The 56,341-nt window shown below is 70.8% G+C and carries 51 protein-coding genes and 1 riboswitch (1 of these 52 running past the window's edge); of the genes, 29 read left to right on the top strand and 22 right to left on the bottom strand.

Annotation, left to right across the window (positions count from 1 at the left end; translation table 11 throughout):
* The 5 genes from ACV7NL_RS07615 to nudC form a co-directional block, all read left to right on the top strand.
* On the top strand, positions 1–179 hold the end of the coding sequence (locus tag ACV7NL_RS07615) for a hypothetical protein (protein WP_247635018.1). The gene continues 421 nt to the left of window position 1, outside the view; 179 of the gene's 600 nt are visible here — the last part of the coding sequence; its start codon lies beyond the left edge, outside the window; it ends in the stop codon at positions 177–179.
* 105 nt (positions 180–284) lie between these two features.
* On the top strand, positions 285–890 hold the full coding sequence (locus tag ACV7NL_RS07610) for a cytochrome b/b6 domain-containing protein (protein ID WP_247635078.1): 606 nt from the start codon (positions 285–287) through the stop codon (positions 888–890).
* Positions 890–1,669, top strand: coding sequence for a molybdopterin-dependent oxidoreductase (locus ACV7NL_RS07605; RefSeq protein ID WP_463355323.1), 780 nt, complete (start codon positions 890–892; stop codon positions 1,667–1,669). The genes ACV7NL_RS07610 and ACV7NL_RS07605 overlap by 1 nt, the downstream gene beginning before the upstream one ends.
* Positions 1,670–1,715: 46 nt before the next feature.
* The gene (locus tag ACV7NL_RS07600) at positions 1,716–2,132 is read left to right on the top strand and encodes an HIT domain-containing protein (protein WP_247635020.1); all 417 of its coding nucleotides are present in this window, start codon (positions 1,716–1,718) and stop codon (positions 2,130–2,132) included.
* A 4-nt stretch (positions 2,133–2,136) separates the two neighbouring features.
* Positions 2,137–3,042 (top strand): NAD(+) diphosphatase, encoded by a 906-nt coding sequence (gene nudC / locus ACV7NL_RS07595; protein WP_463355322.1) that lies wholly within the window; start codon positions 2,137–2,139, stop codon positions 3,040–3,042.
* Between the two features lie 12 nt (positions 3,043–3,054).
* Here nudC and ACV7NL_RS07590 read toward each other — a convergent pair whose 3' ends face one another.
* Positions 3,055–4,011 (bottom strand): D-2-hydroxyacid dehydrogenase family protein, encoded by a 957-nt coding sequence (locus tag ACV7NL_RS07590; protein WP_463355321.1) that lies wholly within the window; start codon positions 4,009–4,011, stop codon positions 3,055–3,057.
* Positions 4,012–4,179: 168 nt separating this feature from the next.
* Here ACV7NL_RS07590 and ACV7NL_RS07585 point away from each other — a divergent pair, with 168 nt between their 5' ends.
* From ACV7NL_RS07585 to ACV7NL_RS07575, 3 genes are all read left to right on the top strand, one after another.
* Entirely contained in the window at positions 4,180–7,533 is a 3,354-nt protein-coding gene (locus ACV7NL_RS07585; protein ID WP_463355320.1) for an error-prone DNA polymerase, read from the top strand.
* A gap of 167 nt (positions 7,534–7,700) precedes the next feature.
* Positions 7,701–8,669 (top strand): sensor histidine kinase, encoded by a 969-nt coding sequence (locus ACV7NL_RS07580; protein WP_463357078.1) that lies wholly within the window; start codon positions 7,701–7,703, stop codon positions 8,667–8,669.
* Positions 8,670–8,707: 38 nt separating this feature from the next.
* Positions 8,708–9,172, top strand: coding sequence for a hypothetical protein (locus tag ACV7NL_RS07575; RefSeq protein ID WP_463355319.1), 465 nt, complete (start codon positions 8,708–8,710; stop codon positions 9,170–9,172).
* A 60-nt stretch (positions 9,173–9,232) separates the two neighbouring features.
* Here ACV7NL_RS07575 and ACV7NL_RS07570 read toward each other — a convergent pair whose 3' ends face one another.
* Positions 9,233–9,772 carry a formaldehyde-activating enzyme gene (locus ACV7NL_RS07570; RefSeq protein WP_463355318.1) on the bottom strand — a complete coding sequence of 180 codons (540 nt, stop codon included), beginning with the start codon at positions 9,770–9,772 and terminating at the stop codon, positions 9,233–9,235.
* 214 nt (positions 9,773–9,986) lie between these two features.
* Here ACV7NL_RS07570 and ACV7NL_RS07565 point away from each other — a divergent pair, with 214 nt between their 5' ends.
* Positions 9,987–10,202 carry a hypothetical protein gene (locus tag ACV7NL_RS07565; protein WP_156376117.1) on the top strand — a complete coding sequence of 72 codons (216 nt, stop codon included), beginning with the start codon at positions 9,987–9,989 and terminating at the stop codon, positions 10,200–10,202.
* Here the strand turns inward: ACV7NL_RS07565 and ACV7NL_RS07560 are convergent.
* From ACV7NL_RS07560 to ACV7NL_RS07520, 9 genes are all read right to left on the bottom strand, one after another.
* Positions 10,199–10,645 carry a hypothetical protein gene (locus ACV7NL_RS07560; RefSeq protein ID WP_463355317.1) on the bottom strand — a complete coding sequence of 149 codons (447 nt, stop codon included), beginning with the start codon at positions 10,643–10,645 and terminating at the stop codon, positions 10,199–10,201. The two genes, ACV7NL_RS07565 and ACV7NL_RS07560, sit on opposite strands and share 4 nt — an antisense overlap.
* A gap of 143 nt (positions 10,646–10,788) precedes the next feature.
* A complete protein-coding gene (gene metH / locus ACV7NL_RS07555; RefSeq protein WP_247635027.1) occupies positions 10,789–14,541 on the bottom strand; it encodes a methionine synthase in 3,753 nt (1,250 codons plus the stop codon).
* 136 nt (positions 14,542–14,677) lie between these two features.
* Entirely contained in the window at positions 14,678–15,595 is a 918-nt protein-coding gene (gene metF / locus ACV7NL_RS07550; RefSeq protein ID WP_463355316.1) for a methylenetetrahydrofolate reductase [NAD(P)H], read from the bottom strand.
* Between the two features lie 76 nt (positions 15,596–15,671).
* A complete protein-coding gene (locus ACV7NL_RS07545; RefSeq protein WP_056179113.1) occupies positions 15,672–16,712 on the bottom strand; it encodes an ArsR/SmtB family transcription factor in 1,041 nt (346 codons plus the stop codon).
* Positions 16,713–16,783: 71 nt separating this feature from the next.
* On the bottom strand, positions 16,784–17,704 hold the full coding sequence (locus ACV7NL_RS07540) for an ROK family protein (protein WP_463357077.1): 921 nt from the start codon (positions 17,702–17,704) through the stop codon (positions 16,784–16,786).
* A gap of 53 nt (positions 17,705–17,757) precedes the next feature.
* Positions 17,758–19,149, bottom strand: coding sequence for a dicarboxylate/amino acid:cation symporter (locus tag ACV7NL_RS07535; protein ID WP_056179110.1), 1,392 nt, complete (start codon positions 19,147–19,149; stop codon positions 17,758–17,760).
* A gap of 289 nt (positions 19,150–19,438) precedes the next feature.
* Positions 19,439–20,359, bottom strand: coding sequence for a hypothetical protein (locus ACV7NL_RS07530; protein ID WP_463355315.1), 921 nt, complete (start codon positions 20,357–20,359; stop codon positions 19,439–19,441).
* 325 nt (positions 20,360–20,684) lie between these two features.
* Complete coding sequence (gene msrB / locus ACV7NL_RS07525; RefSeq protein WP_463355314.1) at positions 20,685–21,095, bottom strand: peptide-methionine (R)-S-oxide reductase MsrB; 411 nt, start codon at positions 21,093–21,095, stop codon at positions 20,685–20,687.
* A 122-nt stretch (positions 21,096–21,217) separates the two neighbouring features.
* A complete protein-coding gene (locus tag ACV7NL_RS07520) occupies positions 21,218–22,417 on the bottom strand; it encodes a YihY/virulence factor BrkB family protein (protein ID WP_463355313.1) in 1,200 nt (399 codons plus the stop codon).
* Positions 22,418–22,917: 500 nt separating this feature from the next.
* Between ACV7NL_RS07520 and ACV7NL_RS07515 the strand changes: the two genes are divergently transcribed.
* On the top strand, positions 22,918–24,615 hold the full coding sequence (locus ACV7NL_RS07515; protein WP_463355312.1) for a methyl-accepting chemotaxis protein: 1,698 nt from the start codon (positions 22,918–22,920) through the stop codon (positions 24,613–24,615).
* A 111-nt stretch (positions 24,616–24,726) separates the two neighbouring features.
* Here the strand turns inward: ACV7NL_RS07515 and ACV7NL_RS07510 are convergent, their stop codons facing one another.
* From ACV7NL_RS07510 to ACV7NL_RS07500, 3 genes are all read right to left on the bottom strand, one after another.
* On the bottom strand, positions 24,727–26,256 hold the full coding sequence (locus ACV7NL_RS07510; RefSeq protein ID WP_463357076.1) for a malonate--CoA ligase: 1,530 nt from the start codon (positions 26,254–26,256) through the stop codon (positions 24,727–24,729).
* Positions 26,257–26,362: 106 nt separating this feature from the next.
* The gene (locus ACV7NL_RS07505) at positions 26,363–27,769 is read right to left on the bottom strand and encodes a malonyl-CoA decarboxylase (RefSeq protein WP_056179094.1); all 1,407 of its coding nucleotides are present in this window, start codon (positions 27,767–27,769) and stop codon (positions 26,363–26,365) included.
* Positions 27,770–27,938: 169 nt separating this feature from the next.
* Positions 27,939–28,142 carry a hypothetical protein gene (locus ACV7NL_RS07500; protein ID WP_056179092.1) on the bottom strand — a complete coding sequence of 68 codons (204 nt, stop codon included), beginning with the start codon at positions 28,140–28,142 and terminating at the stop codon, positions 27,939–27,941.
* A gap of 576 nt (positions 28,143–28,718) precedes the next feature.
* Between ACV7NL_RS07500 and ACV7NL_RS07495 the strand changes: the two genes are divergently transcribed.
* Positions 28,719–29,906, top strand: coding sequence for an MFS transporter (locus ACV7NL_RS07495; protein WP_463355311.1), 1,188 nt, complete (start codon positions 28,719–28,721; stop codon positions 29,904–29,906).
* 25 nt (positions 29,907–29,931) lie between these two features.
* Here the strand turns inward: ACV7NL_RS07495 and cobD are convergent, their stop codons facing one another.
* Complete coding sequence (gene cobD, locus ACV7NL_RS07490; RefSeq protein WP_463355310.1) at positions 29,932–30,918, bottom strand: threonine-phosphate decarboxylase CobD; 987 nt, start codon at positions 30,916–30,918, stop codon at positions 29,932–29,934.
* A gap of 42 nt (positions 30,919–30,960) precedes the next feature.
* Here cobD and cbiB point away from each other — a divergent pair, with 42 nt between their 5' ends.
* Together cbiB and ACV7NL_RS07480 are read left to right on the top strand one after the other, a co-directional pair.
* Entirely contained in the window at positions 30,961–31,962 is a 1,002-nt protein-coding gene (cbiB, locus tag ACV7NL_RS07485) for an adenosylcobinamide-phosphate synthase CbiB (protein ID WP_463355309.1), read from the top strand.
* Positions 31,963–31,994: 32 nt separating this feature from the next.
* On the top strand, positions 31,995–33,062 hold the full coding sequence (locus ACV7NL_RS07480) for a DUF3616 domain-containing protein (RefSeq protein WP_463355308.1): 1,068 nt from the start codon (positions 31,995–31,997) through the stop codon (positions 33,060–33,062).
* Between the two features lie 156 nt (positions 33,063–33,218).
* Here the strand turns inward: ACV7NL_RS07480 and ACV7NL_RS07475 are convergent, their stop codons facing one another.
* Genes ACV7NL_RS07475 through cobU form a run of 4 tightly spaced genes read right to left on the bottom strand, consistent with a single transcriptional unit; the run spans position 33,219 to position 36,527 of the window.
* The gene (locus ACV7NL_RS07475; protein ID WP_463355307.1) at positions 33,219–34,673 is read right to left on the bottom strand and encodes a cobyric acid synthase; all 1,455 of its coding nucleotides are present in this window, start codon (positions 34,671–34,673) and stop codon (positions 33,219–33,221) included.
* Positions 34,670–35,386 (bottom strand): hypothetical protein, encoded by a 717-nt coding sequence (locus tag ACV7NL_RS07470; protein WP_463355306.1) that lies wholly within the window; start codon positions 35,384–35,386, stop codon positions 34,670–34,672. The genes ACV7NL_RS07475 and ACV7NL_RS07470 overlap by 4 nt, the downstream gene beginning before the upstream one ends.
* On the bottom strand, positions 35,386–35,997 hold the full coding sequence (gene cobO, locus ACV7NL_RS07465; protein WP_056179078.1) for a cob(I)yrinic acid a,c-diamide adenosyltransferase: 612 nt from the start codon (positions 35,995–35,997) through the stop codon (positions 35,386–35,388). The genes ACV7NL_RS07470 and cobO overlap by 1 nt, the downstream gene beginning before the upstream one ends.
* The gene (gene cobU / locus ACV7NL_RS07460) at positions 35,994–36,527 is read right to left on the bottom strand and encodes a bifunctional adenosylcobinamide kinase/adenosylcobinamide-phosphate guanylyltransferase (protein WP_463355305.1); all 534 of its coding nucleotides are present in this window, start codon (positions 36,525–36,527) and stop codon (positions 35,994–35,996) included. The genes cobO and cobU overlap by 4 nt, the downstream gene beginning before the upstream one ends.
* Before the next feature lie 84 nt (positions 36,528–36,611).
* Positions 36,612–36,804: riboswitch (cobalamin riboswitch) on the top strand.
* 73 nt (positions 36,805–36,877) lie between these two features.
* Between cobU and ACV7NL_RS07455 the strand changes: the two genes are divergently transcribed.
* The 10 genes from ACV7NL_RS07455 to cobJ are packed head-to-tail and all read left to right on the top strand — an operon-like array spanning position 36,878 to position 47,148.
* Positions 36,878–37,054: a CbtB domain-containing protein gene (locus ACV7NL_RS07455; protein ID WP_055947494.1), complete on the top strand. Its 177-nt coding sequence runs from the start codon at positions 36,878–36,880 to the stop codon at positions 37,052–37,054.
* Between the two features lie 27 nt (positions 37,055–37,081).
* Positions 37,082–37,837, top strand: a complete 756-nt coding sequence (locus tag ACV7NL_RS07450; RefSeq protein WP_056483847.1) for a CbtA family protein — start codon at positions 37,082–37,084, stop codon at positions 37,835–37,837.
* A complete protein-coding gene (locus ACV7NL_RS07445) occupies positions 37,830–38,306 on the top strand; it encodes a DUF1636 family protein (protein WP_247635040.1) in 477 nt (158 codons plus the stop codon). The genes ACV7NL_RS07450 and ACV7NL_RS07445 overlap by 8 nt, the downstream gene beginning before the upstream one ends.
* Entirely contained in the window at positions 38,303–39,337 is a 1,035-nt protein-coding gene (gene cobW / locus ACV7NL_RS07440) for a cobalamin biosynthesis protein CobW (protein ID WP_056179069.1), read from the top strand. The genes ACV7NL_RS07445 and cobW overlap by 4 nt, the downstream gene beginning before the upstream one ends.
* On the top strand, positions 39,334–40,242 hold the full coding sequence (locus ACV7NL_RS07435) for a DUF4349 domain-containing protein (protein WP_463355304.1): 909 nt from the start codon (positions 39,334–39,336) through the stop codon (positions 40,240–40,242). Before cobW ends, ACV7NL_RS07435 begins: the two co-directional genes overlap by 4 nt.
* A 16-nt stretch (positions 40,243–40,258) precedes the next feature.
* Positions 40,259–43,591, top strand: a complete 3,333-nt coding sequence (gene cobN, locus ACV7NL_RS07430) for a cobaltochelatase subunit CobN (RefSeq protein ID WP_463355303.1) — start codon at positions 40,259–40,261, stop codon at positions 43,589–43,591.
* Positions 43,588–44,961 carry a precorrin-3B synthase gene (cobG, locus tag ACV7NL_RS07425; RefSeq protein ID WP_463355302.1) on the top strand — a complete coding sequence of 458 codons (1,374 nt, stop codon included), beginning with the start codon at positions 43,588–43,590 and terminating at the stop codon, positions 44,959–44,961. The genes cobN and cobG overlap by 4 nt, the downstream gene beginning before the upstream one ends.
* Positions 44,958–45,590, top strand: coding sequence for a precorrin-8X methylmutase (locus tag ACV7NL_RS07420; RefSeq protein ID WP_056483832.1), 633 nt, complete (start codon positions 44,958–44,960; stop codon positions 45,588–45,590). The genes cobG and ACV7NL_RS07420 overlap by 4 nt, the downstream gene beginning before the upstream one ends.
* Before the next feature lie 11 nt (positions 45,591–45,601).
* Positions 45,602–46,393: a precorrin-2 C(20)-methyltransferase gene (locus ACV7NL_RS07415; RefSeq protein WP_056179053.1), complete on the top strand. Its 792-nt coding sequence runs from the start codon at positions 45,602–45,604 to the stop codon at positions 46,391–46,393.
* Positions 46,390–47,148 (top strand): precorrin-3B C(17)-methyltransferase, encoded by a 759-nt coding sequence (cobJ, locus tag ACV7NL_RS07410; RefSeq protein WP_056179050.1) that lies wholly within the window; start codon positions 46,390–46,392, stop codon positions 47,146–47,148. The genes ACV7NL_RS07415 and cobJ overlap by 4 nt, the downstream gene beginning before the upstream one ends.
* Positions 47,149–47,168: 20 nt before the next feature.
* Here cobJ and ACV7NL_RS07405 read toward each other — a convergent pair whose 3' ends face one another.
* On the bottom strand, positions 47,169–47,915 hold the full coding sequence (locus ACV7NL_RS07405; RefSeq protein WP_463355301.1) for a cobalt-precorrin-6A reductase: 747 nt from the start codon (positions 47,913–47,915) through the stop codon (positions 47,169–47,171).
* Positions 47,916–47,928: 13 nt separating this feature from the next.
* On the opposite strand from ACV7NL_RS07405, the gene cbiE reads away from it, so the two are divergent.
* From cbiE to ACV7NL_RS07385, 4 genes are read left to right on the top strand one after another with little or no spacing between them, the layout of a single operon-like run.
* Positions 47,929–49,167, top strand: coding sequence for a precorrin-6y C5,15-methyltransferase (decarboxylating) subunit CbiE (gene cbiE, locus ACV7NL_RS07400; RefSeq protein WP_463357075.1), 1,239 nt, complete (start codon positions 47,929–47,931; stop codon positions 49,165–49,167).
* A complete protein-coding gene (locus ACV7NL_RS07395; protein ID WP_463355300.1) occupies positions 49,167–49,679 on the top strand; it encodes a cobalamin biosynthesis protein in 513 nt (170 codons plus the stop codon). The genes cbiE and ACV7NL_RS07395 overlap by 1 nt, the downstream gene beginning before the upstream one ends.
* Complete coding sequence (gene cobM / locus ACV7NL_RS07390; protein ID WP_463355299.1) at positions 49,676–50,488, top strand: precorrin-4 C(11)-methyltransferase; 813 nt, start codon at positions 49,676–49,678, stop codon at positions 50,486–50,488. Before ACV7NL_RS07395 ends, cobM begins: the two co-directional genes overlap by 4 nt.
* On the top strand, positions 50,485–51,795 hold the full coding sequence (locus ACV7NL_RS07385; protein WP_463355298.1) for a cobyrinate a,c-diamide synthase: 1,311 nt from the start codon (positions 50,485–50,487) through the stop codon (positions 51,793–51,795). Before cobM ends, ACV7NL_RS07385 begins: the two co-directional genes overlap by 4 nt.
* Positions 51,796–51,812: 17 nt before the next feature.
* Here ACV7NL_RS07385 and ACV7NL_RS07380 read toward each other — a convergent pair whose 3' ends face one another.
* Positions 51,813–52,217: a helix-turn-helix domain-containing protein gene (locus tag ACV7NL_RS07380; protein ID WP_056179038.1), complete on the bottom strand. Its 405-nt coding sequence runs from the start codon at positions 52,215–52,217 to the stop codon at positions 51,813–51,815.
* Positions 52,218–52,703: 486 nt separating this feature from the next.
* On the opposite strand from ACV7NL_RS07380, the gene ACV7NL_RS07375 reads away from it, so the two are divergent.
* Positions 52,704–53,039 carry an antibiotic biosynthesis monooxygenase family protein gene (locus tag ACV7NL_RS07375; RefSeq protein WP_056179034.1) on the top strand — a complete coding sequence of 112 codons (336 nt, stop codon included), beginning with the start codon at positions 52,704–52,706 and terminating at the stop codon, positions 53,037–53,039.
* An 87-nt stretch (positions 53,040–53,126) separates the two neighbouring features.
* Here ACV7NL_RS07375 and ACV7NL_RS07370 read toward each other — a convergent pair whose 3' ends face one another.
* Positions 53,127–54,329 (bottom strand): MFS transporter, encoded by a 1,203-nt coding sequence (locus tag ACV7NL_RS07370; protein WP_463357074.1) that lies wholly within the window; start codon positions 54,327–54,329, stop codon positions 53,127–53,129.
* A gap of 500 nt (positions 54,330–54,829) precedes the next feature.
* Here ACV7NL_RS07370 and ACV7NL_RS07365 point away from each other — a divergent pair, with 500 nt between their 5' ends.
* Positions 54,830–56,332: an undecaprenyl-phosphate glucose phosphotransferase gene (locus ACV7NL_RS07365; RefSeq protein ID WP_463357073.1), complete on the top strand. Its 1,503-nt coding sequence runs from the start codon at positions 54,830–54,832 to the stop codon at positions 56,330–56,332.
* Positions 56,333–56,341: the final 9 nt, after the last annotated feature.

The raw sequence follows: 56,341 nt of genomic DNA, 5'->3' as shown, positions 1-56,341 counted from the left end.
GTGGCGAGAAGAAGGTGATGGTGCCGGAAGACGTGCCCGTGACCCTGGTCGATCCGGGCGAGAAGAGCATCGTGGTGCCGGGCGCCAAGGTCGTGGCCTTCACCAAGGCGGGCGCCGACGGCAAGCTCAATGCTGCCGTCCTGATCGTTGGCCGCAACGGCACCGTCCCGTCGATGTGATTGCTACCTCGCCCCGCCGGCATCCCCCGGCGGGGTCGGCCCGAGATATTGGCCTAAGCTGCTGAGGTCCTGTTGACGATCGCTCCCGAAACACCCTCGCGCCTCATGGTGATCCATCCCCTCGTGGTGCGGATCACCCATTGGATCAACGCGGTCGCGGTGTTCTGCATGCTGTTCAGCGGCTGGGCGATCTACAACGCGTCGCCGCTCTTCCCCTTCGTGTTCCCGAAATGGGCGACCCTTGGCGGCTGGCTCGGCGGCGCCCTCGCCTGGCACTTCGCCGCGATGTGGCTCTTCGCCCTGAACGGTCTGGCCTACATCGCCTACGGCGTCCTCGCCCGGCACTTCGCCACCGCCTTCCTGCCCCTCAGCCCCGGCGCGGTCTGGCGCGACGCCCGGGCGGCCCTGCGGCTCCGGCTGAGCCACCGGATCGGGCGCTACAACGCCGTCCAGCGACTCGCCTACCTGATCGCGATCGTGCTGGGCCTGCTCCTCGTCGCCTCCGGCTGCGCCCTGTGGAAGCCCGTACAGTGGCAGACCCTGGCGAACCTGTTCGGCGGGTACGAGTGGGCCCGGCGAGTCCATTTCGGCGCCATGGCGGGTCTTGGCGCCTTCATCCTCCTGCATCTTGCCCTCGTGGTGGTCGTGCCGAGCACGCTGCTGGCGATGATCACCGGTCGTGCTCGCATCTCCGAGGAAACCGTCCGCTGATGACCCGCGATCCCGATACCGCCGCCCGGCTGAAGGCCCTGCGCAGGGACATCGCCCCGGAACTCGCCAGTCTGGAGCGCCGCATGCTCCTGCGCGGCGGCCTCTCGGTTGGCGCCCTGACGCTCCTATCCGGCTGCGACCTCTCCACGGGAAGCAACGGCACCCTGGCCGACCGGGTGCTCTGGGCCATGTCGCGGGCCAACGACCGGGTCCAGCAATGGCTGTTCGACCCGGCGACCCTGGCCCCCACCTACCCGGCCTCGATGATCGATACGCCGTTCCGCTTCAACGCCTATTACCCCCCGGACAACATTCCGGAGATCGACGAGGCGACCTGGACGCTCGAGGTTACCGGCCTCGTCGCCGACAAGGCGCCCTGGACGCTGGCGAAGCTGCGGTCCCTGCCGCAGGAGAGCCAGATCACCCGCCACATCTGCATCGAGGGCTGGAGCCAGATCGGCCAGTGGAGCGGCGTGCCGCTGCGGAGCTTCCTGGAGCGAAGCGGCGCCGACCTCACGGCGAAGTATGTCGGCTTCAAGTGCGCCGACCGCTATTACGGCAGCCTCGACATGCCGAGCGCCCTGCATCCGCAGACGATCCTGGCCCTCGACTTCGCCGGCCAGCCCCTGGCTCCCGAATACGGCTATCCACTCCGCGTCCGGGTGCCGACGAAGCTCGGCTTCAAGAGTCCCAAGCACATCGCGGCGATCTTCGTCACCAACGACTATCCGGGCGGCTATTGGGAGGACCAGGGCTACAATTGGTTCAGCGGGATCTGACGGCGGCCCTCGCATCGGCTACGGTTCCGCTCTACACCGCAACGGCATGGATACCGACTTCGCCCTCGACCCGCAGCTTGCTGCCGACACCGTGCATGTGGGCGACCTCGCCCTCTGCAGCGTCCTCCTCATGGATGATGCCCGCTTTCCCTGGTTGATCCTGGTGCCGCGCCGGGCCGGCGCCAGCGAGATCACGGATCTCGCGCCCGAGGAGGCCCGCAGCCTGATGGACGAGATGCGGATCGCCACCGGGGTGATGCTGGCCCTGGCCAAGCCCGACAAGGTGAATGTCGCCGCCCTCGGCAACGTGGTGGCACAGCTCCATGTCCACGTGATCGGGCGCTTCCACTCCGATCCGGCCTGGCCGAAACCCATCTGGGGCATCGGTACCGCGACCCCCTACCCCCATCATGCCCGCGCCCAGATGATCGACCGCATCGGCGCCCTGTTCGCGGCGGCCTGAAGCGATGAGCGACCCGCTGGCCCAGCTCGGCTACGTCCACAGCCGCCTCGTGCGCCACTCGGCCGAGAGCGCGGCGGCGATTCCCGACCTCGACGCTCCCGGTGCGCGCATCGTCGTGCTGGCCGGGGACCGCGTCGTGCTCGCGGGCGAGACGGCGCTTTTGGCGCCGGACACGGCGACCCGTCTGGGCACGCGCAGCCTGACGCTGTTCCTCGGCCGCCTCGATGGACACCCGGTCTTCGCCGCCGCCGTGCCGGCGGAGGTGGCCGAGGGCCTCGAGGCCGATCCGGAGTTCCGCACCAGCGACTTGCGCAGCCTCGCGGGCGAAGGCCGGATCGCCCCCCATGAACTCGGGCTCCTCGCTACGGCGAAGTCCCTGCTCGGCTGGCATGCGCGCCACGGCTTCTGCGCGAATTGCGGAACCCCGACGACCCTCGCGGCCGGCGGCTACCGCCGCGAATGCGCGGCCTGCGGCACGCACCACTTCCCCCGCACCGATCCCGTGGTGATCATGCTGATCACCCGGGGCGATGCCTGCCTGCTCGGACGCTCGCCGCGCTTCAACGAGGGCATGTATTCCTGCCTTGCCGGTTTCCTGGAGCCCGGCGAGACTGTGGAGGATGCCGTACGGCGAGAGACGTTCGAGGAGGTCGGCCTGACCATCGGGGCCGTACGCTACCACGCCTCGCAGCCCTGGCCCTTCCCGTCCTCGCTGATGATCGGCTGCGTTGCCGAAAGCCTCGACGACATCATCACAATCGACCCGGAGGAACTCGCCGACGCGCGCTGGTTCTCGCGGGCCGACGTCACCGCCATGCTGGACGGCCGCCATCCCGAGGGACTGACTGCGCCGCCCCCGCTGGCGATCGCCCACCTGCTGGTGCGGGCCTTCGTCGAGGAGCGGGCCTGAACCCGAGACCGTTCACGCGAGGACGCGGATCGGCGCGCCGTCGAGATAAGCCGAAATATCCTCAACGATTTCAGGGAAGTAGGTGCGATAGTTGCGCTCTGTGACGTAGCCGAGATGCGGCGTCGCCAGGACGTTGGGCAGGCGACGCCAGAGAGAATCCGGCGGCAGCGGCTCGGTCTCGAAGACGTCGAGGCCGGCGCCGGCGATGCGGTTCTCGCGCAACGCGGCGATCAGCGCGGCCTCGTCCACGATCGCGGCCCGGGACGTGTTGATGAGGTAGGCGTCAGGCCGCATCCGGCTCAAGGCCGCGGCGTCGACGAGGCCGCGGGTGCGGTCGCCGAGGACGAGGTGGATCGAGACCACGTCGCTGTCCTCCAGCAGCGCCTCCAGGGAGGGCGCCAGGGCGACGCCCTCGGTTGCGGCCCGGGCGGCCGTGAGGTTCTGGCTCCAGGCGCTGACCCGCATGCCGAAGGCCTGGCCGATCCGGGCGACGCGGGCGCCGGTCTTGCCGAGTCCCAGGAGGCCGAGGCGGCGACCCGCGAGATCACGGCCGACGCTGCTCTGCCACGGTCCGCCGCTCCGCAGCGCCTGCACCTCGGGCACGAGGTGGCGGGCGAGGCCGAGGATCAGCGCCCAGGTCAGTTCCACCGGCGGTTCGGGGTGACTGGCGGTGCCGCAGACCGTGACGCCGTGGGCGCGGGCGGCGGCGAGATCGATCGCGGCGTTGCGCATACCGCTGGTGACGAGGAGCTTCAGGCGCGGCAGCCGGGCGAACAGGTCGGCCGGAAAAGGCGTGCGCTCGCGCATCAGCACCACGATCTCGCAGTCCTGGATCGCATCGACCAACGCGTCCCGTATTTCGAAGGTCGCGTCGAGGTCGCGGAGTTTGACGCGGTCCAGCAGCCCCGACCAATCCGCCATCGTCGGGCCGACGCCCTGGTAGTCGTCGAGGATCGCGCAGGTCAGCATGGGACATCCTGTCTGGGGAGGATGGGGCTACGCCACGGCGGAACGCTTGGCCAGGGGGCAGCGAGGCTTTGACTCCGGCGCCCGAAACCGGCACCCCCGGGATCGAATATGATCACGATTCGTTCTCAAGCTTGAGACGGGTTCGGCGACGCGGGGGGAGCGAGCGAGATGGGGCCGACATCCGGGCCGCCGGCCTACGCCGAACTCGCGGTGACCACGAACTTCTCGTTCCTGCGCGGAGCTTCGTCCCCCGGCGAGATGGTGGGGCAGGCCGCCGAACTCGGGCTGCACGCCATCGGCATCGCCGACCGCAACACCCTGGCGGGGATCGTGCGGGGCCATGCCGAGGCGAAGCGGCGCCGGGCCGCCGGCGAACCCGGCATCCGCTTCCTGCCGGGCGTGCGGCTAGTGACCGAGGACGGCTTCGAGGTCGTCGCCTACCCAATGGACCGGGCCGCCTATGGCCGCCTGTGCCGGCTCCTGACCTTGGGCAACCGCCGCTCGGAGAAGGGCCAGTGCCGGTTCGGCTTTCCGGAGCTTCTGGAGGCCAGCGCGGGGCAGATGCTGATCGCGATTCCCCCGGAGGATCTTGCAGGGAGGAACCTCGTGGGCAAGGACCTCGACGACACGCATCCGTTCCTGGAGCGGCTGGCGGTGCTGGCGGACCAGGCGCCCGGCCGGGTCACCCTGGCGGGCAGCCACCGCCGGCGCGGCGACGAGCGCCGCCGCCTCGGGCAGCTCGCCGTCTGGGGGGACCGCCTCGGCGCGCCCCTGGTGGCGGTCTCGGACGCGCTCTACCACCACCCGGACCGGCGCCCCCTGCAGGATGTCGTGTCCTGCATTCGCGAGGGCTGCACCCTGAACGCGGCGGGCTACCGCCTGGAGGCCAATGCCGAGAGGCACCTGAGGCCCGCCGATGCGATGGCCCGCCTGTTCGCCGACCATCCCGAGGCCCTGGCCCGCACGATCGAGATCGCCGAGACCTGCGACTTCTCCCTGGACGAACTGACCTATGAATATCCCGACGAGCCGGTGCCGCCGGGCTTCACCGCTCAGGCCTACCTCAGAGATCAGGTGATGAAGCGCGCCCAATGGCGCTATCCCGATGGCATTCCAGAACAAATCACGAACACGATCGAAGACGAGCTGCGCCTGATCCACAAGATGAACTACGCGCGCTACTTCCTCACCCTGTTCGACATCGTCGAATTCGCGCGCAAGCGCGGCATCCTGTGCCAGGGGCGCGGCTCGGCGGCCAATTCCGTGGTCTGCTACTGCCTGGGCATCACGGCGGTCGACCCCACCGAGATCCGGCTGCTGTTCGCCCGCTTCATCTCGGAGAACCGGGCCGAGCCCCCCGACATCGACGTGGATTTCGAGCACGAGCGCCGCGAGGAGGTGATCCAGTACCTCTACGACCGCTACGGCCGCGACCGGGCCGCGATCTGCGCCACGGTGATCCATTACCGCCCGCGCAGCGCCATCCGGGAGGTCGGCAAGGTCCTCGGCCTGCCCCCCGACATCACCGGCGTGATGGCCGACACGGTCTGGGGCTCCTGGGGCAAGGATCTGCCGGACGCGCATATCCGGCAGGCCGGGCTCGACCCGGACAATCCGCGGATCCGGCAGGCGCTGGAACTCGCCCATGCGCTGATCGGCTTCCCGCGCCACCTGTCGCAGCACGTGGGCGGCTTCGTGCTGACGCGCGGGCGCCTGGACGAGACCGTGCCGGTGGGCAACGGCGCCATGGCGGACCGCACCTTCATCGAGTGGGACAAGGACGACATTGACGTCCTCGGCCTGATGAAGGTCGATGTGCTGGCCCTGGGCATGCTGAGCTGCCTGCGCCGGGGCGTGGATTTCCTGGCGCGCGCGTACGGCCACGACTACCCGACGCTGGCCGACCTGCCGCGCGAGGACCCCGCCACCTACGCGATGCTGGCCCGGGCCGATTCGGTCGGCGTGTTCCAGGTCGAGAGCCGGGCGCAGATGTCGATGCTGCCGCGCCTGAAGCCGCGGGAATTCTACGATCTGGTGGTCCAGGTGGCGATCGTGCGGCCGGGTCCGATCCAGGGCGACATGGTCCATCCCTACCTGCGCCGGCGCCAGGGGATCGAGCCGGTGGAGTACCCCTCGCCCCATCCCGACCATGGGCCGGCCAACGAACTCGAAAGCGTACTCCGGCGGACCTACGGGGTGCCCCTGTTCCAGGAGCACGCCATGCAGATCGCCATCACGGCCGCCGGCTTCGAGCCGCACGAGGCCGACGGCCTGCGCCGGGCCATGGCGACCTTCCGGCACAACGGCCAGATCGTGAACTTCCGCACGAAGTTCGTCGAGGGCATGGTGGCCCGCGGCTATCCGCGCGACTTCACCGAGCGCTGCTTCAAGCAGATCGAGGGGTTTTCCACCTACGGCTTCCCGGAGAGCCACGCGGCGAGCTTCGCCCTGCTGGTCTACGCCTCGGCCTGGATGAAGTGCCGGCACCCGGACGTCTTCCTGGCGGCGATCCTGAACTCCCAGCCGATGGGCTTCTACCAGCCGGCGCAGCTGGTGCGCGACGCCCGCGCCCACGGGGTCGAGGTGCGCGGCATCGACGTCAATGCCAGCGACTGGGACTGCACCCTGGAGCCCGCCTCGGAGCCGCCGCCCCCCGGTGTCGAGCGGCGCTTCGCCGTGCGCCTCGGCCTGCGCCAGGTGAGCGGGGTGCCGCAGGCCGCCATGCACCGCCTCGTCGCCCTGCGGGGCAATGGCTACGCCAGCATCGAGGGCCTGCAGGCGGCCCTGGCGCTGCCCCGCAACGCCCTGGAGCGGCTGGCGGAGGCGGATGCGTTCCGCTCTCTCGACCTCGACCGGCGGGCCGCCCTCTGGGCGGTGCGGACCCTGGAGGGCACCTCGGCCCGCAAGGCCGCCCTGCGGGCGGGCGGGGACCGGCGGGCGCACCTCCTCGACACGCCGATGCCGCTCTTCGCCTTCCACGCCGATGACGGGCTGTTCCGGGCCGAGCCCGCCGTGGCCCTGCCCGCCCTGGAGGCCTCCGAGCACGTGGCCGAGGATTACGCCGCCACCGGCCTGTCGCTGAAGGGCCACCCGGTGGCGTTCTTCCGGGAGCGCCTGGCCCGCATCGGCGCGATCCCGGCCCGCGACCACCACGACGGCACCCGCGTGGCCCACAACGCCCGGGTCACGGTGGCGGGGCTCGTGCTCACCCGGCAGCGGCCGGGCACGGCGCGCGGCACGGTGTTCCTGACCCTGGAGGACGAGACCGGCATCGCCAACGTCATCGTCTGGCGCGACGTGTTCGAGGCCAACCGCGCCGTCGCCATGGGGGGGCGCTTCCTCGCGGTGCGGGGCCGGGTGCAGCGCCAGGGCCTCGTGGTCCACCTGCTGGCCGAGCGCTTCCGCGATCTCTCGCCGGCGTTGCGCGACCTGCGGGCGGGCGGCCTGCGCCTGCCGCCCGAGACCACGGATTTCGGGGCGCCCGAAGATCGACGAATTTACCGCAGCCGCGATTTCCATTGAGGCTAAATCACGACTGTCGCCCCGGCCCGCTGGTCAGCCGACGCCGGCCCCAGTAAATCTGGTGCGATTCCAAAGAGACGACGACGCTGCCCCAATTTTCGACCCGCACCTCAAAGAGTCCGGTCTCATGGTGGAAAGGCTGGCAGGCCGTCCACGCGACCGAGCGCCTGCGCGCGCGCGTTTGGCTCGGCGAGGGCGCCGCACTGGCTGCCTCGGCCCTGGCCCTGGCCCTGCGCTTCGCCCTCGACGACGTGCTGCCGCCGGGCTTTCCCTACCTGACCTTCTTCCCGGCCGTCATCCTGACGACCTTCTTCTTCGGCCTGCGGCCCGGCATCACCTGCGCGATCCTGAGCGGTCTGGCCGCCTGGTACTTCTTCATTCCGCCTGACACCGGCTTCATCCTCGACGGGCCGAGCGCCCTGGCCCTGACCTTCTATGCCTTCATCGTCACGGTCGACATCGCGCTGATCCACATCATGCACCGGGCGGGCGAGCGGCTGCGCACCGAGCAGGCAGTGACGGCGGGGCTCTACGAGCAGCAGCGCACCATGTTCCAGGAGCTGCAGCACCGGGTCGCCAACAACATGCAGTTCGTGGCGGCCCTTCTGACGCTGCAGAAGCGCAAGGTCGGCGACGACCCGAAGGCGGCGCTGACCGCCCTCGACGAGGCTCGGGTGCGGCTCGAAACGATATCGCGCATCCACCGCCGCCTCTACGATCCGAGCAGCATCGAGGGCCCGGTCGGCCAGTATCTCAAGGAACTCTGCGCCGACCTCCTCGATGCCACGGGGGCACAGAACATCGTCTGCCTGGTGGACATGCCCCCGGTGCGGCTCGACCTGTCCCAGCTCACCACCCTGTCGTTGCTCGTGGTCGAGTTGGTGACCAACGCCCTGAAGCACGCCTTCCCGGACGGGCGGCGCGGCACCATCACGATCCAGATCGAACGGCTCGATCCCGAGCGCCTGCAGCTGACCATCGCGGATGACGGGCGCGGCATGCCGGCGAACTTCGACCCGGAGACCAGCCGCAGCCTCGGCTTCCGCATCGCGCAGGGCCTCGCCGGGCAGCTCGGCGGGCAGCTCGATTACAGCAATGCGGGCGGCACCGTGGTCCGCCTCGCTTTCGCGGCTTGAACGCCCCTCACGCCGTCCCGGACAGCCGGAGCCCAGCCATGCGACCGCCCAGCGTCCCCCTGCTCCTCAGCGCGTTCTGGCTCGTCGTGAGCCTTGGCAGTTCCGGCCCCGCGCGGGCCGACGATTGCGACGGCCTCGCCGGCCGCATCGCCGGCGCCATGAGCGGCAAGGTCGGCCGGCGGACCGGCCCCAGCATCGACATCCGCGTTCCCGGCGGACTCAAGCTCGACCTGACCTGCCGGGCCGAGCCCATCGTGCAGGCGGCTTCGGCCGAACCGACGCCCTCGGCGGCCTATTTCGCCGACCTCGCCCTGGCGGCCGAGATCGTGATCGGCGAAAGCGCCGGCGCGGTCCAGGCGGCCATTGGCACGGCGCATGCCACCGCCCTCAAGGAGCGGCGCAAATCCTTCATCCAGCAGAACGGATGGTCGGCGAGCTGCTACACCGACACCAGCGGCTCGATCCGGACCCTGTGCTCGGTGGGACGGATTCCGCCGGGGTGACCCCCCTCGGGAGGCGCGGATCAGCCGAGACCCGCACCCCGTCGTCAATCCCAGCGCAGATCAGTACTCGATCACGTCTTCCAGGGCGTAGTGCTTCACCGTCTTCCGGTTGGCGATGAGCTCGTCGATGGTGGGCTCACCCCGCATGGCGCGGCCGATGGCGAGCTTCGTCGCCTCGTAATTGGTGCGGTAGAGGTCCTTCTGGTCGAGGTTGGCGTCGTCGGCGCAGCGCGGGTCGAGCCAGATCATGATGATCATGCACAGGTCGTCGAGGCCGTCCTTCGGCAGCACGCCCTTGATCACGCAGTCGATGATCGCGTCGCCGGTGGCGGCCTGGACCACGCCGCCGAGAAGCTCGACATAGGCGGCCGTGTGGATCGTCGCCTTGGTGGTCATCATGGTGGCCGGGCGCACGAGCTGGTTGAGGTCGCGCACCACGAACATCCGGGTGTGGCCCTGGACCTGGCCCATCATGCCGGCGAAGGCCTGGCCGGCCGGACCGCGGGTGGAGCCGATCAGGACCTCGGGCATCGCATCGGTGTATTGCCCGTCCGCCGCGAGCACGGTGGCCTCCCCGGTACGGAACCAGATCTCGGACATGGGGTCTTCCTCCAACGAATGATGCTCGGGCCCGGTCTTCGGGCCGCGTCGGGGCGCACAAACACCAGGGGGCGGCACGGCGTCAATCGAGGCCGCCCGATCTCTCCCGCCCGGATGCTCTTAACCGCGCCCCTGGCCTCGCGCCGCGGGATCGGTCATGCAGGAGCGCCGCCGACCGGGAGAGTCGACGGCGGGGAAGAGGCGCGTGAACCCGATGAGTACGGAACGGGACTGGAGCGTGGCGGTGGCGGCCGCGCCGGACGGGGTGCGGATCGAGATCGGCCTGCCCGACCTCGACGGACGGCCCGTCACGGCGATCCTGGCCCTAGACCGGGAGGAGGCCCGCACCCTGGCCCGCGCGCTGCTCGCAGCCTCCGGCGACGCGATGGAGCGGACGTTTCCGCGCGCTCCCGGATCGGCCGAAGGTTAGAGACCGACGCGGTTGCTGCGGCCCGGCAGCCGCGGCACCTTGGCGTCGCGGGCCTCGATCGGCGCCGCGCAGGTGTAGCTGAACTCGGTCTGCAGGTCGGTGAACACGGTCTCACCGCTGATCCGGCAATCTTCGCGCGCCGTCTCGTTGAGGTAGGTCCGGGCCGCCTCGCGGAAGCGCTTGACCCGGGTCAGGCCCGGATCGCCGCCGACGAACGCATCGTCGATGCCGCAGCCGGTGGTCTCGCGCAGGGTGTTGGACACGATCAGCATCTTGCGGACCCGGCGCTGGTCGTAGACCTCGTAGGGGTCCTTGCAGCCGATGGTCACGACCTGGGGCGTCAGGCTGACATAGGTCTTCGAGATATAGGCGAAGCCGGTGCAGCCCGAGGCGATGAGCCCGAGCGCGACGATGGCGACGAGGGAGCCGGTGAGCCGGTACACGATTCAGGCGCCCTTCGCTGGTCTCGGGTCATGGTTGAGCCGGACCGGCATTGAAGCGCAGGCGGGCCCACGGTCAAGCCTCGCCCGGCCACATCCCGGTGTGATTCGATCCCGCCCCGGATTCCGGGACGGGATCGGGCGCCCTACTCCGCGGCGGCGGCGAGGTAGCGGGCCGGATCGTAGTTGAGGATCGGGCCGAGCCAGCGCTCGACCTCGCGCACATCCATGCCCTTGCGCACGGCATAATCCTCGACCTGGTCGCGCTCGACCTTGGCGACGCCGAAGTAATGCGAGTCCGGGTGGGCGATGTAGAGGCCCGACACCGAGGAGCCCGGCCACATGGCGTAGGACTCGGTGAGCTTCACGCCGATGCGCGACTCGGCCTTGAGCAGGTCGAACAGCGTGACCTTCTCGGTGTGATCGGGCTGCGAGGGATAACCGGGGGCGGGACGGATACCGGCATATTCCTCGCGCACGAGGTCTTCCGGCGCATACGTCTCGTCGGCGGCATAGCCCCAGAATTCGCGACGCACGCGCTCGTGCATGCGCTCGGCCAGGGCCTCGGCGATGCGGTCGGCCAGGGCCTTGACCAGGATCGAGCGGTAATCGTCGTTGGCCCGCTCGAAGCGCTCGGCGATACGCACCTCCTCCAGGCCGGCCGTGACCACGAAGCCGCCGACGTAATCGGCGATGCCGGTCTCGGCAGGCGCGACGAAGTCGGACAGGCAGGTGTTCGCACGCCCGTCACGCTTGCTCAGCTGCTGGCGCAGGCCGAAGAAGGTCGCGAGTTTCTCCGACCGGCTCTCGCCGGTGAACAGGGTGATGTCGTCGCCGACCGCGTTCGCCGGCCAGAAGCCGATGACCGCCTTCGGGTTGAACCAGCGCTCGGACACGATCTGGGCCAGCATCTCCTGCGCGTCGTCGAACAGCGCCTTGGCGGCCGGACCCTGATTGGGGTCCTCGAAGATCGCCGGGTAGCGGCCCTTGAACTCGTAGGTCTGCAGGAACGGCGTCCAGTCGATGTAGGGCACGAGATCGGCGACCTCGTAGGAGGAGTAGACCCGCGTGCCGGTGAAGCTGGGCTTCCGGGGCTGGTAGCCCGACCAGTCGATCCGGAACGGGTTGGCGCGGGCCTTGGCCAGCGGCAGGCGCTGCTTGTCGAGTTCGGAGCGCGCATGCGCGTCCGAGACCTTGCGGTACTCGGCCCGGATGTTGGCGATGGTGGTGTCCCGCGTCTCCTTGGAGAGCAGGCTGGAGACCACGCCGACGGCGCGGCTCGCATCGGTGACGTAGACGGTCTGGCCCCGGTTGTACGAGGGGTGGATCTTCACCGCCGTGTGGACGCGGCTGGTGGTGGCGCCGCCGATGAGGAGCGGCACGTCGAAGCCTTCGCGCTCCATCTCGGCCGCGACGTGGACCATCTCGTCCAGCGACGGGGTGATGAGGCCGGACAGGCCGACGATGTCGACGTTCTCCTTGCGCGCGACGTCGAGGATCTTGGCCGCCGGCACCATCACGCCGAGGTCGATGATCTCGTAGTTGTTGCAGGCCAGCACGACGCCGACGATGTTCTTGCCGATGTCGTGGACGTCGCCCTTCACGGTCGCCATCAGGATCTTGCCGGCGGCCTGGCGCTTGCCGTCACCGCCATTGGCGAGCTTCTCCGCCTCCATGAACGGCTCGAGATAAGCCACGGCCTGCTTCATCACGCGGGCGGACTTCACCACCTGCGGCAGGAACATCTTGCCTGAGCCGAACAGGTCGCCGACCACGTTCATGCCGGCCATCAGCGGCCCTTCGATGACGTGGAGCGGACGTTCGACGCCGAGGCGGGCTTCCTCCGTATCGGCGACGACGAACTCGGTGATGCCGTTGACCAGGGCGTGCTCCAGGCGCTTCTGCACCGGCGCCTCGCGCCAGGACAGGTCGGCGGTCTTGGCCTGGACGCCGCCGCCGGACTTGAAGCGCTCGGCCGCCTCCAGCAGGCGGTCGGTGGAATCGTCGCGGCGGTTGAGGACGACGTCCTCGCAGAGCTCGCGCAGTTCGGCCGGAAGCTCGGCGTAGATCGCGAGCTGGCCGGCATTCACGATGCCCATGTCCATGCCGACCTGGATCGCGTGATACAGGAACACCGCGTGCATGGCCTCGCGCACCGGCTCGTTGCCCCGGAAGGCGAAGCTGAGATTCGAGATGCCGCCCGAGATGTGGGCGTGGGGCAGGGTCTCGCGGATGGTCTTGGTCGCCTCGATGAAGGCGACGCCGTAGCCGTTATGCTCCTCGATGCCGGTGGCGACGGCGAACACGTTCGGATCGAAGATGATGTCTTCCGGCGGAAAGCCGATCTGCTCGGTGAGGACCTTGTAGGCCTTGGTGCAGATCTCGACCTTGCGCTCGTAGCTGTCGGCCTGACCCTGCTCGTCGAACGCCATCACCACCACGGCGGCGCCGTAGGAGCGGCACACCTTGGCGTCGCTGATGAACTTCTCGACGCCCTCCTTCATGGAGATCGAGTTCACGATCGCCTTGCCCTGGACGCACTTGAGCCCGGCCTCGATGACGTGGAACTTCGAGGAATCGATCATCACCGGCACGCGGGCGATGTCGGGCTCGGCGGCGACGAGGTTGAGGAACTCGACCATCGCCTTCTCGGAATCGAGCAGGCCCTCGTCCATGTTGATGTCGATGATGCTGGCGCCCGCCGCCACCTGATCGCGGGCGACGTCGAGGGCCGCCGCGTAATCGCCGGCGGTGATCAGCTTCCTGAACTTGGCCGAGCCGGTGACGTTGGTGCGCTCCCCGACGTTCACGAAGGGGATCTCCTTCGTCAGGGTGAACGGCTCCAGGCCCGACAGGCGCATCAGGCGGGGCACCTCGGGGATGGCACGGGGCTTCACGCCCTCCACGGCCTGCGCGATGGCGCGGATGTGATCCGGGGTGGTGCCGCAGCAGCCGCCGACCATGTTGACGAGGCCGGCGGTGGCGAACTCGCCCACCAGCTTGCCCATGGCCTCGGGGCTCTCGTCGTAGAGGCCGAACTCATTGGGCAGGCCCGCATTCGGATAGGCGCAGACCAGGGTGTCGGCGATGCGCGACAGTTCCGAGATGTGGCCGCGCATCTCCTTGGCGCCGAGCGCGCAGTTCAGCCCGATGGTGAGCGGGCTGGCATGGCGCAGGGCATTCCAGAACGCCTCCGGCGTCTGGCCCGAGAGCGTCCGGCCGGACAGGTCGGTGATGGTGCCCGAGATCATGATCGGCAGGACCATGTCCCGCTCCTCGAACACCGCCCAGGCCGCCGCCACGGCCGCCTTGGCGTTGAGGGTGTCGAAGATGGTCTCGATCAGGATCAGCTCGGCGCCGCCATCCATCAGGCCGCGGACCTGCTCGATATAGGCCTGCTTGACTTGATCGAAGGTCACGGCCCGGTAGCCCGGATTGTTGACGTCCGGCGAGATCGACAGGGTGCGGTTGGTCGGGCCGATGGCGCCGGCCACGAAGCGGCGGCGGCCGTCCTGCTCTTCGGCGAGCTTGGCGGCCTCGCGGGCGAGGCGCGCGCCCTCGGCGTTCAGTTCGTGGATGATCGATTCCATGCCGTAATCGGCCTGGGCAATGGTGGTGCCCGAGAAGGTGTTGGTCTCGCAGACGTCGGCGCCGGCCAGGAAGTAGTCGAGGTGGATCTGCCGGATCGCGTCGGGCTGGGTCAGGATCAGAAGGTCGTTGTTGCCCTTCTGGTCGTGGCCGTGATCGGGAAAGCGCGTGCCGCGAAAATCCGCTTCGCCGTAGCCGAGGCGCTGGATCACCGTGCCCATCGCCCCGTCGAGGACGAGGATTTTTTCCGCCGCCCGCTGACGCAGGGCCGCTTCGATCTCTTTTCCGTCAACGGGGCGCAGGTCGGTCATGGGCTTCTCACGCGTCAATCCGGGTTCGTGGAACCCGGAATCCGGAACCGCGACGGGTCCGGACAGTGAACTTCGATGGAGTCGGCGACTCTTGAGTCCCGGGCGTGCCGATCGGCGCGCCCGGGACAAGGGATGGTCAGGCGGCCTTCGCCACCGACTTCGGGGCCTGGGACCGCAGGCCGAGCACGTGGCAGATGGCGTAGACGAGGTCGGAGCGGTTCATCGAGTAGAAGTGGAAGTCGTTGACGCCGTGGTCGACGAGATCGAGCACCTGCTCGGCCGCCACCGCCGCCGCCACGAGGCGCCGGGTCTCGACGTCGTTGTCCAGGCCCTCGAACCGGGCTGCGAGCCAGTACGGCACCGAGGCGCCGGTGCGGCGGGCGAAGTTCGCCGCCTGCTTGAAGTTCTGCACCGGCAGGATGCCGGGGATGATCGGGATATCGATGCCGGCGGCCCGCACCTTGTCGACGTAGCGCAGATAGATGTCGTTCTCGAAGAAGAACTGCGTGATCGCCTGATCGGCGCCGGCATCAACCTTGGCCTTCAGGGCATCGATGTCGGCATCGAGCGAGGAAGCCTCCGGGTGCTTCTCGGGGTAGGCCGAGACCGAGACCTTGAAGTCGCCGATGCGCTTGATGCCGGCCACGAGGTCGGCGGTCTGGGCATAGCCGCCCGGATGCGGCCGGTAGGCGGTGCCGACGCCGTCCTGCGGATCGCCGCGCAGGGCCACGATGTGGCGCACGCCGGCATCCCAGTAGGATTGCACGACCGCGTCGATCTCCTCGCGGGTGGCGTCGACGCAGGTCAGGTGGGCGGCCGGCTGAAGAGAGGTCTCCTTGACCATCCGGGCGACGGTGTTGTGCGTGCGCTCGCGGGTCGAGCCGCCGGCGCCGTAGGTCACCGAGACGAATTTCGGCTGGAGCGGCGCGAGGCGCTCGATCGAGGACCACAGGATCTTCTCCATCTCCTCGGTCTTCGGCGGGAAGAACTCGATGGAGACGCGGATCGGACGGTAGCCGTCGCGGCTGGCGCGATGGTGGGAGGCGGAAGGCATCGGGTTCGTCCTCTATGTCGGTCGGTTCAGACGGTCTGCGAAACGAGAGCAGGATCGGGATCTGCGGGGGACGCCCTCAGGCGACGGCCCGTTCCTGAAGGATTTTTTCCGGAGCGGGACGGGGTGGCGCCGCGGCCATCTCGGCGGCGTTGGTGGCGAGCCACAGCGTCACGGTCAACTGGTCCTCGACCTCGCCGGTGGGGGCGAGATCGCGGGTGGTCACGGTGGGCAGGCCGGCATCGTTGAGCCAGCCCGTCACCTGCTCGGGCGCGAAGCCGAGGCGCCGATGGGCCTGGGCCTCGCGCAGGAATTCGAGATCGTGGGGGGCGAAATCCACCACCAGGAGGCGGCCGCCCGGGGCGACGAGGCGCGCGGCCTCGCGCAGGGCGCGGGCCGGATCGTCGAGATAGTGCAGCACCTGATGCACCAGCACGAGATCGAAGCCGCCGCGCCCGAAGGGCGGCGCGTGGATGTCGCCCTGGCGCAGATCGACCCGCGACAGGCCCATGCGCTCCAGGTTGGCCCGCGCCACCGACAGCATGGCGTGGTTGGAATCGAGGCCGACGGCCCGGGCGGCGCGGCCGGCCAGCAGGCCGAGCATCCGGCCGGTGCCGGTGCCGAGATCGATGAGGTGGCCGATCGGACGATCGCCCAGCGCGTCGAGGACGGCGGCCTCGACGGTGGCTTCCGGCACGTGCAGCGAGCGCAGGCGATCCCATTTCGGCGCCAGCCGGGCGAAGAACGCCTGGGCCGTCTCGGCCCGCTGCGCCCGCACCGCCTCGAGACGGGCGAAATCCTCGGACAGGGGCGGATGCGCCGCATCGAGGCCCGCGATCAGCGGCTCGACGAGGCCGGCGCGCTCTTCCACCAGGCGAAAGAAGGCCCAGGCCCCCTCGCGGTGCCGATCGACCAGCCCGGCCTCGACCAGCAGTTTCAGGTGGCGCGAGATCCGCGGCTGCGACTGGCCCAGAATGTCGGTGAGGTCCGAGACCGACAATTCGCCGGCGGCCAGCAGGGCCAGGATGCGCAGGCGCGTCTCCTCGGCGGCGGCACGCAGGATGGCCAGCGCATCGCCGAAGGGCAGGACAGGTCCGTCTTGAGATCCCGAGTTAGACATAAAGATATCTTTATGTGAAACCGGGCGCCGTGACAAGCGCCTCGGGGCCATCGTGATATCGGGATCGCCGCTCAGGCCCCCGGCAGGCCGGCGGGTCCGTCGTTCCACAGCCACGCGGCGCCCCGGACCCCGGAGGCATCGCCGTGCCGGCTGGCGACGATGGGGGTGTCGAAGGCATCGGAGAAGACATGCGGCGCGACCCGTTCGGGCAAGCCGGCAAGGATTTCGGGCACCCGTGAGAGACCGCCGCCGATGACGACGATGTCGGGGTCGATCAGGTTGATGCCCTGGGCGATGCCGCGCCCGAGCCGGTCGAGGTAGCGGGCGATCGTCGCGTCCGCCGCCGCATCGCCGGCGCGCAGGGCGGCGATCACCGCCTCGCCGCCGATCGGCGTTCCTGTGCGGCGGGCATGGTCGGCGGCCAGGCCCGGGCCGGACACCCAGGTTTCGAGACAGCCGTGGCGGCCGCAATAGCAGGTGGGGCCGGGGCGCTCGTCGTCGCGCGGCGCCGGCAGCGGGTTGTGGCCCCACTCCCCGGCGATGCGGCCGCGCCCGGACAGAGCACGGCCCGCGATCGCGATTCCGGAGCCGACGCCGGTGCCGAGGATCAGGGCCCACACGGTGCCGAGCCCGGCCCCCGCCCCATCGACGGCCTCGGACACCGCGAGGCAATTGGCGTCGTTCTCGACGCGGACGGGCCGGCGCAGGACGCGCTCGAGATCTCCGGCGAACGGCTGACCGTTCAGCCAGACCGAATTGGCGTTCTTGACGAGGCCGGTGCGGGGCAAGACCGCCCCCGGCATGCCGATGCCCACCGTGCCCGCGCATCCCGCCGCGCGCTCCAGCGACGCCACGAGGTCGGCGATGGCACCGAGCGTCCCCGCGTAATCGTCCCGGGGCGTCGCGACCCGCTGCTCGGCCCGGGTTGCGCCCCGTTCATCGAGGGCGATCCCGGCGATCTTGGTGCCGCCGAGATCGATGCCGATGCGCAGGCGCGCCGGCCGTGATGGGTCGGACGAAGCGCGGCCGGACAGAACCGGCCCCGTCAGCGGGCCGGAGCCGGGATCGGCGCCGCACCGTCGACATCCATGTTCGGCGCATGGTCCGAAATGTCGGTGCCGATCGAGACCGGGTGCTCCATGACCTGGCGCAGCTTGACCTGATCCAGCTCGCCCTCCCAGCGGCTGACCACCACGGTGGCGACGCCGTTCCCGATCAGGTTGGTGATGGCTCGGCACTCCGACATGAACTTATCGACGCCGAGGATCAGGGTCATGGCCGCCACCGGGACCGGGTTGTTGGGAATGGCGCTCAGGGTCGCCGCCAGGGTGATGAAGCCCGCCCCGGTGACGCCGGACGCCCCCTTCGAGGTCAGCATCGCGACCAGGATGATGGTGGCGTACTGGGCGAAGGACAGGTCCGCGCCCACGGCCTGGGCCAGGAACAGCGTCGCCAGCGTCATGTAGATGTTGGTGCCGTCGAGGTTGAACGAGTAGCCCGTCGGGATCACGAGGCCGACCACCGAGTCGGAGGCACCGAGGCGGCGCATCTTCGTCATCATGTGGGGCAGCACCGTCTCGGAGGACGAGGTGCCGAGCACGATGAGCAGCTCGTCCTTGATGTAGGCGAGGAACTTGAAGATCGAGAAGCCGGCGACGCGGGCGATGCCGCCGAGCACCACCACCACGAACAGGAAGGCGGTGACGTAGAAGGTGCCGACGAGCCAGGCGAGATCGATCACCTTGCCGATGCCGTACTGGCCGATGGTGAAGGCCATGGCGCCGAAGGCGCCGATGGGCGCCAGCTTCACCACGAGGCCGATGATGCGGAAGAAAATCTGCCCGGCCGTGTCGATGGCGTGGGTGATGGCCTCGCCGCGCTGGCCCATGCCGGTGACGACGACGCCGGTGAGGATCGAGATCAGCAGAACCTGGAGCAGGTCGCCAGTGGCGAAGGCGTCGAAGAAGCTCTTCGGGATCAGCGCCATGATGTGGCTGGTCACCGAATCGTTGGCCGCCAGCTTGGCGTATTTCTCGACCGCCCCGGCATCGAGCTTGGTCACGTCGGCATTGAAGCCCGCGCCGGGCTTGACCACCTCGCCGACCAGGATGCCGATGAGGAGCGCGACGGTGGAGACCACCTCGAAGTAGACCAGCGCCTTCAGGCCGACGCGGCCGACCTTCTTCAGGTCACCGATCGAGGCGATGCCGTGCACGATGGTACAGAAGATGATCGGCGCGATCATCATCTTGATCAGCGCGATGAAGGCGTCGCCCAACCACTTGACCGACTTGCCCCATTCCGGATTGAGCCAGCCGAGAAGGATGCCGAGCGCGATGGCGATCAGCACCTGGATGTAGAGAACCTTGTACCAGGGCTCCTTGTGGGTGCGGGGCGCGCTGGCTGCAGCCGCTCCGTGTGTCGTCACCTGGGCCATGATCCCTCCCGCTGCGCGCCGCGCAACCCATTGATTGTTAATCCCGACGCTAGCCAGTTTATTCGCGCCGCTCAATCGCGGGGCCAGGCGTCGAATGACAATTCGCGAGCCGTCACACGGACTTCGCGGGCACCTGTGGGACGCCTCCCTCGCTCCGCCGCCGGCCTGCCCTCAGTCTCCCCCGTCCGCGCACGCACGCGAAACCCGCCCCCGGTGAGGGAGGCGGGTGGCTGTCGGTCGGGCGGTGCTGCGTCGGAACGGCGTTTCGTCGGGAGGCCGGCGCGCCGGTTCAGGTCTGCTGGGTGCGCCGGGGGCGGACGGTCCAGCGCTCGAACTCGGCGGCGATGTCCTCCTCGCCGCGCGAACCGCCCTTCGACGGAACCTGCGGGTTGCCGAGGGCCTGGGACAGGCTCTCGATCACGTCGTCGATGCGAGAATCGATCTGCGAGGCGGAATCGGGCTGACCCTCGGCCGGAGCGACATCGGCGTGGGGTTCGGGTTCGGGCTCGGGCTCGGCCATCGCGTGCGTCTCGACGGGAGCGGGCTCCTCGACCCGGGGCACCGGCGGAGCGGCTTCGGCCGCGGCGGGGGCCGCGACCGCACCTCCGCCGGCGACGCGCCGCAGGGCCTTCATCATGCCGTCGCCCTCGTTCGCCTTCGGCGCGCCGTAGCGCCCGAAACCGAAGCGCGGCTCGACGAGATCCAGGATCGCATCGAGGGCGGCGTTGGACAGGCCGATCTCGCCGGGTTGCGGCACGCCCTGGAGCGCGACGGCGTGGCGGTCGTAGCTCGGGTCGCCGCTCACCTCGGGGCCGAACCAGGCCGGCACCGCGAAGCCCTGAGCCTCGTCCGGCCCGTCGAAGGCCACGGTCACGAGGTCGAATTCACCCGGGGCGACGTAGCGGTCGACCAGCGCCTCGCGACCGCCCCCGAGGGCGAGCGCGGTGCGGTCGTAAGCGGCCTTGCCCGAGCACACGTCCATCAGCGCGTCGCCGTGGGCGCGCGGCACGTCGGTGCGCTCCTCGCTGGAGCTGCCGTCCGGCGCCGAGGTGACGAGGACGAGGTGGCAGGTCTGTCCGTCGACCCGGACGTAGGAGACACGCCCGGCCTGCGGGGCGAAGTAACCCTCGGAGATCCGCGAACCGCCGCGTTCCTTGCGGATGAGGCGCACCAGGGCGGGGGCCACGAGAAACCGGCGTACGAGGCTCATCGACATTCTCCGCGGAGTCGGCCGGCCCCGGGCGGGACACCGGACCGGCGCTGACGTCAGGGCCGCCGACCTCCAGCGATGCGGGGCGGATCGACCGGCTTCAGGCGGCTCGCCGCATCGGGCCGGACGACCCGCCACGTCGAACCATGACATAAGATAGGATATGCGATCATTCCCGGTGTCGCCGGGACCGATCTGGCAAGAATTCTCCGTTCCGGACTAAGCAAAACGACGGCGAAATCAAGACCATCGCGGCATTCCGGTGGGCTTCATCCCCATCCGGTTCTCGTCGAACATCGACGGGAACCGGGCGGGACCGGGCCGGTCAGGCCTCCGGTTCGAAGCGAAGGGACAGCCCGTTCATGCAGTAGCGCAGGCCGGTGGGCGGCGGGCCGTCGTCGAAGACGTGGCCGAGATGGCCCTTGCAGCGGGCGCAATGCACTTCGGTCCGGGTCATCCAGTGGCTGCGGTCGACCGTGGTCTCCACTGCCCCGTCGATCGGATCGAAGAAGCTCGGCCAGCCGGTGCCGGATTCGAACTTGGTGCCGGTGACGAACAGTGGTTCGTCGCAGCCGGCACAATGGAACACGCCCGGGCGCTTCTCGGCGTTGAGGCAGCTGGTGCCGGCCCGCTCGGTGCCGTGCTCACGCAGCACCCGGTACTGTTCCGGGCTCAGGCGGGCGCGCCATTCGGCCTCGCCGAGGGATTCGATGTCGTCGGTGGGGGATGCGGACATGGGGCGACGGCTCCTGTGCGGGTGTCGGGACGTGCCCCTTATGTAGGCGCCGGACGCCATCCCGGGGAGGCCAGCCGGGCAAGGTCGTCCCGGCAAGGTCGTCCCGACACGTCGCCGCCCCGTCAGGCCACCGCCCCCAGGGTGTCGGCCATGCGGGCCCGGCGTGCGCCCATCGGCCGCTCCGGCCCGGTGGTGGTGTCGCGCGCGGTCTGGTGCTCCATCTCGGCGTTGATCTCGCCGCCCAGCAGCACGATCGTGCTGGAGATCCAGATCCAGGTCATGAAGCCGATGGCGGCGCCGAGCGAGCCGTAGGTCTCGTTGTAATTGCCGAAGCTGGAGACGTACCAGGAAAACAGGATCGAGGCGGCGAGCCAGAGCACGCCCGCCACGGCGCCGCCGACCCCGACCCAGCGCCAGCGCGGGCGCTCGCGGCTCGGACCGTACCGGTAGAGCAGCGACAGGCCGCCGAGGACGACGACGAGGAGGGCGGGCCAGCGCAGCAGGGCGATGAGCCAGGCGGTGTCGCTCAGACCCACGAAGGTGAACACCACCGGCAGCACCACGATGCCGGTGAGGGCCAGGATGGTGAAGATCAGCGCACCGATGGTGAAGGTGAGCGAGCGCAGGTTCAGCATGATGAACGAGCGCTTCTCCTCCTCCTCGTAGACGATGTTCAGGGCATCGAACATCGCCTTCATGGCGGCGTTGGCGCTCCAGAGCGAGAGCAGCAGGCTGGTGAAAAAGGTCAGCCCGAGGGAGCCGCTGCCCTTGGCGGCGATGCGCTTGACCTGATCGCCGATGATCTCGATGGCCCCGGAGGGCAGCACCCCCTGCATGCTGGCGAGGTGCCCGTTGATCGAGCCCACATCAGCGACGAGGCCGTAGCAGGACACCAGCGCGGCGACGGCGGGGAACAGCGAGAGCAGCGAGTAGAAGGTCACGCCCGCCGCGACCGAGAGGACCCGGTCGGCCATGAATTCGAGATAGACCCGGGTAAGGATGTCCTTCCAGCCCGACGCGGTGATGTCGGCGGGCGACTGCGCGGCCCGCCCCCGCGCCACCTCTGTGGCGGCGATGTGCTCGGCGGCGGCCCCGGAATGCGAGCGCGCGCCTTGATCCTTGGAGGGAGAATTTTTGGATATCTGGTCGTTCGACGGAGACTCCTGGGACGGATGATCCGGCGCGCCGACCGGGCCGGTCCGGGCCGTTCGCTTCGGTGCGGCAGCGAGCGCGATCAGCGCGGTGCCGAGCAGCAGGGTCCACAGGACGGTGCTCGCCGGCTCGCCATCGGGTGCGGGACTGCGACGGAGGGAAGGTGGCATGGCAGAACCGGAACGAAGATGGACGGCGCGTAGGCGCCCGGGAGTCTCGGCGCCGCGTGCTCCGGGCGCCGGGGCTCAACGTGACGCAGGCTTGACCGTTCCGAATCCGGCCGCCTTTCCGGGGGCTTGCGCTCCGAGCCCGATCGCGCGGACGCGCCGCGCCCGAAGCTCATCGTCTCCCGCGCCCGTTCCGGCCAAGACGAATTGACACACCGGAGATCCACCGAAGGTTGTACCATCCTCCGCCTTCCCTCCCTGCGGGCCATTTCACTGCCAAACCGTTGGGATTACGCGCGAACGTTCTTCAGAGGCGAGGACATATTGATATAGAAAATTCAAAATCAGTATTTGTTTTCTGTATAGTTCCTTTAATGCAGTTTTTATTACACGTTTTTCGGATAAGAATCGCTGATTAATCGGATCTTCATCGCTGATCTATATTTTCCCGCATCGCAGAAGCTCTCATGTTTGACGGCTTCCCAACATAAGGAGCCGCGTGCGTGAGACTCGTCAATCAAGCCAGCGTCCTGGCCAAGATCGCCCTTCCCCTGCTCGCCCTGGGCGCCCTCACCCTTGGGCTCGTCTTCTACGCCCGCGGGTCGATGAACAACATCGCGGAACAATCGAGGCATGTGATCGAAGTCCTCAACGCCCGCCAGGAGGCCTATCTCAATGCCCAGTTGCGCATTACCGAGGCCGCGCTTCAGAGCCGGAACATGATTCTGGAGACGGGCGAAGAGCAAATGGCGAAATACAAGGTCCAGTACGTGTCGGCGACAACGGCGGCGCTGGAAGTGACCGACAGGCTGATCGACCTGGCCGATACACCGGAACGCCGCAAGATCGCCCAGGACCTGCGCGGATTGACGGAAGCCTATTTCGCGGTCCTGAACCGCGTGCTCCAGCACGGGCTCCGGAATGAGGCGGCGGCCGCAATCCAGGTTCTCCGGGACGATGCGCAACCCGCGCGGGCCAGCCTGAACAAGTTGCTGGACCAGCGTGCCAAGCGCATCACGGAGGAGATGAAAGCCGGAAAAGACGGCCTCGACGCGGAAACGTCCGACACGATCGCACGCCTGATCACCATCACCGCCGTCGGGCTCGTCCTCGCCGCCGTCCTGTGCGGCAGCATCGTGGTGCTCGGGATCACCCGGCCGCTGGGCCGCCTGGTCGCGATCCTGAACCGCATGGCCCAGGGCGAGATCGACGCCGACATCCCGGAAGCCCGGCGCGGCGACGAGATCGGCGCGGTCGGCAAGGCTGTGGACGGGATCAAGGCCATGGTCGCCCGCAAGACCGCCGAGGAGGCGGAGGTCCGCCGCATCGCCGACGAGGCCGCCATCGCCGCTCGCCGCACGGCGATGATCGAACTCGCCGACAGCTTCGAAGGAGCCGTGGGCGGCATCATCGGCATGGTCTCCGCCTCGTCCACCGAACTGCAGACGACGGCCCAGACCATGACCGCCACCGCCAGCGCGACCGCGTCGCAATCCACCACCGTGGCGGCGGCGGCCGAGGAAGCCTCCGTCAACGTCAGCACCGTGGCGGCGGCAGCCGAGGAACTCGGCAACTCGGTGCAGGAGATCGGCCGCCAGGTCGCGAACTCCTCCCAGATGGCCCAATCCGCCGTGACCGAGGCCGACACCACCTCGATCCTGGTCCAGGAACTGAGCACCGCCGTGTCCCGGATCGGCGACGTGGTCAGCCTGATCTCGACCATCGCCGGCCAGACCAACCTGCTGGCGCTCAACGCCACCATCGAGGCGGCCCGTGCCGGCGAGGCCGGCCGCGGCTTCGCCGTGGTGGCGGCGGAGGTGAAGGAGCTTGCCAACCAGACCGCCCGGGCCACCGAGGAGATCGGAAGCCAAATCGGCCATATCCAGGGGGCCACGGGTCAGGCCGTCTCGGCGATCGGCTCGATCACCACCCGCATCCGCGACATCAACACGGTGGCGACGGCGATCGCGGCGGCGGTGGAGCAGCAGAGCGCGGCGACGCAGGAGATCGTCCGCAACGTGGCCCAGGCCTCGGTGGGGACCACCGAAGTGACGAGCACCATCACATCCGTCGCCCAGGCGGCGGACGAGACCGGCGCAGCCGCCAGTCAGGTGCTGGGGGCTGCGGGTGAACTGTCCCGCCAGTCGGAGCACCTCAACGCCGAGGTGCAGCGCTTCCTCGGCACCGTCCGCGCCGCGTAAGCAGCCGGACGCGGCGCCAAGCCGCCCGGGCCGAACGGCCCCAGTCAGAGCCGCCGAGACATCGCACGCGATGCCCGGCGGCTTTGCCGTCCCTGCGCGCTGCCCCTGCTCTCAGGCGGGACCGGAGTCGTAGAGGCCCGAATGGGCCTCGCGCAGCAGGTTCTTCTGGACCTTGCCCATGGTGTTGCGGGGCAGTTCGTCGACGAACAGCACGCGCTTGGGACACTTGTAGCGGGCGAGCCGCCCTTCGAGGGTGCGCAGGATCGCGGATTCGTCGGGCATGCCCTCGCGGCCCACCACTACGGCCGTGACGCCCTCGCCGAAATCGGCGTGGGGCAGGCCGATCACCGCCGATTCGACCACGCCCGGAAGGGCGTCGATCTCGTTCTCGATCTCCTTCGGGTAGACGTTGTAGCCGCCCGTGATGATGAGATCCTTGCCGCGGCCGACGATGTGGACGTAGCCGTCGGAGTCGATCTTGCCGAGATCGCCGGTGACGAAGAATCCGTCGGCCTTGAACTCGGCCGCCGTCTTCTCCGGCATGCGCCAGTAGCCCCGGAAGACGTTCGGACCCTTCACCTCGATCATCCCGACCGCGTCGACATCGAGGACCGCACCGGTCTCCGGATCGACCACCCGCACGGCGACGCCCGGCAGGGCCGGCCCGACCGTGCCCGCCACCCGCGCACCCGCATAGGGGTTCGAAGTGTTCATGTTGGTCTCGGTCATGCCGTAGCGCTCGAGGATGGCGTGGCCGGTGCGGGCCTCCCAGTCCCGGTGCGTCTCGGCCAGCAGCGGCGCGGAGCCGGAGACGAATAGGCGGATGCCGGCGGTCGCCTCCGGGGTCAGGCCCGGCTCCTTGAGCAGGCGGGTGTAGAAGGTCGGCACCCCCATCATGGCGGTGGCGCGCGGCAGCAGGGCGAGCACCCGGGCCGGGTCGAAGCGGCCGAGGAACAGCATCGTACCGCCGGTGGCCAGCACGGTGTTGGTGGCCACGAACAGGCCATGGGTGTGGAACACCGGCAGGGCGTGGAGCAGCACGTCGTCCGCGGTGAAGCGCCAGGCTTCCCCGAGGGTGCGGGCGTTCGAGGCGAGGTTCTCGTGGCTCAGCATGGCGCCCTTCGAGCGCCCGGTGGTGCCCGAAGTGTACAGGATGGCGGCCAGATCCTCCGGCCCGCGGGCGACGTCGGTGAAGGCCTCTGTCTCGGCATCGGCGGCCTCGGCCAGGGTGCCATGCCCCTTCGCGTCGAGGGTGTGCAGCACCGGCACGCCGGCGCCACGCGCCACCGGCTCCAGGGCCTCGCGCCGGGCCGGATCGCAGACGAACAAGGCCGGCTCGGCATCCCCCAGGAAATAGGCGATCTCGGTGGGGGTGTAGGCCGTGTTCAGGGGCAGGAACACCGCCCCGGCGCGGACGGCGCCGAGATACAGGAACAGGAATTCCGGGCTCTTCTCAGCCTGCACCGCCACTCGGTCCCCGGGCTTCACGCCCGCCGCCGCCAGCGCCGCCGCGTAGGCCCCCGAGCGCACGATGAGGTCGGCATAGGAATAGCGCGCGCCCTCCCCGGTCTCCAGGAAGAGCTTGGCGGCGGGATCGGCCGGCAGGTTTCGGCGGACGAGGTCGAACAGGTGGTTGGTCATCGGCGTTTCGGACATGATGGCGACGGATACGCCGTCGATCGCGAGAATCCTACGATCTTCGGCGGGTCCCTTCGAGGAACGGCGGAAAGCGGGCTCGGCCGGCGGATCAGGCCTCGGCCAGGGCCACCGCCCGCATCGGCGGCAGATTGGTGCGCAGCTCGCGGCTGACCGCGCTGGAGGCCGCGACGGTGCCAAGATTGGCGTAGGTCTCGTGATTCTTCTCGATGGCCGTGAGGTCGTAGAGATAGTTGACCATCAGCCCGCGCGACTGGGCCAGGCCCTTGCCCGAGACGTCGCCGAGGAAGTTCAGGCGCTCCAGCCGGGCACCGTTGCCGAGATGGAACCGGGCCACCGGGTCGAGGGGCCGGCCGCGCTCGTTCTTGGCGCGCAGGAAGTAGGCGGCCGCGGCCGGGATCATCGCCTTGCGCACGGCCTCGCACTTGGCCTTGTCGCCGTGCCAGTCGGGCTCGTCGATCAGCCGCAGGGCCTCGACGTCCTCGCGGGTCAGTCCCTGCGGCGCGTCGGAGCGGCGCTCCCGGTCGAGCCAGGCCGAGAAGCCCGGCACCGGCGAGAGGGTGACGAAGGTCTTCAGGCTCGGGATCTCGCGGGCCAGATCCTCGACCACCTGCTTGATCAGGAAGTTGCCGAAGGTGACGCCGGCCAGGCCCTTCTGGCAGTTCGAGATCGAGTAGAAGATCGCCGTGGTGGCGGCCTTGAGGGGCAGCGGCTCGCGCTCGTGGGCCAGGATCGGCGCGATGGCGGGGGCGATGCCGGCGGTGAGCGCGACTTCGACGAAGATCAGCGGCTCGTCCACCAGGGCCGGGTGGAAGAAGGCGAAGCAGCGCCGGTCGGTCGGCTCGATGCGCCGGCGCAGATCGTCCCAGCCGGTGATCTCGTGCACCGCCTCGTAGCGGATGATCTTTTCGAGGATATGGGCCGGCGTGGTCCAGTCGATGTGGCGCAGCACCAGGAAGCCGCGATTGAACCACGAGGCGAACAGGTGCTCGAAATCGCTGTCGAGGCTGTCGGCCGCGTCGATGAGGTCGGGGTCGGCCTCCTCCTGCCGCAGGTCGCGCCGCAGGCCGAACAGGTCCTCGCGCATCCGCACCAGGGCGCGGGTTCCGTCGCGGGCGAGGTTCAGGCGGCGGATCAGTTCCTGGCTGCGCGGCTCGGCCGCGTCGTGGAGGACGCTGAGGGCCGCCCGTGTCGGATCGGCCCGGTAGGCCGCGATCGCCTCGTCGACGGCGGTATGGTCGGCGGCGAATTCGGTGGCGACGAGGCGCAGGAAGCTGCCGCGCTCCGGCTTCGCCAGGGTGGCGTAGCGCTCGAGGATCAGCCGGGCCAAAGCGACGCCGGAGGCCTCGCCGCGCCGGGAGATCAGGTCCTCGCAGAGCTTGACCAGTTCCTGGGCGGTGGCGCGGGCCGCCAGATCACCGCGCCCGATTCCGATGAGATCCCGCCCCCGGTCGCTGATGGTCTGGAGCAGATCGCCGAAGAAAGAGATCGCCGCCATGTCACGCCGCCTGACCCTTCGCTGACGCCCGGCATGGGCGAACCAAAGCCCCGCGCGTCGTGGGTGCCCGGCTTGGCCGTTACTTTAGGGCGTGTCCGCTCCAGAGGCCAGAGACCGTGGCGGCAAAGCGCGTCGCGCCGCGAAAGACCAGCCGACGCGACGGGAACACTCAGTTCTGGCCGCCGGATGCCGGGGCGATGTCGGCCCGGTCGGCGCGCTCGCGCCAATCCTCGACTCCGTGCTGGCGCGCGAAGCGCAGTTCGGCCGCCCGCAGCGCCCGCATCGGGTCCCGGGCCCGGGTGATGTCCACCGACCCGACGGTGAAGGGGACGCCGAAGATCTGCTTGGCAAAGTGGACGCGATACGTCGCCATTCGAAACTCCCTGGTCGATGAGCGGATCAGGCTGCCTCAGCCAGACGATCCCGATGGACGGACCGCGGGCGCGATCCGCAAGATTGGCTACCGCAAAGGCGCGTTTGTCACCGCGAACACCCATCCCTGTTCAGACTCATCGCCTCGAAACCGGATCAGAGCGCAAGATGCGAAGAATTCCAAGTGTGACCCGAGCCGAAGCCCCCCGCCGCATCAGTCGCCGATAAGAATGTGTATATGGGACGCGCGAAATCGGATGCAAAGCACCCCGCGACGTCATGGTTCGACGCCCGAATGCAAGACAATGCGCGATGACCGGACAGTGTATCGCAAGCTTGGTCGGCGCGGCCGCAGCAGCGCCGTTCCCGACCTCCGCGGGCGGAGGGACAAACCCAAGACGGGCGCGGGTTGCCGAAGCCGGCGCACGGGCCTAACCGGTCGGCGAACGCCGCGTTCCGATTCCCCGATCCTGTCGCGCCCATCGGGCCTGCGACCTGCGAGCTTGTCCGACATGATGGCTGACTTCGATCCGCATCCGCGCACACCGGCGCGGCGCTGGCTGCCGATGGCCGGCGCATGAGCACCCCATCGGGCACGGCCGCCCCCACGCCGCACGGCTTCACGCCCCGGGCCCGATTCGGCCTGACGCTGATCGCCGGCGGCGCGGTGGCCAACATCTACTACAACCAGCCCCTGCTGGCGCTGCTGGTGAACGAGTTCGGCGCCCGGGCGGCGCTCTGGGTGCCGACCGCCTCCCTCATCGGCTACGGCCTCGGCATCCTCGCGCTGGTGCCCCTCGGCGACAGCCTGTCCCGGCGCAGCCTGATCATCGGGCAGACCCTCGGCCTCGCTCTCGCGCTGCTGGCGGCGGCCCTGAGCCCGAACCTGGCGGCGCTCGCCGGCGCGAGCCTCGTCATCGGCATCCTGGCCTCGGCGGCCCAGCAGGCGGTCCCGTTCGCGGCCGAGCTCGCGCCGGACGCCACGCGCGGGCGCATGGTCGGCCAGGTGATGACCGGCCTCCTCACCGGCATCCTTCTCGCCCGCACGGCGAGCGGCCTCGTCGGCGCGCAATATGGCTGGCGCGCCGTGTTCTTCGCCGCCGCCGGCATCGCGGTCCTGATGGCGGGCATCGCCGCCGCGACCCTTCCGGGCGCCGCGCAGACCCGCCCCCTGCGCTACCGCGCCCTGATGCTGTCGATCCTGCATCTGGTGCGGTCGCAGCCGGCCCTGCGCCGCGCCAGCGTCTCGCAGGGGCTGCTGTTCGCCGGCTTCAACGCCTTCTGGGCGACGCTGGCGCTGCTGGTGGAGGCGCCGCCCTTCAACCTCACCGCCGCCGGGGCCGGCCTGTTCGGGGTGATCGGTGTCGCGGGCGCCTGCGTCGCGCCGCTCTCCGGCCGCTTCGCCGACCGCCACGGCCCGCGCCCGATGGTGGTGATCGGCGCCCTTCTGGTGGTCGCCGCTTTCGCGGTGCTGTGGGCCGGGATCTGGTCCCTGGTGGCGGTGGGGATCGGCGTGCTGCTGATCGACATCGGGCTGAACGCCGCCCTGATCGCCAACCAGACCCGCGTCTACGCCCTGGTGCCGAGCGCGCGCGGCCGAATCAACACGGTGCTGTTCACGGTGATGTTCGTGTTCGGCGCATTCGGCGCCTTCGCGGGCTCGCAGGCCTTCCTGATCGCGGGCTGGTCCGGCGTCTGCACCGTGGGCATCGCCCTGGCGGCGGCGGGTTTCCTGGTCAGCGCGCTCGAGCGCAAGGGCGCCTGATGGAGCGCGGTCGGCCCGCCGCGCCCTAGCGCAGGATGCGCGACAGGCGGCACCACTCGGTCTTGTCCGCCGGCAGGCCGAAGCGCAGGCGCCCGGGCGCTCCGGCGAAGCGCCGGACGTAGATCCCGGCCGCACCGAGGCGCTCGAACAGGGCGGCCCCCGCGGGAAAATCGGCGGTGCGGAACAGGCCGGTGCCGCCGACCACAGTGCCGCCCGCCCGCGCGATCATCCGGTCGAGGCGGGCCGCATCCGCCCCCCGGGCGACCCGGGCGTCCTGCCGCCAGGCCTCGTCCGACAGGGCGGTCCGCCCGATGGCGAGCGCCGGCCCCGACACCGCCCAGGGACCCAAAGCCTCGGCGAGGCGTGCCGCCAGGGCGGGGTCGCAGAGGGCGAAGCCGAGGCGGATACCGGCGAGCCCGTAGGTCTTGCCGAAGGAGCGCAGCACCACGAGGCCCGGCACGATTGCGGGCGCCAGGGACTCGACCGGCTCCAGGTCGATGAAAGCCTCGTCGACCACGAGCAGGCCGCCGCGTCCGGCGAGGTCGCCGGCCAGGGCGAGCAGCGTCCCGGCGGTCCAGCGACGTCCGTCGGGATTGTTCGGATTGACGATCACGACGACGTCGGCGCCGGCCGCCCCCCCGATCTCCGCCACGGTTGCGACGCGATGACCCGCGCGGGTCCAGGCCGCGGCGTGCTCGGCATAGGTCGGCCCCAGCACGGCGACCCGGCCCGGCGCCCACAGGCGCGGCAGCGTCTCGATTAGGATCTGGGTGCCCGGCGCCGCCACGATGCGGTCCGGGTCGGCGACCCCGTAGGCGCGGGCGGCCGCCCGATGCAGGCCCGCGAGGTCGGCCGCCGAGGGCAGACGGTGGAAGGCGCTGGCCTCCAGGGCCGGACACGGATAGGGCACCGGATTGATCCCGGTGGAGAGGTCGATCCACGGTTCGGGCGCCTCAGGGAACAGGTTCCGGGCGGCATCGAGATCGCCGCCATGGGCGATCGGCTCTCTCACCGACACCTCTTCCGCCACCGGGCCCGAACTCACCGAGACGCCATGTCCTGGACCGCCCTCACCCATCCGCCCGATACGCTCATCGTTCTGGTGCTGGCCCTCGCGATCGAAGCGGCGGCCGGCTATCCGGACCGGCTCTACAGGGCGGTCGGCCATCCTGTCACCTGGATCGGCGCGCTGATCGGGACCCTGGACCGGCGGCTGAACCGCGGCACGCCCGCCCGGCGCCGGATCGCCGGCGTGGCGGGGCTTTTGGTCCTGCTCGGTCTCGTCGGCGGCCTCGCCCTCGCGCTCACCGCCCTGGCGCGCGCGGCGGGGATGTGGGCCGCCCTCCCGATTCTCGCCGTACTGGCGGCGAGCCTGCCGGCCCAGCGCAGCCTGCACAGCCACGTCGCCCGGGTCGCCGCCGACCTGCGCCGCGACGGGCTCGCGGGCGGGCGCATCGCGGTCTCGATGATCGTCGGGCGCGATCCCGAGAGACTCGACGAGGCCGGCATCTGCCGGGCCGCGATCGAGAGCCTGTCCGAAAACTTCTCCGACGGCATCGTGGCACCGGCCTTCTGGATCGGGGTCGGCGGCCTGCCGGGCGGCGCACTCTACAAGGCGATCAACACCGCCGACAGCATGATCGGCCATCGCACCCCGCGCCACGAAGCCTATGGCTGGGCAGCCGCCCGCCTCGACGATCTCGTCAACCTGCCGGCCTCGCGGCTGACCGGGCTGCTGATCATCCTGGCGGCCGCGCTCCGGTCCGGGGCCTCCCCCGGCGCGGCATGGCGTGCCGTGCGGCGGGATGCGCGCCGGCACCGGTCGCCCAATGCCGGATGGCCCGAGGCCGCCATGGCGGGCGCCCTCGGCCTGCGCCTTGCCGGCCCGCGCACCTACGGCACCACCCGGGTCGAGGATGGCTGGATGGGCGATGGACGGGCGGAGGCGACCCCCGCCGACGTCGAGCGCGCCCTGGCCCTGTACCGCACCGCGTGCGGGCTCCTGTTCGGCCTCGCGGCCCTGCTCCTCGCCCTTTTCACCGGCGCCCTGCTATGAGCGCGGCACCGCCCCTCCCCCGGAGACCCGCCATGATCCGCCGCTCGCTCGTCGCCGCCGCTTCGGCGCTGGCGCTCTCAGGCCCGGCCTGGGCGCAGGTGCTGCATCCGGTCGACAGGACCTACACCGTCGCCGAGGGGCTGGCGGGCGAGATCACCAAGCACAGGAGCAAGCCCGCCGAGGACATCAGCGGCATCGCCTGTGCGCCGGCCGAGGCCGGCCCACGCACCTGCATGGTGGTGGACGACGAGGCGGCGGGCGCCCAGTTCGCCACGCTCCAGGGCACCACCCTCACGCCGGGGGCCGTGATCGACATCGTCGGCCGCAAGCCGCCGAAATCCGCCGTCGGCGCGCCTCCGGTCACGGGCGAATGCACCCTCGGTCAGGGCGCCTACCGGGAGATGGACGGCGAGGCCGTGGCCTATGCCGCCCCCGATTTCTACGTCACCGGCTCGCATGGCTGCAGCCGGCGTGGGCGCGAGTTCAAGCTGTCCACCGGCCTCCTCGCCCGCCTGCGCCCGAACCCGAACGGCACCGAGGCCCGCGTCGAGACGACCTACCGCCTCAACGACGCCCTGCGGACCGCCGACACGGTGGGCGCCTATGCCCTGAAGGACCTCGAGCCGCGCGAGGGCGGCAAGCCGCTGTCCGGCCTCAACGTCGAGGGCCTCGCGGTGATCGGGGACACGCTCTATGCCGGGCTGCGCGCACCGGTGCTGGACGGCACGGCCTTCCTGGTCTCGGTGCCCGTCGCCCCGCTGTTCGCGCCCGGCGACGCGCCGCTCGTCGCCAAGCCCGTGACGATCCCCCTCGCCCTCGGCGCTGATGCCGGCATCCGCGATCTCACCGCCCTGCCGGACGGGCGCCTCCTCGTGCTCTCGGGGCCGACCCGGAACGGCCTGTCCGTGCCCTACGGGCTGTTCCTGGCGGACCTGCCCTCGGGCCGGGTCACGCCGCTCGGCACCCTCGCGCCGCTGGAGGGCGACGAAGCCCGGGGCAAGCCCGAGGGCATCGTCCGCCTCGGCCCCGGCCGGGTGCTGGTGGTGTTCGACAGCGTGCTGAACGGCGGCCCGCGCGAATACGCGGTGGCGATTCCTTAGGAGCGCGACGCGCCACAGGGACCTGAGGAACAGGATCTCAGGGCAGATGGCGGCGTGCGCGAGGCGCGCGTCCATCTCGGATGAGGGCGGCGTCGGGTCGTTCCTCGCCGAGCCCATTCGGCGCGGACCCGGCGGTGAGCCAAGTCCGTTCCGTCGCTACGACGCCAGCGCGAGCAGCGCGTCGCAAGAGACATGCGCTTCGAGATGATCGGCGAGACGATCGAGCACCGCCTCGATTCCGGCCTCGTAGGCGAGGCCGCTCGGGGCCGCGCCGAGGCGGGCGAGCCAGGCGCCGCGCTGGCGGTCGTCGGCGAACAACCCGTGCACGTAGGTGCCGGTGACGCGCCCGTCGGCCGAGATCGCCCCGTCGTGGCGCCCGTCGCGCAGGCGGATCGCCGGGCGCGCCGTGTCCGGCCCGGTGGTGTCGCCCACATGCATCTCGTAGCCCGAGAACGCGACCGCGTCGGGCAGGCTGGTGCCGGTGACGGCGGAGAGATGCTTGACCGGCGTCATCACGGTCTCGATGTCGAGGAGGCCGAGGCCGGCGACGGAGCGGGCCTCCCCCTCGATGCCGTGCGGGTCGTCGATGCGCCGGCCGAGCATCTGGTAGCCGCCGCACAGCCCGAGCACCCGCCCGCCGCGCCGGACATGGGCGCGGATGTCGATGTCCCAGCCTTGGGCGCAGAGGAATTCGAGATCGTCGATGGTGGTCTTCGAGCCCGGCAGCAGCACGAGGTCGGCGACCGGAATCGCCTCGCCCGGGCGGACCAGCACCACCGCCACGTCGGGCTCGGCCCGGAGCGGGTCGAGGTCGTCGAAATTGGCGATGCGCGGCAGCACCGGCACGGCCACGACCTTGCGCCGCGTGCCGCCGGGGGCCGATCCGGCGAGGCCGAGGGCGTCTTCCGCCGGCAGGCGCGCCGCGTCGGGGAAGTGCGGGATCAGCCCGAAGCTCGGCCAGCCGGTCGCCTCCGCGATGGTGGCCATCCCGTCCGCGAACAGGGTCGGGTCACCGCGGAAGCGGTTGACCAGGAAGCCCCGGATCATCGCCGCGTCCTCGGCGTCGATCACCGCCTTGGTGCCGACGAGGCTGGCGATGACGCCGCCCCGGTCGATGTCGCCGAGCAGGATCACGGGCGTGCCGGTGGCCCGGGCGAACCCCATATTGGCGATGTCCCCGCGCCGCAGATTGACCTCCGAGGCCGAGCCCGCGCCCTCCACCACCACGAGGTCGGCCTGAGCCTTGAGGTGCGCGAAGCTCTCCAGCACCGCACCGAGGAGACGGGGCTTCCAGGCCTGGTAGTCGCGCGCCTTGGCGGTACCGACCATGCGGCCCTGGACCACGACCTGACTCCCGGTCTCGCTCTGGGGCTTCAGCAGCACCGGGTTCATGTGCACCGACGGCGCCACCCCGGCCGCCCGGGCCTGCAGCGCCTGCGCCCGCCCGATCTCGCCGCCATCGGCGGTGACGGCGGCGTTGTTCGACATGTTCTGCGGCTTGAACGGCCGCACGCTCAGCCCCCGCCGCGCGAAGACCCGGCACAGACCGGCGACGATCAGCGACTTTCCGACATCCGAGCCGGTGCCCTGGATCATGATGGCGCGGGTCATGGCTGAGGCCGCGCCGGCGGGGGCGCGGCGCAGTCGGGATCGACCGGCCGCGCGACGCGATGAAAAGCCAGGATGGCGGCACCGTAGGTCTCGACGACCTCCGAGTATGGCACCCGCTCCGCTGTGAAGAGCACGGCCCGGTGCCGGAACAGATGGTCGGGGATCGCGAGGTTGCCGCAGGTCGCCGCCGGGGGCGGGGCCTGCTCCCACCCTTGCGGCAGGGGCTGCCACAGGAGTTCCGCCCCGATGGTCTGCCGCGTCGTGCCGAGGGCCTGGACCGCCCGGCCGAACGGCGTGTCGGTGGTCTCGAGCAGGCGGTTCATCTCCGGGGTCAGGCGCTCGGGCACGTACCAGTTGTCCGCCTCGGACAGGACGTGGTCGCCGCAGGCGAGCCGCACCTGACGGTAGCGGAGGACGGTGTCGGGGCCGGCATTCAGGCGCCGGCGCGTCTCCTCCGAGGCGGGCTTGTCCGCGCCGCGCTGCCGATTCGCCGCGAGCCGCGGCGTCGCGGCCATGCCGTGCTCGGCGCACCAGCCTTCGAGGGTCGCGGTGGCGGAGCGGCTGGCGAGCAGCCGGGCGTTCAGGCCCTCCACCACCGCCAGGGCCTCGACGCGGCCGAGATAGCTGGCCGGCCAGGCCGGCGCGGTTTCGGCGCAGGCCGGATGGATGCCCCACAGGATAAGGAGCCCGACCGGGCTGAGGGCGAAGCGCATCAGAATTCGATTCCCACCTGGGCCTTCACCCCGGCGGCGAAGTGGTGCTTCACGGAGCCCATTTCAGTGACGAGATCGGCGGCCTCGATCAGGGCCGGTTTGGCATTGCGGCCGGTGACGATGACGTGGAGGTCGGGCCGGCGCGCCCGGAAGGCCGCCACCACGGCATCGAGGTCCAGGTAATCGTAGCGCAGCGCGATGTTGAGTTCGTCCAGCACCACGAGGCGGATCGTCGGATCGGCCATCAGGTCGAGGGCCTTGGCCCAGGCGTGCTCGGCGGCGGCGATGTCGCGGGCCTTGTCCTGGGTCTCCCAGGTGAAACCCTCGCCGAGGGTGTGCCAGTCGATCCGGTCTCCGAAGACCTGGAGCGCGTGCTTCTCGCCCGTGTCCCAGGCGCCCTTGATGAACTGGACCACGCCGACGCGCCAGCCATGGCCCAGCGCCCGCAGCATCAGCCCGAGGGCCGCCGTGGTCTTGCCCTTGCCGGGACCGGTGTTGACGATGAGAAGCCCCTTCTCGATCGTCTTGCCGGCGACCTCGGCGTCCTGCACCGCCTTGCGCTTCTCCATCTTTTCGCGATGGCGCTCGGCGTCGTTCACGGCGTCCGTCATGGGGTGGCTCCGGCTTGGGGTTTCACGATCAGGGGCAGGCCCGCCACCAGGAAGACGACGTGGTCGGCCTGTCGCGCGAGGCGCTGGTGCAGCCGCCCGGCGGCGTCGCGAAACCGGCGGGCCAGCACATTGTCCGGCACGATGCCGAGCCCGACCTCGTTGCCGACCAGCACCACCGGGCCGGGCGCCGCCGCGCAGGCCGCCAACAGCGCGGCGGTGGCGGCCTCCACGTCGGCCTCGGCCAGGATCAGGTTGGTGAGCCAGAGGGTGAGGCAATCGACCAGCACCGGCCCGGGCGCAGCGGCCACCGCCCCGGCCAGGTCCATCGGCACGTCCCGGGTGATCCAGTCGGCCGAGCGGCGCTCCCGGTGGAGCGCGATTCGGTCGCGCATCTCGTCGTCCCAGGCCTGCGCCGTGGCGAGGTACAGCCAGGGGGCGGGACAGGCCTCGATCAGCCCCTCCGCGTGGGCGCTCTTGCCGGAGCGCGCGCCGCCGAGCACGAGAGTCAGTCTGGGAGGGAGGTTCGGCATGAGCCTCCTGTGCCCGAAATCGAGCCCTCGGGTCAAAGGCCGGAATCCGATCCGGGCCGCGTTGTCAGCGCGACGGCAACCGCGTAGAAGCGTGGATCGGACGGTGCCCCGGCGACGGGGTGAAAAGGGAATGCGGTGAGGGGGCGACCCTGAAACCGCAGCTGCCCCCGCAACTGTGAGCGGAGACGGGACTGCCATCGGCCACTGGAGCGATCCGGGAAGGCGGCAGGACCAGCGACCCGCGAGCCAGGAGACCTGCCGCCGAGAGTGGACCTGCCATCGAGCGTGGACCTTCCGTCCACCCGATCGATCCGTGACGGCCGCCGGCGGGGCGGCCAGGAGATGAACCGATGTCGACCAACACCCTCGTCCTGACCGGCACCCGCACCAACGAGCGTCTCGGCGCCGTGCTCGTGGCCGCCTTCCTCGGCCTCGGCCTCGTGTTCATGGCGGGCTTCGCCCCCGCGATGGCGCTGCACAATGCGGCGCACGACTTCCGCCACAGCCAGAATTTCCCCTGCCACTGAGCGCCTCCGCTTAAGGCAGACACCCCCATGATCATCCGGCTCGTGTCGGCGGCCCTGGTCGCCGGCTTCCTCGCGGCTGTGGTCGCGACGGGCCTGCAGCTCGCGCTCACCTCGCCGCTCATCATCGCGGCCGAGCGCTACGAGACGCAGGCCTCGGCAGATCCCGCACGCCTGTCGCCCGCCTCCCTGGTCGTGCGCATCCACGGCGGTCACGATCACGGCACCAAGGACCCCTCGGTCGCGGGCGGCGAGGTGGCGCCCGACTGGCAGCCGGGCCCCGGCCTGCCGCGCATGGCCTTCACGGCGCTGGCCACCCTGGTGGGCGGCGTCGGCTACGCGCTGCTGCTCGGCGCCGTGCTGCTCGCCTGCAACCGCGAGCCCAGCCCCGAAACCGGCCTGCGCTTCGCCATCGGGGGGTTCCTCGCGGTGGCCCTGGCACCGGCTCTCGGGCTGGCGCCCGAACTGCCCGGCATGGCGGCGGCGCCGCTCGCCGACCGCCAGTTCTGGTGGGTGATGACGGCGCTCGCCACCGCCATGGGGCTGTACCTCATCGCGATCCGGCGCGCGCCGATCACCATCGCGGGGGGCATCGTGCTCCTGGTCGCCCCCCATCTCGCGGGCGCGCCGGAGACCAGCCACGCCGCCTCGAACCTGCCGGCGGCCTACGCGGCGCAGTTCGCCGCACGCTCGCTCGGCATCGCCTTCGTGTTCTGGGCCGTGATCGGGCTGGCCTATGGCTGGGCCTGGGGATTGTTCGGCAAGGCCCGGACGGCCCATGCCTGACCAGTTGCAGGATCAGATACCCAAAGACTCGCCTCGGACGGACAGCGCCGCCGTCACGCTCTACGTCTGCGCCACCTGCCGGGCGGCCGGGGACGTCTCCGAGCCACGCGCCGGGGCGCGCCTGCTCGCCGCCCTCCAGGAGGCGGTGAGCGCGGGCGGTCATCCGGGCATCACGGTCGAGAGCGTCGAGTGCCTCTCGGTGTGCAAGCGGCCCTGCACGGTGGCGGTCGCGTCGCAGGGGCGCTGGACCTACGTCTACGGCGATCTCGATCCGGTCGCCTCGGCCGGCATCATCCTGGACGGCGTCGCGCTCTATGCCGAGACGCCGGACGGCATCGTACCGTGGAAGGCCCGGCCGCAGGAATTCCGCAAGGGCGTCGTCGCCCGTATTCCGCCGTTCCCGCCGCCGCTCCCGCCCACATTCCCGCCGCCCGTCGCGGCGCCCCCCCATCCGGACGCCGCCGAATGACTCTTGTCGCCAAGATTCCCTGCACGATCGTCACGGGCTTCCTCGGGGCCGGCAAGACCACGCTGGTGCGCCACCTGGTCGAGAACGCCAACGGCCGCCGCCTCGCGATCATCGTCAACGAGTTCGGCGATATCGGCTTCGACGGCTCGTTCCTGGCGGCCTGCGGCATCGAGGGCTGCGGCGACGAGGACATCGTCGAACTGGCCAACGGCTGCATCTGCTGCACCGTGGCCGACGATTTCGTGCCGGCCCTGAACAAGCTCCTCGACCGGGCCGATCCGCCCGAGCACATCCTGATCGAGACCTCGGGCCTCGCCCTGCCGAAGCCCCTCGTCCAGGCGTTCCAGTGGCCGGCCATCCGCTCGCGGGTGACGGTGGACGGCGTGGTCGCGGTGATCGACGGACCGGCCGTGGCGGCCGGCTTCTTCGCCGACGATCCGGCGGCTCTGGCCGCCCAGCGCGCCGACGATGCCAGCGTCGACCACGACAACCCGCTGGAAGAGGTGTTCGAGGACCAGCTCCTCTGCGCCGACCTCGTGGTGATGAACAAGGCCGACCTCCTCGACGAGGCCGGGCGCGCCAAGGTTCGGGCCGAGGTGCTCGGGCACCTGCCCCGCGCGGTGAAGATGGTCGAGGCCGAGCACGGCCGCCTCGACCCGCGCGTGATCCTGGGTCTCGAGGCTGCGGCCGAGGACGACCTCGACGCGCGCCCCTCCCATCACGGTGAGGGCGAGGACCACGACCACGACGATTTCGACTCGGTGGCCCTCCCGGTTCGGTCCGCCGCCACCGCCGAGGATCTGGCGATCCGCGTCGCCCGCGCCGCCGAGACCGCGGGCGTGCTCCGCATCAAGGGCTTCGCCGAGGTCACCGGCAAGCCGATGCGCCTCGTGGTCCAGGGCGTCGGCGCGCGGATCAGCCATCATTACGACCGGCCCTGGAAAGCCTCCGAGCCGCGGGACGGCCGCCTCGTCGTCATCGGCCTGAAGGGCTTCGACCAGGGCGCCGTCGCCGAGGCACTGGCGGGATGAATCGCCGCGCGGCCCTGCGGCCCGTCCCGGCCGGGCTCCGCCGGCTGCCGCTCGCCGCCCTCGGTCTCGCGGCCCTGCTCGGAATCGGGGGCTGCCGGGATGCCAGGCGGTCGGACGCGACCGCCGGCGCGCCGGTGAGCGCCGCATCCCCGGCGCCGCGAACCGCGGTCAAGCTCGCCTATACCCACGAACTGACCATCGATCTTCCGGCGGATCGCGTCGGCGCGCACTTCGCGGCGGCGCGGGACCGCTGCGTGACCGACACGGTCCTCGACTGCACCCTGATATCGGCCTCGTTCGGCGAGAGTTCACGCCCGTCCGGGCGTCCCTCCGCAAAGCTCGACATCCGCCTTCCGCACAGCGCGGTCGCGGCCTACCTCGCCTTCGTTACGGCGCCCCTTCCGGGAGAGCAGGCGAGCGATGTCATCCTGCAGCGTCAAGCGACCCGGGCCGACGATCTGACCCCGACGATCGAGGATGGCGTGCGGCGGCTCGCCCAGCGCAAAGCCTACCGCGAACGCCTCGACGCCCTGGCCGCGAAACCCGACACCCGCGTCGAGGATCTGATCCGGATCGCGCAGGAAATCGCCCAGGTTCAAGCGCAGATCGAGGAGGACGAGGCCAAGCAGCGCGGCCTCGAGCGGCGCGTCGAGACCGAACTCATCGCGCTCTCGTTCCAGGCCGACCAGGCACGCGCAGGTCCCCTCGCTCCGTTGCAGGAGGCCTGGGCCAGGGCCGGCACCATCTTCGGGGCGAGTGCCGGCGCGGCCTTGCTCTTCGCCATCTGGAGCCTGCCCTGGCTCCCCCTCGTCGCTCTCGCGGTGCTTCTGTTGCGCGGCCTCTGGCGCCTGCGCCGCCGCCGTCGCGGCGGCCTGCGCAGGCCCCTGTCGGAGGAGCGGCCATGAGGCCGCGGCACCCGCCATGCACCTGATCCGCATCGATACGGTCTCCCTCGACGAGGGTGAAGCCGCGGTCGATCTCGGTCAGGCGCCGGGCGACATCGTCTTCCTGTCCTTCACCGATTCCGACCTGTTCGGCATGGGTCAGGCCTTCGCGAAAACCTTTCCGGCGGGTTCGCCCGAAGCGCCGACCCTGCGGCTGGCCAAGCTCGCGAAGCTGCGCCACCCGATGTCGGTCGACCTCTACGTCGATGCGGTGATCGCCAAGGCGCGGATCGTCGTCATCCGCTGCCTCGGCGGCCTCGATTACTGGCGCTACGGCATCGAGCGCGCGAGCGCGGCCGCCCGCGCCAACGACGTGATCCTGGTGGTGCTGCCGGGCGACGACCGGCCCGACCCGCGACTCGACGGCTTCTCCACCCGGCCGGACCTGGCTCCGGACCTCGACGCCTATTTCCGGGCCGGCGGCGCGGAAAACCTGCGCCGCCTGATCGGACGCCTCGCCGCCGAGATCGGATCGGCCGGGCCGGTCGAGCCGCCGCTGCCCCTGCCGCGCGGCTTCGTCGCATGCCCCGGCTGCGGTCCCGTCGACGACGCGCAGGCGCTCGCGGCCGGGCGGCCGTTCCAGACCCTTCCGGCCGAGGCGCCGCTGGCGCTGCTGGTGGTCTATCGCTCCAGCGTCCTGTCCGGCGACACCGCGCCGATCGCCGCGCTCGGTGCAGCGCTCCAGGCGCGCGGCCTCGCCGTGATGGCCGTGGCGGTGTCGAGCCTGAAGGACCCGGCCGCGACGAAGCCTCTGCGGGCGGCGATCGCCGCGCACGGTCCCGCCATCGTGATCGCCGCCACCGCCTTCTCGGCGCGGGAGGACGCGGGCTTCGTCCTCGATGCCGCCGATTGCCCGGTGATCCAGGCCTTCAGCATCGGTGCGGCGCGCGACGCCTGGGCCGCCTCCGCCCGCGGCATGGGCGCGGCCGATCTCGCCATGCAGGTCGCCCTGCCGGAATTCGACGGGCGCCTCTCCGGGTTCCCGATCGGGTTCAAGGAGGAAGGTCCGGAGAGCCAGGGATTCGCCGAGCGCCGGGCCGTGCCGCATGCGGACGGCATCGCGGCCTTGGCCGACCGGGCCGCCGCCTGGGTCCGCCTGGCCCGCCTCCCCCGCACGGAACGCCGGCTCGCCCTGGTGCTCTCGGATTATCCGGCGCGCGGCGGGCGCGCGGGCTTCGCGGTCGGCCTCGACACCCCGGAGAGCGCGCGCGCGATCGTGGCGGATCTGGCCGAGGCCGGCTACGCGGTCGGCGACCTGCCGGAGGGCGATGCGCTGATGCGGGCGCTCACCCGGGGGCCGAAGGATTGCGTCGTGTCCCTCGACGCCTATCGGACCTGGCTCGGCACGCTGCCGGACGACGCCCGTGCGGCCCTCGATGCCGAATGGGGACCGCCCGAAGCCGACCCGGCCTGCCGGGACGGGGCCTTCCGCTTCGGGACCGTGGCGGCGGGAGCGGTCGCCCTGTTCCTCCAGCCCGATCGCGGACGGGCGGCGGACCGCAAGGCCGCCTATCACGACCCCGACGCGGTCCCGACCCACGCCTACCTCGCCTTCCACCTCGGCCTGCGCACCCGGTTCGATGCCCTGATCCATCTCGGCACCCACGGCACCACGGAGTGGTTGCCCGGCAAGGCCGTCGCGCTCTCGCCCGCCTGCTGGCCGGCGCGTTCCATCGGGGCGCTGCCGGTGGTCTACCCCTTCATCGTCGACGATCCGGGCGAGGCGGCTCCGCTGAAGCGGCGTCTCGGCGGCATCGCCCTCGGCCACCTGACGCCGCAGACCGGCGTGACCGGGCTCGACCCCGACGCCGCGCGCCTGCGTGACCTCGTCGAGGAATATTCCGACGCCAGCGTGCTCGATCCGCGCCGCGCCGCGATCCTGGCGCGGACCATTCTCGACGAGGCCGCTTCGGCCGGCCTGCTCACCGGCGCCGGGATCGATACCGGCACGCCGATGCCGGATGCGCTGGCGGCCCTCGACGCGCATCTGTGCGACCTCGGCGAAGTCACCGCCCGCGACGGGCTGCACGTGTTCGGCCGAGCCGGAGCGGCATCCCCGGACGACGTGGCGGCCTGCGCCGAGGGCGAGCGCCTCGGCCTGCTGCGCGCCCTCGACGGCCGTTTCGTGCCCCCCGGTCCCGCCGGCTCGCCGTCGCGCGGACGCACCGACGTGATGCCCACGGGCCGCAACCTCGTCACCCTCGATCCACGCAGCCTTCCGACCCGGGCCGCCACCCTGCTGGGGGCCAAGGCCGCCGACGCGGTGGTCCTGCGCTACCTGCAGGACGAGGGCGCCTATCCGGCCCGGATCGTGATGGACCTCTGGGCCTCGCCCACCCTGCGCACGGGCGGCGAGGACATCGCCCATGCGCTGGCGCTGATGGGCGTTCGCCCGGTCTGGGACCATGCCTCCACCCGCGTCACCGGCTTCGAGGTGCTGCCCCTGGCGCTCCTCGACCGTCCGCGCATCGACGTGACGGTGCGGGTGTCCGGCGCGTTTCGCGACACCTTCCCGGAAACCCTGTCGCTGCTGGCCCGCGCCGCCGCGGCGGTGGCTTCGCGGGACGAGGAGGACGACGAGAACCCCCTCGCGGCCGCTCGCCGCCGCGGCGAGGCGGCGTCCCGCGTCTTCGGCGCGGCCCCTGGGCGCTACGGTGCCGGAGCCGGCGGGCTCGCCCTCGACGGGGCCTGGGACAGCCGCGACGATCTCGGGCGCGCCTATCTCGACGCCACCTCCTACGCCTATGGCGGTGCGACGGACGAGGCGGATGCGGGCTTCGCCGAACGCGTTGCCCGGGCCGATGCCTACGTGCACGCCTTCGACGTGGCCGAGCGCGACCTTCTCGACGGCGACGCCGCCGTGGAGGCGATGGGCGGATTCTCGGCCGCCGCCGCGCTGACGGGGGGGACCCCGGCCCTCTTCAGCCTCGACGTCGCGACGCCCGAGACGCCGAAGGCCCGCACCGCCCGCGAGGACGCCGCCCGGCTGATCCGGGGACGCCTCGCCCATCCGCGCTGGATCGCGGCGCAGCTCCGGCACGGCTATCGCGGCGCCCAGGAACTGGCGCAGGGCGTCGATGCCGTGTTCGTGCTCGCCGCGGCCACCGACGCGGTCTCCCATGCCGATCTCGACCGGCTCTACGGCGCGATGGTGGCCGATCTCGACACCTTTGAGACCCTGCGGGCGGCCAATCCGGAGGTGGCCCGCGCCATCCTGGAGCGCTTCGACGACCTGCGCCGGCGCGGCCTGTGGCAGACCCGGCGCAACGCCATGGCGGCGGACGAATTGCTGCGCGAGGCGGCCGAATGAGCGTGCCCTATCGCGTGCCCCCCCAAACGCCGGGCCGGCGCGTGTCCCCGGAGGCCCCGAGCCGCCGCGGCTGGTGCCCGAGCCTCGCCCGGCCGATGCCCACCGGCGACGGCCTGCTCGCCCGCGTCCACCCACCCCTCGGTCGCCTCACCCCCGCCCAGGCCCGGGCGGTGGCGGACGGCGCGCGCCGTTTCGGCAACGGCCATATCGACGTGACGGCACGGGCCAACCTGCAGGTCCGCGGCGTCACCGAGGCGACCCGGTGCGGCCTCGCCGAGAGGCTGGAAGCGGCCGGGCTCGGCGATGTGCGCCATGACGGGGGGCCACAGCGCCTGACCCTGACCACGCCACTCGCCGGCCTCGAACCGGATGCGGGCGCCGATGTCCCCGCGCTCGCGCGGAGGATCGAGGCGATCGGGCTGGCGATTTCCGGGCTGCCGCCGAAGACCCTGGTGGCCGTCGAGTCGGCCGCAGGCGGGATCACCCTCGGCGCGGCGGAGGCCGATCTTCATCTCGTCGCCACGCGAGAGGGCTTGGCGCTGCATCTTGCCGGCGACGCGGCGTGGTGGCGTCTTTCCGGCGCGGAAACCTTGGTCGTCGTGGATGCGGTCCTGCGCCTCCTGGCTGCGAGCGGGCAGCGCCGGATGCGGGATGTCCCGGCCGAGACGCGCAGGCACGGCCTGGAGCAATTCGGCCTGCGCCGGGTTCCGCCCTCCTTCGAAAGGTCCGGCCCGCGCCCGGGCGTATTCGCCCTGAATTCCGACCGTCCGGCATCCGCCGACCCGGTCGTGTCCCGTTCGCCAGCGGATGGTGCCCGCGCTCTCCTTGTCGATGCCCCCTTCGGGCGCTGCAGGGCCGATGCCCTCGACAAGCTCGCCGATACGGCGGCCGCCGCCGGCGCCGACGGGTTGCGCCTGTCGCCGACGCGGGGCTTCCTTCTCGTCTACTCCGAGGTCAGTGCCGCCGAGACCGCGCGCGAAACCCTGGCCGCGGCCGGCTTTCTGACCCGGGCCGACGATCCGCGCGGCGCGGTGGCCGCCTGTCCGGGCGCCCCGGCCTGCGCCTCCGGCTCGACGCCGACCCTGGACGACGCCGCCCGCCTGGCGGAGGCGTTCCGGTCCTTCGCCACGCGGGGCCTGCGCGCCCATGTCTCGGGCTGCGCCAAGGGCTGCGCCCATCCGGGAGCGGCCGACCTCACCCTGGTGGGGCGCCACGGGCTCTACGACGTGGTGATCTCCGGCCGGCCCGATGCCTTGCCGGCGACGCACCTCCCTTTCGAGGCCGCGCTGGAGCGCGTAAGGAGGGCGGATTCGGCATCGTCTCTCGCCCAGATCTTCCCGCACCCTTCGCCAGGACCCGGATCGTCATGAGTTCCCGCCTCGACTACCTGCGTGACGGAGGGGAAATCTATGCCCGCTCCTTCGCGATGATCCGGGCGGAGGCCGATCTCGCGCGCTTCCAGGGCATTGCCGAGCGGGTTGTGGTGCGGATGATCCACGCCTGCGGCATGACCGACCTGCCCCGCGACGTGGAGGTTTCCCCGGATTTCGCGGAGGCCGGCGAGGCCGCCCTGAAGGCCGGCGCGCCGATCCTGTGCGACGTCCGCATGGTCGCCGATGGCGTCACCCGGGCGCGGTTGCCGGCCGACAACCGGGTGATCTGCACCCTGAGCGATCCGCGCGTGCCCGCCATGGCCGCCGCCATGGGCACCACCCGCTCGGCCGCCGCCATGGAATTGTGGCGCGAGCACCTGCCCGGCAGCGTGGTGGCGGTGGGCAACGCCCCGACCTCGCTGTTCCGGCTCCTCGAACTCCTCGACGAGGGCGTGGCGCCTCCCGCCGCCGTCATCGGCATCCCGGTCGGCTTCATCGGGGCGGCGGAATCGAAGGAGGCCCTGGCGCGCGACGGCCGGGTGCCCTTCATCGTGGTGCACGGACGGCGCGGCGGCAGCGCCATGACGGCGGCGGCCGTCAACGCGCTCGCGCAAGAGATCGAGTGAGAGATCGAGTGATGGACGCGAGCGAGGGGCTTCCCCCCGAGGCGGCGGAGCGCACCGAGATGCCCCGCCTGGCGACCACCGGCACCCTGTTCGGCGTCGGCATGGGGCCGGGTGAGCCGGATTACCTCACCGTCCGCGCCGTACGGGTGCTGGAGCGGGCGCCGGTGCTGGTGCATTTCTGCAAGAAGGGCCGGCGCGGCAATGCCCGCACCATCGCGGACGCGGTGGTGGCCGCCGAGCCGGCGCGCGAGTGCCCGCTGGTCTATCCCTACACCACCGAGCTTCACCCCGAGCATCCCGACTACGTCGCGGCGTTGGCCGCCTTCTACGACGACGCGGCCGCCCGCCTCGCCGACCATCTCGGCGCGGGCCGGGACGTGGCGATCCTGTCGGAGGGCGATCCGTTCTTCTACGGCTCGTTCATGCACCTATGGCGCCGCCTCAAGGACCGCTTCCCCGTGGAGGTGGTGCCCGGGGTCACCGGCATGTCCGGCTGCTGGACCCGGGCCGGAACCCCGATCACCTGGGGCGACGACGTGCTCACCGTGCTGCCCGCCACCCTGGCGCAGGCCGACCTGGTGGAGCGACTGCGCGCCACCGACGCCGCCGTGCTGATGAAGCTCGGCCGTCACCTGCCCAAGGTGCGGGCGGCGCTGGCCGAAGCCGGCGTGCTGGAGCGCGCGGTCTATGTCGAGCGCGGCACCATGGCGGGCGAGCGGGTGATCGCGCTCAAGGACAAGCCCGACGACGACGCGCCCTACTTCTCGATGGTCCTGCTGCCCGGCGAGGGGCGCCGCCCGTGAGCGGTTCGCTGACGGTGATCGGTCTCGGACCCGGCGATCCGCGCCTGCTGACGGCAGCGGCCCAGGCCGCCCTGGACCAGGCCGAGGACCTGATCGGCTACATCCCCTACGTCGCCCGGGTTCCCGAGCGGCCGGGCCTGATGCGCCATGCCAGCGACAACCGGGTCGAGGTCGACCGGGCGCGCCACGCTCTCGAACTGGCCGCCTCCGGCCGGCGCGTGGCCGTGGTCTCCGGCGGCGATCCCGGCGTCTTCGCCATGGCGGCCGCCGTTTTCGAGGCGGTGGAGGCCGGCGACCCGGCCTGGGCCAGCCTCCCCATTACGGTCGAGCCCGGCATCACCGCCATGCTGGCGGCCGCGGCCAGGCTCGGCGCGCCGCTCGGCGGCGATTTCTGCGCGATGTCCCTGTCGGACAACCTCAAGCCCTGGGAGGTCATCACCGCCCGGCTGGAGGCCGTGCTGCAGGCGGATTTCGTGGTGTCCCTCTACAACCCGATCTCCTCGGCCCGGCCCTGGCAGCTCGGCCGGGCCCTCGATCTGGCGGCCGGAATCCGGCGCGGCGACACACCGGTGGTGTTCGCCCGCGCGGTCTCGCGCCCCGACGAGGCGATCCGGATCCTCACCCTCGATCAGGCCCGGGACACCACCGCCGACATGGCCACCGTGGTGATCATCGGCGCTTCGGCGACCCGGCTGATCCCGCGCGGCGACGCCACGCCCTTCGTCTACACGCCGCGCAGCGTGCCGGCCGCGTGATGCGCAGGGCGGCGCAGGCCTCAGAGGATGGCGATCCGATCCAGCGCGGCCGTCACGTCCGGCACGCTCGGCACCTCCGGTTTGTGCGGTCTGGCGACCATGATCACCGACAGCCCGAGCGACCGCGCGGCGGCAATCTTGCCGTAGGTGGCGCTGCCGCCGGAATTCTTCGAGACCAGGACCTCGATCGCGCTCCCGGACAGGAACGCCGCCTCGGCGGCCTCGTCGAAGGGGCCGCGGGCCTGGATCGTGCTCAGGCGCGGCACCGCCAGATCGACGCTCTCGATAGCGCGGACGACGTAGTCGTGCTGGGGCGCGGCCGCGAAGGCCGCCACCTCCTGACGCCCGATGGTGAGAAAGACCCGGCGCGGCGCGGGGCCAAGCGCTCGGGCGGCGGCCTCCATGTCGGGCACCTCCGTCCAGTGGTCGCCGGACACCGGCTGCCAGGCCGGACGCCGGATCGCCAGCAGGCGCGTGCCGGTGCGGGCACAGGCCTCGGCGGCGTTGGCGCTCATCCGGGCCGCGAAGGGATGGGTCGCGTCGACCACCAGATCGGTGCGGTCCTGGGCCAGCCACGCGGCCAAGCCATCCGCGCCGCCGAACCCGCCGATCCGGGTCGGCACCGGCTCCGCCTTCGGCTGGCTGGTACGGCCGGCGAGCGACAGAGTGACGGCGTGGCGGTCTCCGCACGCCAGCAATCCGCGCACCAGCGCGCCGGCCTCGCCGGTGCCGCCCAGGATCAGAATCCGCATGCTTTCGCCGTCCATGGGGGCGTTCTCCATGACCGATGACACCGAGTCCACCCCGCGGCCGGCGGCGCCCTGGCTGACCATCGTGGGCCTCGGCGAGGACGGACGCGCGGGCCTGAGCCCCGCCGCCAGCGCGGCCCTCGACGGCGCAAGCCTGATCTATGGCGGGCGCCGGCACCTCGCCTTGGCGGCGCCTCTGGCGGCCGAGACGCGGATCTGGCCCAGCCCGATCGCCGAGGCCTATCCGGGTCTGCTCGCCCGGCGCGGAACATCGACCTGCATCCTCGCCACCGGGGACCCGTTCCACTACGGCATCGGCGCCGAAATCGCCCGCCTGATTCCGGCCGACGAGATGCGGGTTTTTCCCCATCCCTCCGCCTTCAGCCTCGCCTGCGCCCGCCTCGGCTGGCCGATGGCCGAGACCGCTTGCCTGACCCTGCACGGCCGGGCGCTGCCCCGGCTGATCCCGCATCTCCAGCCCGGTGCCCGCCTCCTGGTCCTGACCTGGGACGGGACGACGCCGGGGGCGGTCGCCAGCCTGCTGCGCGATCGCGGCCTCGGCGCCTCCCGCCTGACCGTCCTGGAGGCCATGGGGGGCGCGCGGGAACGCCGCCGCAGCGCCCTGGCTGACGGTTTCGCCTTTCAGGAGATCGACCCCCTCAACACCCTGGGCATCGAGGTCGTGGGATCGCCCGAAGCCCGAGTCGTTGGCTTGAGTCCCGGCCTCGACGATGCCTGGTTCGAGAATGACGGCCAGCTCACCAAGGCCGACATCCGGGCCGTGACGCTGGCCGCCCTGCGTCCGCGCGCCGGCCAGACCCTGTGGGACATCGGCGCCGGGGCCGGCTCGATCTCGATCGAGTGGATGCTGCGCCATCCGAGCCTCAAGGCCGTCGCCATCGAGGGCAGCCCGGTCCGGGCCGCCCGTATCGCCCGCAACGCCGACCGGCTCGGCGTACCGGACCTGCGGGTGGTCGAGGGCCGGGCCCCCGACGCGCTCGCCGGATTGCCCGAACCCGACACCGTGTTCATCGGCGGCGGCATCACCGTGCCGGGCGTCCTCGATACGGCTCGGGCCGCCCTGCGCCCCGGCGGACGCCTCGTCGCCAACGTGGTCACCCTCGAGGGGGAGGCGGTGCTGCTCGCGGCCTTCGCGCGCCAGGGCGGCAGCCTCAAGCGCCTCGCGGTCGCCCATGCGGATCCGGTCGGGCCTCTGCACGGCTGGCGCAGCGCCATGCCGGTGACGCAGTGGAGCTGGGTGAAGGCCTGATGCCGGGCGATTCCGGCCCGCCCCATCCCAATGCGCCCCATCCCGGCCCACCTCATGCCGGCCCACCTCTTGCCGGCCCACTTCATGCCGACCTACCTCATGCCCGTGCGCCCGACCTCATCGCCGGGATCGGCTTCCGCCGCGCGACCCCGGCCGATGAGATCCTCGCGCTGGTGGCACGGGCCTGCGACGCGGCTGGAGTGCCCCTCGCTCGCGTGGCCCGCCTCGCCACCGCGGCCGACCGGGCCGGGGAGCCCCCGATCCGCAGCGTCGCCGACGTCCTGGGCCGTCCCCTCGACGCCATCCCGTCCGAAGCCATGATCGCCGTCGACGCGCAGGTATCCACCCGCTCGCCGCGGATCGAGGCCTCGCGCCGGGTCGGCTCGGTGGCGGAAGCCGCGGCTTTGGCCGCCGCCGGGGTCGGGGCGACCCTGGTGGTGCGGCGAATCGCCAGCGCCGGGGCGACCTGCGCCCTTGCGCTTCGCGCACAATCCGTCACGCAGGGCTCATGACCGTTCACTTCATCGGCGCCGGTCCGGGCGCGGCCGACCTCATCACCGTGCGTGGGCGCGATCTCATCGCGCGCTGCCCCGTCTGCCTCCATGCCGGCTCGCTGGTGGCGCCCGAAATCCTGGGCTGGTGCCCGCCGGGCGCGCGCGTCGTCGACACGGCCCCCCTCGACCTCGACGCCATCGTGGCCGAATGCGCGGCCGCCCACGCGGCGGGCCACGACGTGGCGCGCCTGCATTCGGGCGACCTGTCGATCTGGAGCGCCCTGGCCGAGCAGACCCGCCGGCTCGCGCAGGCCGGCATTCCCTTCACGGTGACGCCGGGCGTGCCGTCCTTCGCAGCCGCCGCCGCGCTGCTGCGACGCGAACTCACGGTGCCGGGCCTTGCCCAGTCCGTGGTTCTCACCCGGACCTCGGGGCGGGCCAGCGCCATGCCGGAGCGCGAGACCCTCGCGGCCTTCGCCGCCACCGGCGCGACGCTGGCCCTGCACCTGTCCATCCACGTCATCGACACGGTGGTGGCCGAGCTGACGCCGTTCTACGGCGCCGATTGCCCGGCCGCGGTGGTGTTCCGCGCCACTTGGCCCGACGAGCGCGTGCTGACCGGAACCCTGGCGACCCTGGCGGGCCAGGTGGCGGAGGCCGGCCTGGAGCGAACGGCGCTCATCCTGGTGGGACCCGCGCTCGACCCGGCGGAGTTCCGCGAAAGCGCCCTGTATTCGCCCGATTACGATCGCCGCTTCCGCCCCACCGGCAGTACCGTGCTGGGAGAGCGCGCGGCCGGCTCACCGGCGACGGGAGAGCGCGCATGAGCGTGCCCGGCCTCCTCGTCGCGGCGCCCCGCTCGAGTTCGGGCAAGACCACCGTGACGCTGGCGTTGATGCGGGCGCTGGCCCGGCGCGGACTCGCCGTACGGGGCGCCAAGTGCGGACCGGACTACATCGACCCCGCCTTCCACCAGGCGGCCACCGGGCATCCGAGCTTCAACCTCGACAGCTTCGCCATGCCCGAGCCGATGCTCGATGCGGTGGCGGCCCTGGCGGCCATTGGCGCCCACCTCGTGGTGGCCGAGGGGTCGATGGGGCTGTTCGACGGTATCGTGGCGCATGAGGGCCGGACGGGGGCGAACGCCGACATCGCGGCGCGCTACGGCTGGCCGGTGATCCTCGTCCTCGACGTGTCGGGCGCAGCCCAATCCGCCGCCGCCCTCGCCCTCGGCTGCCGGGCCTACGATCCCCGCATCCACATCGCCGGGGTGGTGCTGAACAAGGTCGCGAGCCCGCGCCATCGCCGTCTCGTGGAGGCGGGCCTGAGCCGCATCGGCATGCCGGTGCTCGGCGCCCTGATGCGCGACGCCAGCCTCGTCCTGCCCGAACGGCATCTCGGCCTCGTCCAGGCCCGCGAGACCAACGACCTCGAGGCTCGCCTCGACCGGCTCGGCGACCTCGCCGAAGCGGGGCTCGACCTCGACGCGATCCTGGCCGCCGCGGCCGGTGCGGCGCCCGGCCCCGGCTCGGGCACCCTGCCCCGGCCGCCGGGCCAGCGCATCGCCCTGGCGTCCGATGCGGCCTTCTCGTTCCTGTACCCGCACATGGAGGCGGGCTGGCGCGCGGCCGGGGCGGAACTGGTCCCGTTCTCACCGCTGGCGGACGAGGCGCCGCCGGCCGATTGCGATGCGTGCTGGCTGCCCGGCGGCTATCCGGAGCTGCATGCCGGCCGTCTGGCGCAGGCCGATCGTTTCCTCGGCGGCCTGCGCGACTTCGCGCAGCATAAGCCGGTCCACGGCGAATGCGGCGGCTACATGGTCCTCGGCGAAAGCCTGGAGGACGCCGCCGGCGTGACGCACGCGATGGCCGGGCTGCTGCCCGTGGCGACGTCCTACAAGGCGCGCCGCCTCCATCTCGGCTACCGGGTCGCGACGCTTCTGGCCGAAGGGTCCCTCGGCGGAGCGGGCGCGCGCCTGGTCGGGCACGAGTTCCACTACGCCAGCGAGCGCAGCGACGTACCGACGCAAGAGACCGGCCTGGCTGCCGTGACCGACGCGGAAGGCGTGCCCCTCGGCATCGCGGGGCACCGGCGCGGCTCCGTCACCGGCAGCTTCTTCCACTGGATCGGGTAGGGCCTCGACGCGAGCCCCTACTCGGCAGCGGCAGCGGGCTCGGGGGCCTGCTTGCCCATCTTGGCGGCGGTGCGCACGATCGCCAGTACGTCGCGGCGCAGTTGATCGTCCTCGATCAGCGCGTAGGCCCGCAGCAACTCGATGGCGCCCTGCGCACTGAGGAAGCCGAAGACGTCCGACTGGGTGCCGCCGACTTCGTCCTCCTCGAAGAACGCCGAGACCGGAACCTCGAGGAGACGGGCGATCTCGCGCAGGCGACCGGCGCCGACGCGGTTCTGGCCCTTCTCATACTTCTGGACCTGCTGGAAGGTGACGCCCACGGCAGTGCCGAGTGCGGTTTGACTGAGGCCGCGCGCCTTGCGCAGAGCGGTGATCCTCAATCCGACGAGGCGATCAACGTCGGTAGTCTGCTTCGGCATCATCTCTCGATTCAGTCCCTAAAGAAATTCCCGCTCGGCCTCGCTCCCGGAAGGGCTGGGAGAATTGAGCGCTTTCGTACAAAGCTGTGCAGGACACCCCAAGCTCATTCATCACGAAACAAAGGCAGTCGAACGTCAATTTCACGAGCTGTGTGAGACTATCCTTGTCTGCCGTCAAATGCCACTGGGCGTTTTACTCCGCATCAGCATCGGACCTAACCATTCTGACAGCTTGACCACAAAGCCGGCACGGATTGCAAGCGCGACGTTGTGATCGTCCAAGCCGAGATTCGCTGCATTGCGCTGTCATTCGCAGCACGAAACCCTTCGACGTCACCTTCGGTAACGACACGGATCGGGGTTCAGGCGGGGCGGCTCCGGCCGCGGCCGCGACGCATGCGCCGAATCCGATGGTCTTTCCCCGGCCGGCGCCCCAGATTCCCTTCGTCGATGGGGACCGCCCCGGACGCCCGAAAACCCAGGTGGATCATGTTTATCGCAATGAATCGCTTCAAAGTCGTCAAGGATGCGACGGAAGATTTCGAGCAGGTCTGGCTCGGTCGTGACAGTCATCTCGGCGAGATGGCGGGCTTCGTCGAGTTCCACCTGCTGCGCGGACCCGAGCACGAGGACCACGTCCTCTATGCGTCGCACACCATCTGGTCGTCGAAAGCCGATTTCGAGGCGTGGACCCGCTCGGAGCAGTTCCGCAAAGCGCATGGCCGCGTGCCCTCGACCAAGCCCCTGTACCTGGGCCATCCGCAATTCGAGGGATTCGAGGCGATCCAGACCGTCGCGCGCCCCGATTCGGAGGCCGCGGCGTAGCGCGCGGGTCCTATTCCCGAGGACGGGGCCCGTCCGCGACCCCGCGCACCTCCGGCGTCGGGCCGGCTGTCGTGGCCGAGACGGGGGTCAGCGGCTGGCGAGGCGCGGCAGCAATGCCGCGCTGAGGCCGATCAGCGGCAGGTAGGCCGAGAGGGCGTAGACGAACTCGATGCTGGTGTGGTCGGCGACTTCGCCCAGGATCGCCGCCCCGAGCCCGCCCATGCCGAAGGCGAAGCCGAAGAACAGGCCGCCGACCAGCCCCACCCGGCCGGGCAGCAGTTCCTGGGCATAGACCAGGATCGCCGGCATCGCCGAGGCCAGGATTGCCCCGATCGGGATCGTCAGCGCCACCGTCCAGGCCAGGTTGGCATGGGGCAGGATCAGCGTGAACGGCAGCACGCCGAGGATCGAGCCCCAGATCACCGGCTTGCGGCCGACGCGATCCCCGATCGGGCCGCCCAGGATGGTGCCAGCGGCGACCGCGCCCAGGAAGACGAACAGGTAGACCTGGGACTGTGCCACCGACACGCCGAAGCGATGGATGAGATAGAACGTGTAGTAGGACGAGAAGCTCGCCATGTAGAAATACTTGGAGAAGATCAGCGTCAGCAGGATCGCGACCGTGGCGACGATGCGGGCGCGCGAGAGCGGCGTGACCGTCCCCGGGCGGGATCGGGCCGGCGCCCGGGCACTGGCGGCGAGCCGGTCCCGGTACCAGCGCCCGACGATGCCGAGGACGACGATGCCGGCGAGCGCGGCCAGGGAGAACCACGCCACGCTGGGCTGGCCGTGCGGCACCACGATGAAGGCGGCCAGCAGCGGGCCGAGAGCCGTGCCGGCATTGCCGCCGACCTGGAACACCGATTGGGCGAGCCCGTAGCGCCCGCCGGAGGCGAGGCGGGCGACCCGCGAGGCTTCCGGGTGGAAGATCGCGGAACCGATCCCGACGAGGCCGGCCGCGAGCAGCAGCACGCCGTAGGTCCAGGCCATCGAGAGGAGCAGGAGCCCGACCAGGGAGGCGGCCATGCCGAGGGCCAGGGAGAACGGCATCGGGCGCCGGTCGGTATAGAGCCCGACGACCGGCTGCAGCACCGAGGCGGTGAGCTGGAACACTAGGGTGATGAGGCCGATCTGGCCGAAATCCAGGTGGAAGCTCTGCTTCAGCAGCGGATAGATCGCCGGAAGCAGCGACTGCACCAGGTCGTTGAGGAGGTGCGACAGGCTCAAGGCCGCGAGGATGGCATAGGCCGTCCCTCGGGCGGCGCTGGCTGGAGCCGGCGACGCAGGCATCGGCTCGACGGTGTCATTCAGGGTCGGGGACATCGGAATTCCGTCACGCGCCGGGACGACGCACAGGTTTCTTTACCGTCACGCCGCGCAGCCGGAGGGCGCGCAGCAACGGCAATCTCGAGACCGCCCGGAGACAAACCAAGGTTGCGCCAGAACAGCGCCGACACTATGCGCCGTGCTTGTCCACACCTGACGCGCGAAATCAACCGAAACTCGGCCCCTGTTCATCTCCAGTTGTTTTCTCATCGAGCAGTAGAGACGCCTCCTGGGCAGGCCGGATCGGAATCCCGGTCTGTACAGCGCACAGCCCGGCCGTCTAATCCTGCGGCGTTGCGGCAAGCCATGGTGACTGTCGGGCTGATCGCTCCCGGTGATCTCGAAACACTGCCGAGAAACGTCAGGTCCGGTCTTTGCTGAGTCTATCGCAGAAACCAAGATTGAGTCGCATTTTGTCTCAACTTGGGACAGTCTTCGCATCAGGACGGGACATGGCGCTCCAGATGTTTCACGATCGGATCCCGGAGGCTTTCGAGAAGCTTCCGGTCACACGCGCGCGCCGCGATGTCTGGGCGGCTCTCCTGCCCCGTCGCCGACGGGCGGCGTTCCGCATGGGCCTGTCGGCGGCGACGGCCTGTGTGGATCTTCTCACCATCTTCACAGTCGCGGCCTTGGTCGACGTCACCTATTACGGCGGGCTCGTCGGCGCGATTCCCGAGGTCAGCACCAGTGGCAGCTTCGAACTCTCGGTGCTGGTCGGATTGTTCGTCCTCCTGACGCACATCGTGCGCGAGGATTACCGGATCGAGACGCTGCTGGCGGACCGGCCGCACCTGCGACGGACCGCGACCGCCTGGGTCGGAGCCTGGGCCATCGTCCTGGTGATCGGCTTCGGCACCAAGACGACCCACGATTATTCGCGCCTCGTCTCCCTGGGGTTCTTCTTCACGGGGTTGCCCGCGATGTTGCTGGTCCGGTGGGGCATGCTCAGCTTCGTCCGCAAGGCCGCGACACCGAACTCGGCCTCCACCAACCGGATTCACCTCGTCGGCTACGAGGAGGATATCGCGCGGTTCTATGCCCACAACGACGCCGAAGCCCTCGGCCTGCGGGTGATCGGAACGAGCTACCTGCGCCGGATCGACACGATGGGCGACGACGAATCCCGCCGTGCCCAGCTGTCGGAGGATCTCGACCTCGCGGTTTCGGTGGTGCGCTTCCTGCGCCCGGACGACGTCTTCATCCTGGTGCCGTGGTCGGCATCCGCGGACATCGAGCGCTGCATCGACGCCTTTCTGCGCGTGCCGGCCGCCCTGCATCTGCGCCCCGGCGCCGTGATGGACCGATTCCCCGACCTCAAGCTCGCCCGGGTCGGCGGCCTGTCCGGCATCAACATCGGACGGCGCCCGCTTCAGGCCGGCGAACTGTTCCTGAAGCGCAGCCTCGATCTGGTGCTCGCCCTGATCGCCCTGGTGCTGCTCAGCCCGCTGTTCCTCGTGGTGGCGGTGCTGATCAAGCTGGACAGCCCCGGTCCGGTGTTCTTCCGGCAGAAGCGCTATGGTTTCAACCAGCAGCCCTTCGGCGTCTTCAAGTTCCGCAGCATGAAGGCCGCCGGAGACGCGGTGTTCAAGCAGGCGACCCGCAACGACAGCCGGATCACGCCGGTCGGCCGGGTTCTACGCCGCTCGAACATCGACGAGCTGCCGCAGCTCTTCAACGTGGTGCGGGGCGAGATGTCTCTCGTCGGCCCCCGTCCGCACGCCCTCGCGCATGATCGCAGCTTCGAGAACCGCATCGCCCTCTATGCGCGCCGTCACAACGTCATGCCGGGCATCACCGGATGGGCCCAGGTCAACGGCCTGCGTGGCGAGACCCTGACGGATCTCGACATGGAACGGCGCGTCCAGCACGACCTGTACTACATCGACAATTGGTCGGTCTGGTTCGACATCCGGATCATGTTCATGACTGTCTTCTGCGCGCGCGCCTACAAGAATGCGTGCTGAGGGGAAACG

Source organism: Methylobacterium sp. Ger2507, from assembly GCF_055231875.1.
This window is presented reverse-complemented; position numbering and strand designations above follow the sequence as displayed.

Coding starts and splice junctions, on each gene's coding strand:
- ACV7NL_RS07565 (WP_156376117.1), top strand. CDS start 9,987: ATGAGTACGGAACGGGACTGGAGCGTGGCGGTGGCGGCCGCGCCGGAC.
- ACV7NL_RS07605 (WP_463355323.1), top strand. CDS start 890: ATGACCCGCGATCCCGATACCGCCGCCCGGCTGAAGGCCCTGCGCAGG.
- ACV7NL_RS07405 (WP_463355301.1), bottom strand. CDS start 47,915: ATGGACGGCGAAAGCATGCGGATTCTGATCCTGGGCGGCACCGGCGAG.
- ACV7NL_RS07535 (WP_056179110.1), bottom strand. CDS start 19,149: ATGGCCCAGGTGACGACACACGGAGCGGCTGCAGCCAGCGCGCCCCGC.
- ACV7NL_RS07415 (WP_056179053.1), top strand. CDS start 45,602: ATGGACGCGAGCGAGGGGCTTCCCCCCGAGGCGGCGGAGCGCACCGAG.
- ACV7NL_RS07455 (WP_055947494.1), top strand. CDS start 36,878: ATGTCGACCAACACCCTCGTCCTGACCGGCACCCGCACCAACGAGCGT.
- ACV7NL_RS07370 (WP_463357074.1), bottom strand. CDS start 54,329: ATGCCTGCGTCGCCGGCTCCAGCCAGCGCCGCCCGAGGGACGGCCTAT.
- nudC (WP_463355322.1), top strand. CDS start 2,137: ATGAGCGACCCGCTGGCCCAGCTCGGCTACGTCCACAGCCGCCTCGTG.
- ACV7NL_RS07365 (WP_463357073.1), top strand. CDS start 54,830: ATGTTTCACGATCGGATCCCGGAGGCTTTCGAGAAGCTTCCGGTCACA.
- ACV7NL_RS07445 (WP_247635040.1), top strand. CDS start 37,830: ATGCCTGACCAGTTGCAGGATCAGATACCCAAAGACTCGCCTCGGACG.
- cobG (WP_463355302.1), top strand. CDS start 43,588: ATGAGCGTGCCCTATCGCGTGCCCCCCCAAACGCCGGGCCGGCGCGTG.
- ACV7NL_RS07510 (WP_463357076.1), bottom strand. CDS start 26,256: ATGACCAACCACCTGTTCGACCTCGTCCGCCGAAACCTGCCGGCCGAT.
- ACV7NL_RS07530 (WP_463355315.1), bottom strand. CDS start 20,359: ATGAGCCTCGTACGCCGGTTTCTCGTGGCCCCCGCCCTGGTGCGCCTC.
- ACV7NL_RS07575 (WP_463355319.1), top strand. CDS start 8,708: ATGCGACCGCCCAGCGTCCCCCTGCTCCTCAGCGCGTTCTGGCTCGTC.
- ACV7NL_RS07375 (WP_056179034.1), top strand. CDS start 52,704: ATGTTTATCGCAATGAATCGCTTCAAAGTCGTCAAGGATGCGACGGAA.
- cbiB (WP_463355309.1), top strand. CDS start 30,961: ATGTCCTGGACCGCCCTCACCCATCCGCCCGATACGCTCATCGTTCTG.
- metF (WP_463355316.1), bottom strand. CDS start 15,595: ATGCCTTCCGCCTCCCACCATCGCGCCAGCCGCGACGGCTACCGTCCG.
- cobU (WP_463355305.1), bottom strand. CDS start 36,527: ATGCCGAACCTCCCTCCCAGACTGACTCTCGTGCTCGGCGGCGCGCGC.
- ACV7NL_RS07590 (WP_463355321.1), bottom strand. CDS start 4,011: ATGCTGACCTGCGCGATCCTCGACGACTACCAGGGCGTCGGCCCGACG.
- cobO (WP_056179078.1), bottom strand. CDS start 35,997: ATGACGGACGCCGTGAACGACGCCGAGCGCCATCGCGAAAAGATGGAG.
- ACV7NL_RS07385 (WP_463355298.1), top strand. CDS start 50,485: ATGAGCGTGCCCGGCCTCCTCGTCGCGGCGCCCCGCTCGAGTTCGGGC.
- ACV7NL_RS07480 (WP_463355308.1), top strand. CDS start 31,995: ATGATCCGCCGCTCGCTCGTCGCCGCCGCTTCGGCGCTGGCGCTCTCA.
- ACV7NL_RS07520 (WP_463355313.1), bottom strand. CDS start 22,417: ATGCCACCTTCCCTCCGTCGCAGTCCCGCACCCGATGGCGAGCCGGCG.
- ACV7NL_RS07450 (WP_056483847.1), top strand. CDS start 37,082: ATGATCATCCGGCTCGTGTCGGCGGCCCTGGTCGCCGGCTTCCTCGCG.
- ACV7NL_RS07395 (WP_463355300.1), top strand. CDS start 49,167: ATGCCGGGCGATTCCGGCCCGCCCCATCCCAATGCGCCCCATCCCGGC.
- ACV7NL_RS07610 (WP_247635078.1), top strand. CDS start 285: ATGGTGATCCATCCCCTCGTGGTGCGGATCACCCATTGGATCAACGCG.
- ACV7NL_RS07435 (WP_463355304.1), top strand. CDS start 39,334: ATGAATCGCCGCGCGGCCCTGCGGCCCGTCCCGGCCGGGCTCCGCCGG.
- ACV7NL_RS07380 (WP_056179038.1), bottom strand. CDS start 52,217: ATGATGCCGAAGCAGACTACCGACGTTGATCGCCTCGTCGGATTGAGG.
- ACV7NL_RS07545 (WP_056179113.1), bottom strand. CDS start 16,712: ATGTCTAACTCGGGATCTCAAGACGGACCTGTCCTGCCCTTCGGCGAT.
- ACV7NL_RS07500 (WP_056179092.1), bottom strand. CDS start 28,142: ATGGCGACGTATCGCGTCCACTTTGCCAAGCAGATCTTCGGCGTCCCC.
- ACV7NL_RS07420 (WP_056483832.1), top strand. CDS start 44,958: ATGAGTTCCCGCCTCGACTACCTGCGTGACGGAGGGGAAATCTATGCC.
- ACV7NL_RS07475 (WP_463355307.1), bottom strand. CDS start 34,673: ATGACCCGCGCCATCATGATCCAGGGCACCGGCTCGGATGTCGGAAAG.
- cbiE (WP_463357075.1), top strand. CDS start 47,929: ATGACCGATGACACCGAGTCCACCCCGCGGCCGGCGGCGCCCTGGCTG.
- ACV7NL_RS07505 (WP_056179094.1), bottom strand. CDS start 27,769: ATGGCGGCGATCTCTTTCTTCGGCGATCTGCTCCAGACCATCAGCGAC.
- ACV7NL_RS07470 (WP_463355306.1), bottom strand. CDS start 35,386: ATGCGCTTCGCCCTCAGCCCGGTCGGGCTCCTTATCCTGTGGGGCATC.
- ACV7NL_RS07600 (WP_247635020.1), top strand. CDS start 1,716: ATGGATACCGACTTCGCCCTCGACCCGCAGCTTGCTGCCGACACCGTG.
- msrB (WP_463355314.1), bottom strand. CDS start 21,095: ATGTCCGCATCCCCCACCGACGACATCGAATCCCTCGGCGAGGCCGAA.
- ACV7NL_RS07495 (WP_463355311.1), top strand. CDS start 28,719: ATGAGCACCCCATCGGGCACGGCCGCCCCCACGCCGCACGGCTTCACG.
- cobN (WP_463355303.1), top strand. CDS start 40,259: ATGCACCTGATCCGCATCGATACGGTCTCCCTCGACGAGGGTGAAGCC.
- cobW (WP_056179069.1), top strand. CDS start 38,303: ATGACTCTTGTCGCCAAGATTCCCTGCACGATCGTCACGGGCTTCCTC.
- ACV7NL_RS07585 (WP_463355320.1), top strand. CDS start 4,180: ATGGGGCCGACATCCGGGCCGCCGGCCTACGCCGAACTCGCGGTGACC.
- ACV7NL_RS07570 (WP_463355318.1), bottom strand. CDS start 9,772: ATGTCCGAGATCTGGTTCCGTACCGGGGAGGCCACCGTGCTCGCGGCG.
- cobM (WP_463355299.1), top strand. CDS start 49,676: ATGACCGTTCACTTCATCGGCGCCGGTCCGGGCGCGGCCGACCTCATC.
- metH (WP_247635027.1), bottom strand. CDS start 14,541: ATGACCGACCTGCGCCCCGTTGACGGAAAAGAGATCGAAGCGGCCCTG.